Raw genomic sequence first — 56,327 nt, forward strand, 5'->3', positions numbered from 1 at the left:
GTCCAGCGCGACGCCGTGGCCGGCCGCCTGCCGGAACGGACCCGGTCCCCGCATCGCGGCGTGCAACGTTCACTCGGCCCCCGCGCTGGCGGGTGCAGAGCCGCCCCATGCTGGACACCGGACATGGCAAAACCGGGCAACGGCTCGAAGCCGATCCCCGGTCTCATCCATCGATTATAGGATCCAACCAAACGGAAGTTTGGTGGAGCTGAGGGGATTCGAACCCCTGACCTCCGCAGTGCGATTGCGGCGCTCTCCCATCTGAGCTACAGCCCCGCCGTAAGCGGGCATATGTCATATCGCCGAGGCGATGTCACTACCCAAGTGGCTCCGTCACCACCTGCCCCGCCACCCTGCCAACCCTGCGTTAATCACGCTGGGCAGGCCTGGTGGAGCTGAGGGGATTCGAACCCCTGACCTCCGCAGTGCGATTGCGGCGCTCTCCCATCTGAGCTACAGCCCCGTCCGAGGCGGGTGCCTTGTAGGCCGGCCCTTCTCAGCCTGTCAATTCCCTTGGTGGGCCCGCCGCGATGCGATTGCGCGCGGGGTGTCCCGGGGCTCGCACGGACCACGCATGCGCTCGATTCTCTGGCTCATCGACAACATCATCACGCTCTACGTGTACCTGCTCATCGCCAGCGCCGTGCTGAGCTGGCTGGTGGCCTTCAACGTGGTCAACGTGCGCAACCCGATCGTGTCGCAGATCGGGGAGTTCCTGTTCCGGGTGACCGAGCCGGCCCTGCGGCCGATCCGGCGCATCCTGCCGAATCTCGGCGGCATCGACATCTCGCCGATCATCCTGGTCCTCGGCCTGTTCTTCCTGCGCAACCTGATGTTCGAGCTCTTCGCCGGCATGGCGTAAGAGCCTCGGCGTAGAACGGCCATGAGCAGCCCGCCCTGGCGGGTCACCCCGACGGGACTCGAGGTCCGGGTCCGGGCCACCCCGCGGGGCGGGCGCGACGCCCTCGACGGCATCGAGATCCGGGACGACGGCGCCTCCGTGTTGAAGGTCCGGGTCCGGGCGGCACCGGAGGACGGCGCCGCCAATGCGGCGATCCGGGACGTGCTGCGGCGCGCTCTCGGCCTCCCGGCCTCCGCGGTGGCGCTCGCCACCGGGGCCACCGCGCGGATCAAGCTGTTTCGCATCGCCGGCGACGGGCCGGTCCTGGCGGCCCGGCTCGACGCCCTGACCCATGGACCGCCCAAGGGCGCACCGTCCAAGGACGGGGCTTGACCGTCGGGCGGGGCTGCCCCTCAGATCGCCGGAAGCGGCCGGTCCGTCCGGCCCGACACCACCAGAGCCTGCCGAACGCGTCACCGCGCCCGGCAGGCTCTCGCACGAGAGCCGAAGCGCGAGACGAGGGGCGACGATGAAGACCAATCCGGGCCGTTTCTTCGAGGATTTCCGCCTCGGGGAGACCATCCGCCACGCCACGCCGCGCACGATCACCACCGGCGACGTGGCGCTCTACACCGCGCTCTACGGCCCGCGCTTCGCGGTTCAATCCTCCGACGCCTTCGCGGCGGCCTTCGGCTACGCCCGGGCTCCCCTCGACGACCTGCTGGTCTTCCACGTCGTGTTCGGCAAGACGGTGCCGGACATCTCGCTCAACGCGGTCGCCAATCTCGGCTACGCGGAAGGGCGCTTCCTGCGCCCGGTCTATCCGGGCGAAACCCTGAACTCGGTCTCCGAGGTCATCGGCCTCAAGGAGAGCTCGAACCGCCAGACCGGCGTCGTCTATGTCCGCTCCACCGGCTATGACGCGCACGGCGAGGCGGTGCTGAGCTATTGCCGCTGGGTGCTGGTGCGCAAGCGCGACCCCGAGGCCAAGATCGCCGAGGAGGCGGTGCCGAGCCTCGCCAAGGCGGTGGCGCCGGAGGATCTGGCCGCCGCCCTGCCGCCCCTGAACGCGCAAGGTTACGATCTCGGCCTCGCCGGCAGCCCGTACCGCTTCGGCGACTACCAGGTCGGCGAGCGCATCGACCACGTCGACGGCATGACCGTCGAGGAGGCCGAGCACCAGATCGCCACCCGGCTGTTCCAGAACACCGCCAAGGTCCATTTCGACGGCTTTGCGGCCAAGGACACCCGATTCGGCAAGCGACTGATCTATGGCGGCCACGTCATCTCGCTCGCCCGCGCCTTGAGCTTCAACGGGCTCGGCAACGCCTTCTCGATCGCCGGCATCAATGCCGGGCGCCACGTCGCGCCGCTGTTTGCCGGCGACACGGTCTATGCCTGGAGCGAGGTGGCGGCGGTGGCCGAGCTTCCCGGGCGCAGCGATGTCGGGGCGCTGCGCCTGCGCACCGTCGCCACCAAGAACCAGTCCTGCGCCACCCATCCGGACAAGGTCGGGGACGCCACCGACCCGGCGGTCATCCTCGACCTCGATTACTGGGTGCTGATGCCGCGCTGAGCGCATCGCGGGGGGCGTCGTCCGGCGAAGTCGAAGGCTTTGCCGGGCGACGAAGATTGGCTTTGCCCTTACGCCAGGACGCTGCCTGGCGACCGCGACCACTCACACAGGCGGAACGCTCGGACAAGCGGGCAAGCATCTCTCAACCCTAACGTAACGTCTTCTTCATTGTCGAGCCGTAAGGTTTCTCCAGGGACGACCGGACGACGACAGATGCTGAAGCGCTTCTCACCGAAAAACGAGTTCTTGGAGCTGCTCGCAACGCGTGCAGGCGTGGGCTTGTGGGAGGTTGTGCCGTATCGGGGCGAGCTCACCCACCCGAAAACCACCGTGACCTGGACACCGGAGTTGCGGCGCGTCCTCGGCTACAAGACGATCGAGGAATTTCCGAACACGCTGGAGGCGTGGTCGAGCCGGATCTATCCCGCCGATTTCGATCACATCATGTCCGCGTTCGCCGCCTCGATCAAAGACGCGAAGAACCAGGGCGCATACGACGTCAAGTACCGGATCGTGATGCCGGACGGCAAGCCGCGCTGGTTCCGCGCCACCGGTGGCGCCAATTACGACGAGAACGGCATCCCGACGCGGATCTGCGGCTCCCTCGTCGACATCGACGAGGAGATGAACATCAAGATCCGCGACGAGGAACGGGCGAAGCGGCTGGAGGAGCTGGTGACCGGCTTCACCCGGGACTCTGCGGCCCTGTTCGCCACCCTGTCGAATGCCGCCACGGAGATGAACGCCGCTGCCGCCTCGATGGCCGGGACGGCGAGCCAGACCAGCGCCCGCTCGACGGAAGTCGCGGGATCCGCCCAGCAGACCTCGACCAATATCGGCACCGTCGCGGCGGCCTCCGAGCAACTCGGCAGCTCGGTCAACGAGATCGGGCGCCAGGTCCAGGGCTCGGCGAGCCTCGCCGAGGCGGCGGTGGTCGAGGCGGATTCGACCGCGCGCCTGGTGCAGGAACTGAGCGGCGCGGTGAGCAAGATCGGCGACGTCGTCAGCCTGATCTCCTCGATCGCCGGGCAGACCAACCTGCTCGCGCTCAACGCGACGATCGAGGCGGCCCGGGCGGGCGAGGCGGGCCGCGGCTTCGCGGTCGTCGCCGCCGAGGTCAAGGAACTCGCCAACCAGACCGCCAAGGCGACCGACGAGATCTCGGCGCAGATCACCCGGATCCAGGATTCGACCGCGCAGGCGGTCTCGGCGATCGGCGGCTTCGGCACGCGGATCCGCGAGATCAGCAGCGTGACGACGGCGATCGCCGCCGCGGTCGAGGAGCAGAACGCCGCGACCCAGGAGATCGTCCGCAACGTCGCCCAGGCGGCGACCGGCGCCGGCGACGTGATGACCGGGACGGCCGGCGTCTCGGCCTCCGCCGCCGAGACCGGCGAGACTGCGGCGCGGGTGATCACCGCCTCGTCGCAGGTCTCGGAGCGCTCGCGCGAGCTGAACGCCCAGACCGACGCGTTCCTGCACGCGATGCGGGCGGCCTGAGCAAAGGCCACCCACCGCCGCCCGGAGTCGCCGTCAGGCGGCGGTCCGGGCGGCGGTGAAGCGGCGGAACGCCTCCAGGGTCTCGCCGCTGACATGGTGCTCGATGCCCTCGGCATCGCAGCGCGCCACGTCCGGGCTGACGCCGAGCGCCAGCAGGAACGATTCGACGATGCGGTGGCGCTCCCGCGCCTCCGCGGCCAGCGTCCGGCCGGCCTCGGTGAGGAACACCCCGCGATAGGGCCGCTGCTGCACCAGGCCGTCCTCGGCCAGGCGCTTGAGCATCTTGGCCACCGTCGGCTGCGCCACGCCGAGGCGGGCCGCGATGTCGACCTGGCGCGCCTCGCCGCCATCGCCGATCAGGTCGGCGATCAGCTCGACGTAATCCTCCACCAGTTCGAGCCGGCGCGCCTCGCGCACCTGCCGGAAGCCGGCGGAATGCGCCTCGGCATCGACCAGGGCGGCGGGCTCGTGCGGGCGATCGGTGTCCTGCATGGGGTGGGGTCGTCCGCCTCGTTCATTCGCATCGGTGTCACCGCACTCTTACCCGAGGACGGGCCGGGTGTGCAGGGCCTGAAGGCACGCCCTCCGAGCCTTCACCCCAGGTCCGTAACCTCAGGTCCGTCACCCCAGGTCCGCATCGGCTCCGGTCCCGGATGCACCTTCATTCCTGCGGCGCCCGCAGATGGGCGACGAAATCCTGCGCGAAGGGGGGCAGGGCGGCGAGATCGCGCAGGCAGATCGTCAGGTCGCGCACCGCCCAAGGATCCTCCAGGGCCACGATGGCGATCGCCATGGTGCGGGCGGCCCGGCGCGCGGTCGTCTCCGGCACGATGCCGAGGCCGACCCGGCACTCGACCAGGCGGCAGACCGCGTCGAAGCCGCGCAGTTGCACCCGCAGGCGCAGGGGCTGACCGCTGCGGCCCGCCTTGCCGGCGAGGAAACGAGTCAGCGCGCTTGCGCGATCGAGCCCGACGAGATCGTGGCCGAGCACCTCGGCGAAGGGTACGGAGGCCCGCTCGGCCAGGGGATGGCCGTCCGCCACCACCAGCACGAACCGGTCGCGGCGGAACGGATGGGTCTCGAGGCTGCCGGTCTCGACCGTGCCGGCGACGAGGCCGAGATCCGCCGCGCCCTCGGCGACGAGCCCGACGATCTCGTCCGACAGGCGCTCCTCGATGTCGACGCTGACGCCCGGATGCAGGGCGAGATAGGCCGAGAGCACCTCCGGCAGGAACTCCGTCAGGGCGTTGGTGTTCGACAGGACCCGGATCTGCCCCGCCGCCCCGCCCGCGAAGGCGGCGAGATCCCCTTGCAGCCGCTCGACATTGCCGAGGATCTGGCGAGCATGGGTCAAGAGCGTGCGCCCGGCAGGCGTCGGGGTCACGCCGAGCCGCGCCCGGGTGAGGAGGGCAGCGCCGAGCGAGGCCTCCATGCTGCGGATGCGGTGGCTCGCCGCGGCGAGCGCCAGGTTCGCCCGGGCGGCGCCATGGGTGATCGAGCCCGCCTCGACCACGTGGCGGAACAGGCTGAGATCGACGAGATCGAAATGCATGGCGGCGTCTGCCTCCCTCGGGCGACGGCCCGTTCCCGGCCTATCGTTTCGCCGGCCGCGAAGGTAGATCGGACCGTGTTGCGATGACCAGGGGTGTTCACGGCCTTCGTCATTGGCGAAGGCTGGGTCAACGAGAGCCGCATTGCGAATTGGACGCGTTCCAGAGAGACAGGCGGACGCGTCTGTCACTCGCGCAGGGTCGCGGCCACGTTGCGCTCGCGCGACGGAGCCGGTAGGTGACCCAGTTTAGAGCCGGTACAGACCAGGGAATTCCGAGGATCACGATGGCGGACACCGCAAGGCCCACCAACCCCGCCGGCAGACCGGTCGTGCGACCGCTCTCGCCCCACCTCCAGATCTACCGCTGGACCTGGACCATGGCGATGTCGGTGGCTCACCGCATCACCGGCGTCGCGCTCTACGGCGGCACCGCGCTGCTGGCGATCTGGCTCGTGGCGCTCGCCGCCGGCCCGGGCGCCTACGGCCCGGTGGCGTGGTTCTTCGGCTCGATCCTCGGGCGGCTGATCCTGTTCGTCTATACCTGGATCCTGCTGCACCACATGCTCGGCGGCATCCGCCACCTGGTCTGGGATTTCGGCCACGGCATGGAGCCTGGCACCCGCATCGCGATGGCCCGCTTCACCCTGATCGGCTCGACCGCCCTGACGGTGCTGATCTGGCTCGTCGCCCTCGTGGCGCGCTGACAAGGACGACGACAGATGGCCGAACCCCGTCCCTCGATCCGCACCGCCCGCGCCCGCATCAGCGGCCTCGGCGCCGCCCATCACGGCACCCGCGAATGGTGGATGCACCGCGTCACCGCGGTCGCCAACGTGCCCCTCGTCCTCGCCTTCGTGGTGATCGTCGCCCTGATGGCCGGCCGGCCCTACCCGGCGGCGGTCGCCCTGGTGTCGCACCCGCTGGTGGCGATCCTGCTCATCCTTGGCGTCCTGTCGGTCACCAACCACATGCGGATGGGCTTGCAGATCGTCATCGAGGACTATGTCCACGACAAGGGCCTGCGCATCGCCGCGGTCATCGCCAACAACTTCTACTGCGTCGTCGTCGCGGTCGCCTGCCTCTACGCCATCGTGCGCGTGAGCCTGCGGGCCCTCGTGTAACGACAGACCGCGTCACGCCAGAACGGGAACCTCGCCCATGGCCTCCACCGCTTCCGCCGCGCCGGCCCAGAACGGCAAGGCGTACACCATCATCGACCACAGCTTCGACGTCGTGATCGTCGGCGCCGGCGGCGCCGGCCTGCGCGCCACGGTCGGCTGCTCGCAGGCCGGGCTTCGCACCGCCTGCATCACCAAGGTGTTCCCGACCCGCTCGCACACCGTGGCGGCGCAGGGCGGCATCTCGGCCTCGCTCGGCAACATGGGCCCGGACGACTGGCGCTGGCACATGTACGACACCGTGAAGGGGTCGGACTGGCTCGGCGACCAGGACGCGATCGAGTACCTGGTGCGCAACGCGCCGGCCGCGGTCTACGAGCTCGAGCATTGGGGCGTGCCGTTCTCGCGCACCGCCGAGGGCAAGATCTACCAGCGCCCGTTCGGCGGCATGACCACCGATTACGGCAAGGGCACCGCCCAGCGCACCTGCGCAGCGGCCGACCGCACCGGTCACGCCATGCTGCACACCCTCTACGGCCAGGCCGTGAAGGCGCAGACCAACTTCTTCATCGAGTACTTCGCCCTCGACCTGATCATGGACGAGGAGGGCCGCTGCCGCGGCGTCATCGCCATCGACCAGGCGACCGGCGAGATCCACCGCTTCCGCGCCGCCACGACGGTGCTGGCCACCGGCGGCTACGGCCGGGCCTATTTCTCGGCGACCTCGGCCCATACCTGCACCGGCGACGGCAACGCCATGGTGCTGCGGGCGGGCCTGGCGCTCGAGGACATGGAGTTCGTCCAGTTCCACCCGACCGGCATCTACGGCGCCGGCTGCCTCATCACCGAGGGCTCGCGCGGCGAGGGCGGCTACCTCACCAATTCCGAGGGTGAGCGCTTCATGGAGCGCTACGCGCCGTCCGCCAAGGATCTCGCCTCCCGCGACGTGGTCTCCCGCTCCATGACCATGGAGATCCGCGCCGGCCGCGGCGTGGGCAAGAACAAGGACCACATCTTCCTCCACCTCGACCACCTCGACCCGAAGATCCTGCACGAGCGCCTGCCCGGCATCTCGGAGAGCGCGAAGATCTTCGCCGGCGTCGACGTGACCAAGGAGCCGATCCCGGTCATCCCGACCGTCCACTACAACATGGGCGGCATCCCGACGAACTTCCACGGCGAGGTGCTGACCCTGAAGAACGGCAACCCCGACCACGTGGTGCCGGGCCTGATGGCGATCGGCGAGGCGGCCTGCGTCTCGGTCCACGGCGCCAACCGCCTCGGGTCCAACTCGCTCATCGACCTTGTGGTGTTCGGCCGCGCCGCGGGCCTGCGCTGCGCCGAGACGGTGGAGAAGGGCGGCCGCCTGCCGGAACTGCCCAAGGACTCCGCCGACAAGGCGCTCGGCCGCCTCGACCGCTTCCGCTACGCCAATGGCGGCACGCCGACGGCGGAGCTGCGCCTCGAAATGCAGAAGACGATGCAGAACAACTGCGCCGTGTTCCGCACCGGCGAGGTGCTGGAGGAGGGCAGGGGCCTGATCAACAAGGTCTGGGCCGGCACCGACGACGTGAAGGTGACCGACCGCTCGCTGGTCTGGAACACCGACCTGCTGGAGACCCTGGAATACGACAACCTGATCGGCCAGGCCGTCGTCACCATGGAATCCGCCGCCAACCGGACCGAGTCGCGCGGCGCGCATGCCCGCGAGGACTTCCCGGACCGCGACGACAAGCAGTGGATGAAGCACACGCTCGCCTGGCTCGACCCCGACGCCCGCAAAGTCGCGATCGATTACCGGCCGGTCCACACCTACACGATGTCGAACGACATCGCGTATATCGAGCCGAAGGCCCGCGTGTACTGAGGCCGCCAGGGCCGGCTTGGAGGGATCGATGACCGAGTTCCCCCGGATCACCCGCAACCCGGCCGTCATGGCCGGGAAAGCCTGCATCCGCGGCAAGCGGGTGACGGTCGCGATGATCCTGGGGAATCTCGGTGAGGGCGTCGGCATCGACGAGTTGCTGGTGGCCTATCCCTATATCGAGCGCGAGGACGTGCTCGAGGCCCTCCGCTACGCGGCCTGGATGGCACAGGAGCGCGAGATCGCTCTCGAGCCGGCGGCGTGAGGATCGTGGTCGACATGAACCTCACGCCCGACTGGGTCTCGTACCTTCAGTGCCTTGGACACGACGCGGTCCACTGGTCGGAGGTCGGTGCGGAGGACGCGCCCGACACCGACATCATCGATTGGGCGCGAGCCTCCGGTCGCGCCGTCATGACGGCCGATCTCGATTTCGGGATCGCCCTGGCGCGGTCGGACGCGACCGCGCCGAGCGTCATCCAGCTCCGCATGGGATCCACGCTGCCTGGGCGCATCGGCCCCCTCGTCGCCCGCGCGATCGACGGGGCACGGGCGGACCTGCACTCCGGAGCCCTCCTCACCATCGAGACCGGACGGGTGCGACTGCGTCCCCTCGGGCTCGACCGCACCGATCAGGCATAGACAGATGGCCCAGTTCAACCTCCCCAAAGGCTCCCAGTACACCGAGGGCAAGACCTGGCCGAAGCCGGCCGGCGCCAAGAATCTCCAGGAGTTCCGGATCTACCGCTGGAACGAGGATGACGGCGCCAATCCGCGGATCGACACCTACTACGTCGATCGCGACGATTGCGGCCCGATGGTCCTCGACGCGCTCTTGTGGATCAAGAACAAGGTCGACGCGACCCTGACCTTCCGGCGCTCGTGCCGCGAGGGCATCTGCGGCTCCTGCGCCATGAACATCATGGGGCAGAACACGCTCGCCTGCACGCTCGGCATCGACGATTGCAAGTCTACCCAAGTCAAGATCTATCCGCTGCCGCACATGCCGGTGCTGAAGGATCTGGTGCCCGACCTGACCTCGTTCTTCGCCCAGCACGCGGCGATCGAGCCGTGGCTGCAGACCGAGACGCCCTCGCCCGAGAAGGAGTGGCGCCAGACTCCCGAGGACCGTGCGCGGCTCGACGGGCTCTACGAGTGCATCCTGTGCGCCTGCTGCACCACCTCGTGCCCGAGCTACTGGTGGAACGGCGACCGCTTCCTCGGCCCGGCGGCCCTGCTCCAGGCCTATCGCTGGCTGATCGACAGCCGCGACGAGAATACCGGCGAGCGCCTCGACGGGCTGCACGACCCGTTCCGGCTCTATCGCTGCCACACCATCATGAACTGCGCCAATACCTGCCCGAAGGGCCTGAACCCGGCCAAGGCCATCGCCGAGATCAAGAAGATGATGGTGGCGCGCGAGGTCTGATCCGCCTCCAGGCATCGTTCCGGGTGGCCGACTGGGTCCTGTCGGCCACACCCCCTCGAAAAGGCGCCTTCGGGCGCCTTTGTCGTTGGGGAAACCCCTGCACGTGCCTTGGCGGGATCGTATTTCCCGGGGACCAACGATCCCCGACATCCGCCCAAAGGCCCTTTCAGGACCCCTCGATGCCGCGCCAGATTCTCTGCACCGTCGCCGCCCTGGCCCTCGCCGCGAGCGCCGGCGCCTGCTCCTCGTCGCGGTTCGATACCGGGCTCAACGCCTCGGCCCGGCCCGTCGGCCGTCCGGCCCGGCCGCTGCCGCCGGAAGAACCGGATCTCGGCCCGGGCCTGTCCTCCGGCCCGGTGACCTCCGCCCCCCTGGCGCCGCCGCCTGGCGCCTCCGCGGCTCCCGTCGTCGCCAATCCGTCCGGCCCGATCATGGCGGAGCCGTCGCCCCCGCCGCCGGTGCAGCAGCAGGCGTCGATCGCCCCGCCCCCGCCGCCCCCGGTGGTGGCGAGCGGCGGCCGCTCGGCGGTCGTCGGCGGCTGGACCGCCAAGGACGCCACCGGCGCGAGCTGCCGCGTCACCCTGGCGAGCACCCCGGCCCTCGACCTCTACAAGGCCTCGTCCGCCGGGTGCGCCAACAAGGACCTCGCGAAGGTCACCGCCTGGGACTATCGCGACGGCGAGGTCTACCTCTACCAGCCCGGCGGCACGGTCGCGGCGCGCCTGCGCCCGGCGGGCGGGGCGATGGACGGCGCCCTGTCGAAGTCCGGCGCGCCGCTGGCGATGGTGAGATAGGCGCCTATTCGGCGGCACTGAGCCGGAAGGCGGGACGCGGCGGCACCGCCTCGCCGGCCATCCGGCGGCAATCGGCGATGGTGGAACGGGCGGTCTCGATCGCGATCATCACCGCCGCCATGGTGCGGGTGTCGGTCTCGCGCTCGCGGGTATAGCGGACGACATCCGCCGCCAGCGTATCGACCTCGCCAGTGAGCGCATCGAGGCCGGCCGGATCGGCCCGGCGGGCCTCGGCCAGGATCTCGAGCAGGCGGTCCATCACCACGTCGATGCGCTCGCGCCGCAACCGGCGCAGTCGTTGGCGCAGCCAGGCCAAGGCCGAGCCGAAGCCGCCGCCGAGCACCGCCAGCAGATAGACCCAGTCGCCGTAGCGCTCGATGAACCCCTGCTGCTCGCGCTCGTAATAGTCGATGGCGCCGGGATGGATCGGCAGCCGCGCGCTCGTCGCCTCGGCGGTGGTCTCGTAGGCGGGGGCGGCCACGTAATCGGCGGCCGGCGTCGCGTCGGAGAGGCGCGAGCGCAACTCGAACAGATGCTGGGTCACGTCCGCCGCCACGGTCCGGCTCAGCGAGGCCCTGGCCATCAGCCGGTAGGACGCGCCGACGGTCTTCACCTCCTCTTCGGGCACCTTCGGGCTGCCGCCGAACAGCCCGGCCGGTACCGTCACCGCCTGGAGCCGGGGCAGTCGCTCGATGATCGCCGGCCCGTCCTCGACCCCGACGAAATCGACTTTGCGGGTCCGGCTCGCCGCCTGGACGGTGCCGACGAGGCGCAACGCCATCGGGGCGGCCGGCGCGATCACCGCCACCACCGCGTCGATGCGCTTCTGCGCGAAGGCGGCGGGAAGATCGTCCTCGGCAAGCGGCACCAGCCGCACCTGCCCGGTGGGAATCGGGCCGCCGCCACCCTCCTGGAGGGTGAGGCCGTAATAGCCCATCAGGCTCTTCAGCAGCCACAGATCGGCGTCGCGATGCGCCACGATGCCGAGGCGCTTGCGGGCGAGGGCCGGGAAGGTCGTGATGCCGGACGGTGCCGGGGAGGCGATCAGCATCGCCTGGTCGCGCAGGATGGCGAGCGTCAGGCCGTTTGCCGGCAGATCGACGTCGGGCCGCACCACGGCGAGATCCGCCTGGCCCTGCTCCAGCGCCTTGGCGCTCTCGCGCACGTCGTCGAAGGGCAGGATGCGCAGGCGTATCCCCTTGTGGGTGCTCTTGAGGGCCTCGGCATAGGCGCGGATCAGCGCCGGCTCGGTGCCGTCCCGCGGCGCCACCGCGATGGCGAGCGTGGTCGCCTGCAACAGATAGATCGCCACCGCCGCCGCGATGGTGAGCACCAGGCTGGTGACCAGGAAGATGCGCTCGGGCCGGAACGCTCTCGTCATCGCGCGGACACGCCCTCCCTCGAAAACCGGAATCTCGATCGGAGGAAACCGGTGGAGGGGGGTCGGGTTGCGCGGCCCGCGTGTCGCAGGGGAGGGATGGTTACGGGTTGACCCGCACCCCGACCAGATACGTATCCGAGTGATAGCTCGACCCGATCGCCGTGCTGCGCAGCAATTCGCGGGCGTAGCTCGCCCGGAAGCCGAGCCAGCGGTTGAGGCGGTAATCGAGCTTGACGCCGGCGCTGTAGCCCTGCTCGCGGATGCTGGTGCCCTGGTAGTCGTTGCTGATCAACGTGCCGGCGAGCGTCAGGCGCAGGTTGCGGCGCAGGTCGTGGGTGATCTCGGCGACGGCGGTGCGGGTGAAGATGCCGCTCGCGCCGGGCACGATGGTCTCGCTCACGCTGGTCGAGGCGCCGACCCGGAGCGAGGTCAGGGCCGTCGCCGCCCAGGTCACGGAGCCGTCGATCACCGGGCCGGTGACGTTGCTCAGCCGTGGGTCGGCGTAGTGGCGCGACAGGTAGCCGCCCGACACCTCGCCGGTGAGGAGCCGGCTGATCTCGAAGCTCGAACCGGCGCGGACCGTGACGCCGTCGGAATCGCGGCGCAGGCCGGACTGGTCGACCGCGAAGTCGTGGATGCGGGTGTCGACCAGGGTATCGACGAAGGGGGTGAAGCCGGGGCTGATCTCGTAGCCGGTGCGCAGGCGCAGGCCGAACTGGTTGGCGTTGCGGTCGTCCTGGCGCAGGATCGTGCCGTCGGGGAGTTGCGCATTCTCGAAGCTCTGGCGGTCGATCAGGCCCGCCAGCGTCACCTGCAGCCGGTTGAAGTTCTGCGTCACCCCGACCGTGCCGCCATAGGTGGCGACGAGGGGCCGGTCGCGGACCTGGGCGGCGAGGTCCGGGCTGCCGGCGCGCTGGGTCGAGATGGCGTAGCGGCCCTCGACATCGACCTTGGTGTCCCGGGCGACGTCGAGGCGCAGCCGCATCGCGCCGTCGCCGTCGGGCCGGTCGGCATTGGGGTTGTCGGGATACAGGAAGTAGCCGAAGCGCATCGCGCCGGTGAGTTCGTGGGACGACCAGTCGCTCGCGACGCGCAGCTCGCCCTGGCTGAGCAGCGCCATCGAGCCGCTGCGATAGATCGAGCGGTCGGGGTTGGAATCGTAGCCGACGCTCTGCTGCAGGGCCGGGAACAGGGTCAGCCCGCCGAGCCGGATGCCGAGCGGACCGTAGGGGTCGAGGGGGTCGATCGTGCGCCGGCGCAGGAGGGGCACGCCCGCGGCGAGGTCGGGCACGCCCGAGACGGGGATCTGCACCACCGGGCGCAGGCGCGAATCGTCGGCGATGCCCGTTTGCGTCGCCTGGCGGGTGATGGCGGTAGTGGGCGGGCGGGTCCGCCGCTGCGGCGGGTTGCGCGGCCTGGCGCCGAAGCGCGACGCCGCCCCCGGGCGGGCGATGCCGCGGGAGAGCCCGCCCTGGGCCGCCGGGTTGGAGGCGCGCAGGGCGAAGGTGGCGGGGTCCTGGCCGCCCGGGAGCGGGCCGGGCAGGCTCGGATCGGTCGCTTGTCCGAGACCTTGCCCGGCTCCCTGATCGAATCCCTGGCCTGCGCCCGGCGCCGCGACCTGGGCCCGGACCGGCCCCGCGGCGGCGAGGGAGACCGCCAGCACCAGGGCCGGGAGGCCGGGGCCGGCCTGTCCGCGTGTTCGCCGCTCGTCCGCCACGGGCCTGCCGCTCCGCTCCGCCGGGCCCGTCCAATTCGGCGGGCCATCATGGTTAAGAGGGGTACAACGGGCAGGGTTAAGTCCCCGTAACTGACCCTGGGCCAGCGATGTCCCGGGAAAGCGGCACCGCTCGGGCGAAGGACTGTCTCGTACGGTTTCCGATTGATCGCTTCGCGATGCGGAAACCGGCTTCACTCAGTGTCTGTCCGGGATCATGCTGATTGTTGGCAGAGTTTTCTGAGCATGATGCGGATGGAAGCAAGGCGCAGGAAAGCCAGCGCCTTGCGGGTGTGGCACTCCCAATCCTTCGCCAGCCGCCGGCAGCGATTGAGCCAACCAATCGTCCGCTCCACGATCCAGCGCTTGGGCAGGGCCTCGAACCCGACCGCCTGATCCGACCGCTTGACGATTTCCACCGTCACAGACCGGCAGACCCGTTCCAATGCCTCCCGGAACACCGGCCCCTGGTAGCCGCCATCTGCATACAGCTTCAGCAGGAACGGGTAGAGACTAAACAGCGTCGCCATGACCCATACGCCGCCATCACGATCCTGCACGTCGGCCGGATGCACCAGAGCATGCATCAGCAGACCTTGCGTATCGACGAGGAGATGGCGCTTCTTGCCTTTGATCTTCTTGCCCGCATCATAGCCGGACGGGTCGATCGTGCGCCCCCTTTTTCCGCGCTCTTGACGCTCTGGCTGTCAATGATCGCTGCCGTTGGGCTGGCCTCACGTCCTGCCTGTTCGCGGCAGAGAACGTAGAGGGTGTGATGGATGCGCAGGAGAGTTCCGTCGTAATCCCATAGATCGAAGTAACCATGCACCGTCGAGCGAGGCGGTAGATCTTTTGGGATAGCGCGCCATTGGCACCCCGTTCCAAGGACATACATCAAGCCGTTGACCACCTCGCGCAGATCAACCGTTCGTTTGTTTCCCCCGCGTCGAGCCGGCGGGAGAAGGGGAGCAACAAGCGCCCATTCCTCATCCGTCAAATCAGTGGGATAGCGAAGCTTGCTGCGGTCGTACCGCTGGCGGTTCTCAGGCGTCCACATCGCTCAAGCATACGCCTGTCGGCGCGAACCGCAACGCGCTCCGAAAAAACAAATTCTTCCCGGACAGACTCTCAGGCGCCGCGCGGGCCGGTGACACGGCGTCCGGAAGGACTCTCCCGGAAGCCGTATCACCGTTCCGGAGGCGTTCCGTCACCCGGACCGAGGGCGCGCTGCATCAGCACGGTGTCGAGCCAGGTGCCGTGCTTCCAGCCGACGGATTCGAGCACCCCGACGGGCCGGAAGCCGAGACCGGCGTGGAGCGCGATCGAGGCGGCGTTCTGCGAATCGCCGATCACCGCCACCATCTGGCGGAACCCCGCTGCCGTCGCCTCGTCGACGAGCCGCTCCAGCAGGCGCCGGCCCAAGCCGCGCCCGGCCTGGTCGGGCCGGACATAGACGGAATTCTCCACGGTGCCCCGGTAGGCCGGCCGGGTCCGGTAGGGGCCGGCATAGGCGTAGGCGACGACCGTCCCCGCCCGCTCGGCGACGAGGTACGGGTAGCCGCCCGACACGAGCGCCTCCCGGCGCGCGCCCATCTCGGCCTCGTCCGGCGGCTCGAGCTCGAACGAGGCCCGGCCGGTCGTCACCGCATGGGCGTAGATCGCCGTCACGGCGGGCAGGTCGTCCTCCCGGCAGGGGCGCAGGATTACGTCGTCCGTCTCGTCCGCCATCATCGCATCCACCCGTGGAAACGCAGGCTCCCGCACCTTCTGGCGGGCCTCGCGAAACCTTATATTCCCGCCATGGCTCCTTCATCCCCCGGACGGCCGCACTCTCCCGGAAGGCCGGAAGTCCGCCGCCTCGACCCGGTGCTCGTCGACCGCATCGCCGCCGGCGAGGTGGTCGAGCGGCCGGCCTCGGCGGTCAAGGAACTGGTCGAGAACGCGGTCGATGCCGGCGCCGCCAGCATCGCGGTGACGATCGCGGCCGGCGGGCGCAAGCTGATCCGGGTCGTCGACGACGGCGGCGGCATGAGCGCGGACGACCTCGCGCTGGCGGTCGAGCGTCACGCCACCTCGAAGCTGCCGGACGGCGACCTCGCGCGCATCGAGACCCTGGGCTTTCGCGGCGAGGCCCTGCCGTCGATCGGCGCCGTGGCCCGTCTCGCCATCACCTCGCGGGTGCCCGGCGCGGAGAGCGGCCACGTCATCGTGGTCGATGCCGGACACAAGGGACCGGTGCGGCCGGCAGCCAGCCAGCCCGGGACCCGGATCGAGGTGACGGATCTCTTCGCCGCCACCCCGGCGCGGCTGAAATTCCTGAAGTCGGACCGGGCCGAGGCGACGGCGGTGGGGGAGATTCTGCGCCGCCTCGCGGTCGCCCACCCGCAGATCCGTTTCACGCTGACCGGCGAGGGCGCGTCGTCCCCGGGCCTGGTCTTCCCGGCCGAGACCGGACCGGGCTCGTGGCTGCGCCGCCTCGTTGCGGTGCTCGGACCCGAATTCGGCCAGAACTCGGCGCCGTTGAGCCTGGAGCGCGAGGCCTTCGCCCTCGACGGCCATGTCGGCCTGCCGACCTTCCACCGGGCGGCGACGACCCACGTCCATTTCGTCGTCAACGGAAGGCCGGTGCGCGACCGGCTGCTGCTCTCGGCGGTGCGGGGGGCCTATGCCGACGTGATGGCCTCCGACCGCCATCCGGTCCTGGCGCTGGCGCTCACCTGCGACCCCGCCCTCGTCGACGTCAACGTCCACCCGGCCAAGACCGAGGTGCGCTTCCGCGATCCGGGCCTGGTGCGCGGGCTCATCGTCAGCGCGATCCACGAGGCCCTGCGCCGGGAGGGCGGGCGCAGCTCCGGCACCGTGGCCTCCCGCACCCTGGAGAGCCTGCGGCCGCAGCAGGCGCCGATCGCGATGCCGGGCTCCTCGATGCCGGGCTCCTCCGTGCCGGGTTCCCTGCCCTCGACGGCGTCGCGCCAGCCCGCGAGCCTGTTCGCCCGCCGCGACGAGACGGCGCCGGCCCGGCCCACCGGCTCGGGCCGGCCCGAGGATTTCGAGCGCGATTTCGGCCAGGCGCCGTGGGACGCGCTTTGGGGGGCCCGCGAGCCGGATCAGGCCGCCTACGAGGCACCGCCCCCCGGCGGTGGCTTCGGCGAAGGGCACCAGGCGCAGTTTGCCGGCGACCTCGCCCTGCCGAGCGCCGACCAGCGGATGCCGCCGCCCGAGGCCGTTGCCGACCAGCATCCCCTGGGCGCGGCACGGGCGCAGCTGCACGAGACCTACATCGTCGCCCAGACCCGGGACGGGATCGTCATCGTCGACCAGCACGCCGCCCACGAGCGGCTGGTCTACGAGCGGCTGAAGCGCGAGCGGGAGGGCGGCGGCATCGCCCGCCAGATCCTGCTGATCCCCGAGGTGGTCGAGCTCGATCCCGTCGAGGCCGACCGGCTCGCCGATGCGGCCGACGCCCTGCAGGATCTCGGCCTCGTGCTCGAATCCTTCGGCCACGGCGCCGTGCTGGTGCGGGAGGTGCCCTCGGCGCTCGCCGGCGGGTCCTTGCGCGCGCTCCTCACCGATGTCGTCGACGCGCTGACCGAGGGCGGGGCCGATCCGCTCGCCCGTCGCCTCGACGCCGTCCTGTCGCGGATGAGCTGCCACGGCTCGATCCGGGCCGGCCGCCGCCTGCGGCCGGAGGAGATGAACGCGCTGCTCCGCGAGATGGAGGCGACGCCGTTCTCCGGCCAGTGCAACCACGGGCGCCCGACATACGTCGAATTGAAGCTGTCGGACGTGGAGCGGTTGTTCGGGCGGCGGTGAGCCGTCGTCTCGACGGCTCGGAACCGGCTTCCCGGACTGCAGGGCCGTAGCCTACGATCTCGCCACTGACAGCACCGGAGGCCCTGTATGCCCGCGGCGCGGCGCGATGCGTTCATCGATCTCGACGCCTATGACCGCCTCTGCGAGACGGCAGAGGAGGGGGAGCGGCTCGAATACATCGACGGCCGTGTCTTTCGCATGATGGTCGGCGGATCGACCGCGCATCACGCCCTGACCCGGCGCCTCGACGGCCTCGTCGCGGAACGCCTCGCGCCCGGCGGGCCCTGCGCGTCGTTCCGAGAGACGATGCGGCTCGAGGCCGGCACGGCGCGGTTCTACCCGGATGTCTTCGTCTCGTGTCGCGGCGACATCGCGCCCGATCCAGACACCCGGAGCGTGGCCTCCGCGACCGTGATTATCGAGGTGCTGTCGCCCTCGACCGAAGCGTACGACCGCGGCCGCAAGTGGCTCGCCTACCAAGCCTTGCCCGATCTCCGCCACTTCGTCCTCGTCGCGCAGGACCAGCGCCGGATTGAAGCCTATCACCGCGAGGGCGCCGGCTGGCGCTACGAACTCCTCCAGGCGCCGGATGCCGTCCTCCGGCTCGATGCGGTCGCGGTCCACCTGCGGCTCGACGCGATCTATGCCGTGGTCCCGATGCTTGCCACGGCGAGCGACGACCGCCCGTTTTCCGTCCCATTCGGGCCGGCCCAGGTCGCTGGCATCGCCGGGTTGAAGGGACTGGATGTGTCCGGAGCCATCGAAAAGCTCCTTACCGAGATGGATGCGGAGGAATGCGCGGCGGCGGTCGCGGCGCTGGTCGGACTCGCCGACCTGCCGCCGGAGGAGTCGTGGCGGGCGGTCCTGCCGCAGAGGCTGCATCGCGGGCTGGATGAGGCCTTGCGCGGGATGCTGTGACGGCGGCTTCCATCCTGAGTCGATCCGATGGTCGCCCCGACCAATCGGTCGCATCACAGATCAATATAGCGACAGCAAGACCCGATTTCGTGATCACACGATCTCAGGTATAGGTAGCTCAGGCGAGCGACGAAGCTCGCCCACCGACTTGGGCAAACCTCTCCTCCGACGGTTCCGGGCGGCGCATGGCGCCGCATCCGGACCGGATGCATGCGGCCGACGTCCCCGCGCCTGATCGAGCCGGCCCGAAATCCGGCACGGGACAATCGAAGTCCCGCACGAGGAGACGCCCCATGGACATCCGCAAATGCGCCGCCGAGGCGATCGGCACCTTCTGGCTCACCTTCGCCGGCTGCGGCAGCGCCGTCATCGCCGCCGCCTTCCCGCAGGTCGGGATCGGGCTCCTCGGCGTCGCGCTCGCCTTCGGCCTCACCGTCGTCACCATGGCCTACGCGATCGGCCACATCTCGGGCTGCCACCTCAACCCGGCGGTGACGATCGGGCTCGCTGCAGGGAGGCGCTTCCCGGGCCGGGACATCGTGCCCTACATCGTCGCGCAACTTGTCGGTGGCGTCGCGGCGGCGGGGCTGCTCTACGCGATCGCCTCCGGCGCGCCGGGCTTCGACCTCGCCAAGGGCTTTGCGGCGAACGGCTACGGCGAGCACTCGCCCGGGCAGTATTCCCTGATGTCCTGCCTCCTCGCCGAGGTGGTGCTGACGGCGATGTTCCTGTTCGTGATCATGGGGGCGACCCACGGCAAGGCGCCGGTGGGCTTCGCGCCCCTGGCGATCGGCCTGTGCCTGACCCTGGTCCACCTCGTCGGCATCCCGATCACCAACCTGTCGGTCAATCCGGCGCGCTCGACCGGCCCGGCCCTCATCGTCGGCGGCTGGGCCCTGGCGCAACTCTGGCTGTTCTGGGTCGCGCCGATCATCGGCGGGGCGCTCGGCGGCATCCTGTATCGCTGGCTGAGCGAGGCGCCCTCGGCGCAGGTCACCGGCGTACCGACGGCCGCCGCCACGCACTGATACCTTCGGGCCTTGGCATCGACAGATCGATGCCAAGGCGTCCGGCGCATCAGCGCCGACGCCCGTTCGGGCTTGCCTAGAGCATTTCACGATCGCGTTGCAATCGCGAAGCTCTCTAGGTCTTTGATCTTGCCGCATTGTCTGCGACGAACCGGTATCCACTTCGTCGGACAATGCTCTAGCGCCTTCGAACAGATCTGTTCGAAGGCGCGGCGGTATGAAACCAAGGATCGGCCGGCCGGTCAGCCGGCCGCCACCTCGTCGAGGCGCCCGGCCGGGTCGTGCGGTTCGAGGCCGCGCCGGTCGCGGGCATCGCCCACGACCCGGCCGGGCACGCCGACCACGAGGGCGAAATCCGGCACGTCGCCCGTGACGACGGCGCCGGCGCCGATCATTGCGCCGCGGCCGATGACGAGGCCGGGCAGCACGGTCGAACGCGAGCCGAGCGAGGCCCCGGGACCGATCCGGGTCGGCCGGCAAGCGACGGTTTCCGAACCACCAGTCTCCCGGCTCTCCGTCTCCGTATCGCCGATCACCACCCCGTGGCCGACGAATACGCCCTCGCCGAGCTCGACCGCGGGGCCGAGTACGCTGTGCGAGGAGACCTTGCAGCGCACGCCGACGCGGCTGCCCGGGCGGATCTGCACGAACGGCCCGACCCGGGCGCCGGCGCCGATGCGGCAGCCCGCGAGATCGACGAGGTCCGGATGCGTGATGCTGGCGCCGTCCTCGAGGGACACGTCGGTGATCGGCATGCGGGCGGGCTCCGGTCTTCGGGTTGCAGTCAGCGTCGGCCACGAGCCTAGGCCGTTGCCGCGCCGCCCGGCAGCACCGGCTTTGGGGGCGCCGGGCGCCGCCGCCCTCGACCGCCCGGGGCGGGTGGCGCGGGGCGACCCTCCCCCATCGGGGGAGGCCTCTCCTCCGGCAGGCGGAGGCGAGGGGGAGCGACCCGCTCCGAAAGGGGGAGGGAGGAACGATCGGGGTGAACCCTGCCTCCGCCGCCCGGGCGTCATCGGGCCCCGCCTACGCCGTTCCGCGGCGTTCCGGCCGGGCCCGGGCCGGACGTACACCTCCGAGGGTCACGGGTGGGTCCGCGGGGTCGAGAGATCCCGATGATCCGCCCGCGGCGGCCACCAGCGCCCGCGGGGGAGCCGCCGACCCTGATCCCCCGCCGCGGTCGAGCCGAAGAGAGCGCGATCTTGCTGAACAACCCGATCTGGACCGACCCGTCCCTGGCCCCGCGCCTCCGGGACGACCCGCCGGAGACGCGAAGCCTCGAGGTCCGCGACATCCTCGCGTTCCTGCGCCGCCGCCGCGCCCGCATCCTCGCCTGCGCCCTCGCGGGGGCCGCGCTCGGCGCCCTCACGACGCTCGCCGCGACCCCGGTCTACACCGCCCGGGCGCAACTGGTGATCGATTCCAAGATGCCGCCGCTCTTCGCCGAGCCCGGCGGCGAGGCGCGCTTCGCCATCGATACCGGCCAGATCGCCAACCAGATGGCGATCCTGCGCTCCGAGAAGGTTGCCCGGATGGTGATCGACAAGCTCGGGCTGCGGGGCGATCCGGAATTCGCCGGACCGACGCTCCGGCTCCCGGCTTGGGCCGCCGCCATGCAGGGCCGCGCCGTCGCGCTGTTCGAGGCCGCGCGCGCGGCCTTCAAGGGCGCGACCGGGCGCGCCGAGGCCGAGGCCGACGGGGGCCTCGAGGCGGAACGGCGCCTGCTCGATACCTTCGCGGCCCGGCTCGACGTGCGCCGCGCCGGCCTGGCCTATGCTCTCGACATCACCTTCTCGGCTCGCGATCCCCAGAAGGCGGCCGACATCGTCAACGCCGTGGTGGAGCAGTTCCTGCGCGAGAAGATGGAGGCGCGGATCGAGGCCTCGCGCTTCGCCACCGACTGGCTCAACGAGCGCGTCGACCGGTTCCGGACCCAGATGAACACGGCGATCCGCGCCGTGCAGGAATTCCGCGCCACCCACAATTACCGCATCCGCCGCGGCCGGCGCGACGATCCCGACGGGCCGGTGGCGAGCGCCGGCACGCAGGTCGTGCCGCGGGCGCCCGTCGACGACGAGCCCGGCACGCTGGAGGAACTCGAATCCGCCGCCGAGACCTCGCGCAAGGTCTATGAGAGCCTGCTGGTCGTGCTGGCCGAGGCGGTGCAGCGCCAGAGTGCGCCGGTGGCCGATTCCCGGGTCATCACCGCGGCGACCCGGCCGCTGTTCCGCTCCAATCCGGGCCTGCGGCTGACGATGCCGGCCGGCGCCGTGGCGGGGGCCGGGCTGTTCGTGGCCGTCGGGGTCGCGGGCCTGCTCCTCGACGGACGCGCCCGCTCCCGGCGCCAGGTCCGGGCGGCCACCGGGCGGGATTGCCTCGGCTGGATTCCGGCGCGCCCCGAATCCCGCCCGGGGCTTCGGCGGCGCCGCGGCCTGACCGACGAGGCCCGGCTCTGCGCCGGGCTGGCCGAGGGCCTGCAATGGACCCGGCTCTCGCTGGCCTCGTCGAAGCACGCCGCGCCCCTGCGCAGCATCGGCCTGACGGCGGCGGGCCGCACCTGCGGCCGCACCAAGGCGCTCGCGACGATCGAGCTCGCCCGGCTCTACGCCGCCGCTGGGGCGCGCGCCCTCGTGATCGACGCCGATGCCGCCGAGCCGGTGCGGCGCGATCCCGGTGTGGGCGAGGGGATCGTCGCGGACTTGCGCGGCTTCGGGCCCCGGGCCTCCGAGACCTGGCGCAGCCACGTCACGGCGCTCTCCGATGGATGCGACGTGCTGAGCCTGGCACACGAGGCCTTGCCCTCGCCGCACTGGCTCGGTTCGCCCGCCATGGAGGCCTTGCTCACCAGCCTGTGCGACGCCTACGACGTGGTGATCGTCGACCTGCCGCCGGTCGGCCGCTCCGCCGCCACCGTGGCGCTGGCGCCCCTGCTCGACGGCGTGGTGGTGATGACCGAGTGGGGCCGCACACCCCTGCGCACCCTGACCGAGGCCTGCGAGGTCCTGGAGCATGCCCGCGCACGGATCCTCGGCACGATCACCACGGAGGTCGACCGGACCGCCCTCGACGGCTGAGGCATGGCCGTGACCAGGGCCCGGAAAAGTGGCCCGATGCCCGTCAGCCAGGCATATGATGCATGATTGACGGGCAATTCAGCATAATCGCGCCAGTTGCATGCGATTGCTGCATATCGCAGCTGCGAGATCGATGATTGCTGCAATGCAGAATGAGGATCATGGTCGGGGTCAGGAACCACAGAGTTCCAGTCCACCTCCCACTTCGGAGCCGAACCCATGGCCTCCTCGCCCTCGATCGCCGCGACCCGTTCCATCGCCCCTGCCAAGACGGCCGCCAAGCCGGGCCTGTTCGCCGAGATGCTGCGTCTCTGGCTCGAGCACAACCGCCGCCTCGCCCTGGTCGGAATGCTGCCGCTTTGACCGGATGCGTCCGGGCGTCATCGTCCGGACTTTGCGCGCCGGCGCAGCGGAGCTCTGAATTCAGAACACCGCATGGTGAAGAACGAAGCGGATAGCCTTCCGCTTTGTTCGGAACAGCCCGCGGTTCTGGATTACAGGCTCCGCTTCGCGGCCGCGGACTGATACCAACGGTCGTTGAGAACGACCTTCGGTGCCGTTCTCGAATTTTCGCCAAGTCTCGAATTTACGCCAAGCCCGAGGTCCCGGACTTCTGGGCTTGGCGTCGGAAATTCGAGATGGGTCGACGGCCCCGTCGATCTCGGGCTTGCCCGGGATCGAATCGATGCGTCAGCATCTTGGGCCGTTGGTATGACTCGGCTGGTTTGAGATCCGTCGATCGCAGTCGAACTGCCCCTGGCGCAGTCTCCATGCCTGTCGGGCACGCGACCTCAGGCCGAGATCGCAGGCGCAATCGCGTCGGCACTCGCGATGCGGAGGCGGAGTCTCTGCACCCGCGAACATTCCCCCGCTCTCACGCCGGCCCGCTGACCTCCGGCCCATGCGTCTTGCGCCCGGTGATGCGCTCGACCATCGGCTCGGCCAGCGCATGGTAGAGCCCGTGCTTGCAGACCAGCTTCGAGGCGCCGTCGGCGATGAGCGCCGTGATCATCAGGGGAATCACCAGGCCGTGATTCTCCGTCATCTCCGACACGATGACGAACGAGGTGATCGGCGCCTGCAGGACGCCGGTGAGGTAGGCCACCATCCCGACCAGCACCACGGCACCGACCGGCACGTCCGCGAACAGGCGGGCGATCTCGGCGCCGAGACCCGCCCCGACGGCCAGGGAGGGGGCGAACAGCCCGCCCGGGATGCCGCTGATCGACGACAGGGTCGTGGCGACGAATTTCAGCGGGCCGAACAGAGGATGGGTGTCCGAGTTGCCGTGGAGCAGCGCCTTCGCCTGCTCGTACCCGGTGCCGTAGACGTGCCCGTGCGTGGCGAGACCGCACAGGGCGACGCCGAAGCCGCACAGGGCGGCGAACACGACCGGCCGGCCGGAGACGAACCGCCCGAGCGCCCCGGGCAGGCCGCCGCAGGTGACCAGGATGACGATGCGGCTGAACAGGCCGCCGGACAGCCCGCCCAGGATGCCGCAGAGCGGCACCACGGCCCAAGCCGCCAGCGGCAGGGTGTCGCCGGTGGTGCCGAAATAGGTGTAGTTGCCGACGATCGCGAGCGAGGTCAGGCCCGCCGCGATGATCGCCCCGAGAATCAGGCTCGACGTCTTGGCCTCGTAGGAGCGGCTCAGTTCCTCGATGCCGAACACGATGCCGGCGAGCGGCGTGTTGAAGGCCGCCGCCACCCCGGCCGCGCCGCCGGCGAGCAGGAGGCCGCGCTGGCGCTCCGGCGCCAGGGGGCCGGCCGCCGCCATGAGCGCGGCACCGACCTGCACCGTCGGCCCCTCGCGCCCGGTCGAGGCGCCGCAGAACAACCCCAACGTCATCACCACGATCTTGCCGAAGGCGGTGCGCAGGGAGATCAGGGGATGACGCAAGGCGGCGTCGTCGATGTCCCGGGCGGCGATCACCTGCGGGATGCCGCTGCCCTGCGAGTTCGGAAACACCGTGCGGGCCAAGAGCGCGGCGAGCCCGAAGCCGAACGGGGTGAGGACGAGGGCGATCAGCGGCGAGATCCCGATCACGGCCCGGAACGCCGATTGCGCCGCATCGGCCAGATGCGCCATCAGCACCGCCGCGGCACCGACCGCGATGCCGCCGAGCACGAACAGCCCGCGCCGGCCCCAGATCCCGACGAGATCCCGCGATCCCGGCAGCCGCTCCCTCAAACCCCGCACGCGACGCAACCCTTCGTCCAACCAGACCAGCCGGCACCTTGGACGAAACCGCCGCCGATGCGAAGCTCTGCCGGAACAGGTCAGGCCTGACCATGGGACAGGAGGAAGCGTCATGCGGGTGCTGGTGGTGGGGGCAGGGGCGACCGGCGGCTATTTCGGGGCGCGGCTCGCGCAAGGAGGCCGCGACGTGACCTTCCTGGTCCGCGAGGCGCGGGCGGCGCGGCTCGCGGAAGGGGGGCTCTCGGTGCGGAGCCCCCTCGGGGATTTTCGTATCGACCGGCCGGCGACCGTGACGGCGGCCACGATCCCCGGGCCCTTCGACCTCGTGCTTCTCAGCTGCAAGGCCTACGACCTCGCCGGCGCCCTCGACGACGTCGCCCCGGCGGTGGGACCGGACACGACGGTCCTGCCGATCCTCAACGGCATGGCGCATCTCGATGCCCTCGACGCGCGGTTCGGGGCGGAGCGGGTGCTCGGCGGCTCCTGCGCCATCGCGGCGACGCTGTCGCCGGAGGGTACGATCGTGCAGATGAGCGAGTTGCACGCGCTCACCTTCGGCGAGCGGGACGGGACGCGCTCGGAGCGCATCGCCCGGGTCGCCGGCGTGATGGAAGGGGCGGGCTTCGCGGCGCGGCTCAGCGACAAGATCCTGCTGGAGATGTGGGAGAAGTGGGTCTTCCTCGCGACGCTGGCCTGCGGCACCTGCCTGATGCGGGCCACGGTCGGCGACATCGTGGCTGCCCCCGGCGGGCGCGAACTGATGCTCGGTCTCCTGGAGGAATGCCGCGGCATCGCGGCGGGCGCCGGCCATGCGCCGCGGGAGAAGTTTTTGGAGTCGAGCCGCGGCACCCTGACGGCGGCGGAGTCGCGCTTCACCGCCTCGATGCTGCGCGACATCGAGAAGGGCGCCCGGATCGAGGCCGACCACATCGTCGGCGACCTCCTCGCCCGCGGCCGCGCGGCCGATCCGGACGGGGCATGGCCGTACCTGTCGACCGCCCATACCCACCTCAAGGCCTATGAGAGCCGGCGGGGGCGGGAGCAGGGCTGAGCCAATCGCGAGACGGCGTGCCGAGTCGAGGCGTGCCGGCGCCGTCGCGCGAATCAAGGAGGGGAGGACGGTGGGACCGTCCTCCCCTGTGCCGTACCTCCGGGGGGTCGGCCGGTCTACTGCGACAGGAAGGTTTGGTTCGCGCCGCCGTGGCAAGTCCAGGCCGCCGTCACCGCGCCGGGCTGCGTCGAGCCGTTCCAGATATCGACGCAGAGGCCCCCGTCATTGACCGACACGAGGGCGTTGCCGCCGTTCTGGGACCGCAGCGTCCAGGCCTGGTTGGTGCCGCCGTTGCAGGTCCATTGCGTGATCGGGGTGCCGGGCGCCGCCGGGGGCTTGAGCAGGCTCATGTCGAGGCACTTGCCCGAGGCCTTGTTGACGTAGGCGGTTCCGCCATTGCCGGGGGTGGGGGTCCAGGTCTGCTCAGGCACGCCGGTGCAGGTCTGCTGCGTCACCGCCCCGCCGTCGCTGGTGTCGCCGGAGGCGATCGACAGGCAGAGCCCCGAATTCGCCGCCTTCAGCACCGAGGTCGTGGCGGTCAGGCCGTTCGCCGGGCAGAACGAGGCGTCCTGCTTGAACAGGTCGCTGCCGTCCGACTTCGCGATGTAGAACGTGAAGTTCGCGTGGCGCAGGTAGTAGCCCGGCCAGTCGATCGACTCGTAGGACGTGCACGGTCCGGTATTGCAGCCGCAGGTGCCGGCGAGCCCGGCGCGCGGGAGGAAGGTGGCGCCGCGCTTGAAGACGTCGCCGCCGTCATTGGCCTGCTGGAAGATCTGGAAGTTCTGGTGGCGCAGGTACTGGCTGGCATTGGTGCTCGCCTGGAACGACACGCCCGAGCCGGCGAGGCCCGGCACCTGCCGGAAGGTCGCCTGCTGCTTGTCGCCGGCGCTGGCCGGGGTGACGAGCTTGGCCGCACCGTTGACGTTGGTGAGGTAGCTCCCCGTGTAGTTGCTCGCCTGGAGGCTCACCGGCGCGCCGGTGCCGGTCGTGCCCGCCCCGGCACCCGTGCCGGTGCTCCCGCCCGTGCCGCCGCCGGCCGATCCGCCGGTGCCGCCGCCATTCTGCCCGCCGCCCGCGGCGGTGACCACGGCCGGGGCCGCGACCTGGGATGGTGCCGCGACGCCGTTGCCGAGCGCGACGATCACGCCCGGCGAGGGCACGCCCTTCTGGTCGATCGCCACCAGCTGGTAATAGCCGGGAGGCGCGACGTTGCCGTTGGCCGGATTCCGCACCGTCACGGCGTTGCCGGCTTGCGTGAAGGCGGCGACGTAGCGGCGCTGCCCCGAATTGAAGCTGTGCGTCACCGTGCTCAGGCCGATCAGGACGACCTGCGACAGCCCGTTCGGCGAGGTGAGCTCGAACTGCATCGACTGGCCGTGCTGGAGCTGCACGGTCGAGAGGCTGACGATCTGCGGGCGCGGCGCGAGGGCGGTCTTGCCGTTGACGGTGGCGAACAGGTAGGGCGGGTAGAACACCTCGACGTTCTGGTTGGCGACCGGGCCCGGTGCGCCGCCGCCGGCCAGCAGCAGGGCGCCGTTCTGCATCAGGATCGCGGTCGAGTGGTAGCCGCGATAGACCCCGCCCGAGGCCCCGAGCGACCAGCGGCCGGTCTTGGGATCCCAGATCTCCGATTGCAGCACGGTGTCGCCGTCGCCGCGGTCGTTCCACTTGCTGCCGCCGGTCACGGCGACCTGGCCGGTGGGCAGGACCGTGGCATTGGCCCATCCGCGGCCGACACTCATCGGCGCGGTGTCGGTCACCACCGGCATGCCGCCGTTGATGTCGATCACCGTGGCGCGGCTGCTCGCGAGGAAGCCGGTGCCGTTGTCGTAGCTGTTGCCGCCGACCTGGAGGATCTTGCCGGTGTCGTACATCGCCGCGGTCGAGACCGGGCCGACATTCGGCGCGTCGGTGGCGGAGTTCGCGTTGCGTTGCGCTTCCTTGAAGTTCATCGCAGTGACCGAGCCGTTGTTGCTCGGATCGAGGAACCACATCTTGTCGGCGGTGATGCCGAACACCTTGCCGTTCGGGGCGATCCAGGCGCGCGGATACCAGAAGCGGTTGTTGTCGGGGCCGAACGCGTCGCGGCTCTTGGCGCCGAACAGGCTCCGCCAGCCGTTGCCGTCGTAGATCTCCGGGGTCATCCCGGTCATCAGGCCCTTGTCGATGCTGCCCTGCGGATCGCCCCAGCCGCCCTGGTAGGGATAGGAGCCGCCCATGATCAGCTGCTGGCCGTTGGGCAGCGTGATCATCGTCGAGTAGTAGCGGTCGTTGGCGAGCTTGGCGTTGGTACCCGACACGCCGGTGCCGGTCCGGTTGAGGACGACGCTGCCCTTGTCGTTGCCGTTGTCGAAGATGCCGCCCGCGATGAACAGAGATCCGTCGGCCCGGAAGGCCTGCGCGGCGCAGAAGCTGTTCACGCCCGCGACGCCCGGCAGGGTGATGTGGCCGGCGCCGATGCCCTGGCCGGGATCCCAGATGTCGAAGGTGCGGCCGTCCTGGGTGCCCGGGTTGCCGCCCGGCGTGCCGTAGGATGCGATCTTGCCGCTCGGCAGCAGGCCGAGGGTGATGGCGTTCATCGGCCAGTTCTGCACCCCCGAGAACACGCCCGTCGTGGGCGCGTTGTCGGGAAGCGCCACGCTCCCGAGCACCGGATCGGCGACCTGGTTCACCACCACGCCGAACTGCGCGGCATGGGCCGGCGACAGGAGGCCTGTGCCCAGGATGGTGGCAGAGAGGAGGGCGACGTCGCGCAGGCGCGGGCGACGCCCGGCCGGGAACAGTGCGGTCATCGGTACAGGCTTCCTGTCAGGTCTGAGGGCGCGGATGTCGCTCGAGAGCCGGGGCGAGGTTCCGGGCGGCATTGTCGATGAAGCGACCGACCGCCACATCGATTTGTATGGCGCAGGTCTCTCCATTGGCTTGTTCGGATCGTTTCTTGTCACCGGATCGACGGTCGATCCGAGAAAAGATTTTCGTATGTCTCGTATCGCTCTCTTGCATGAAGGCCGGCCGGCATGGCGATTGTCATGCTTGTATTTGCGATGTGTTTCTATTTCGTATCGCGATGCCGACCGATATATTTAAGAAAAACTTTTTAGTAGCGGTAGATGGTGCGATCGAGGCCGACGACGATCGCCCGTTGGGCGTTCGGGACGGTGAGGGCGGTCGCCTTGAAGCTCGGATCGACCAGCGCCCAGTTCCCGACCGTGTCGTCGCCGGTCTTGCGCCACATCAGCTGGCTGGCGGTGTTCGTCACCACGACGCTGCCGTCCGGCGAGGCCGCGATCTCGGCCGCGCTGTTCCCGACCGCGACCCAGTTGCCGCCCTGGTCGCCGCGATAGACGTTGTTGTCGAGGCCGATGTGCCAGAGGCTGTTGCGGTTCATCACCGCCACCCGCAGCGCCTTGCCGGGCAGCTGCTTCCAGGCATTGGCGTTGTCGTCCGCCTGCTTGAGCCAGATGTCGTTGTTGCCGTTGGCGATGAGAATCGTGCCGTCCGCCGCCGCGATCGACTTCGCGTTGGTGCCGACCTGGGTCCAGCTCTGGCCGTTGTAGCGGTAGACGTTGGTGTCGGTGCCGACGCCGTAGATGCTGGTGGCGCTGAGGACCGCGATGTCGGTGAAGTTTCCGGGCAGCGGCGTCCAGGTGTTGTCGCTCACGTAGCGCCACGGCACCTTGGTGTCGGCGTTGAGCGTCACGAGGGTGCCGTCCGTCCCGACCGAGACGCGCGAGGCCGCGACGCCGATCGGCGTCCACTGGCCGTTCGCCGCCGGCATGGCGCTGGAGCCGTCAGCCGGCGGCGCGACGCAGAACGAGGCGTCCTGGTTGTAGGTGGGACCGCCATCCGGCTTGGCGATGTAGAAGCTGAAGTTCTGGTGACGCACGTAGTAGCCGGGCCAGTTCACCGACTCGTAGGACGTGCAGGTCCCGGTATTGCAGCCGCACGAGCCGGCGAGGCCTGCGCGCGGGGTGAAGGTCGTGTCGCTCTTGAAGAGATCGCTGCCGTCGTTGGGCTGCTGCCACAGCTGAAAATTCTGATGGCGCAGGTACTGGCTGGAATTCGTGCTCGCCTGGAACGACACGCCCGAGCCGGCCAGCCCCGGCACCTGTCGGAACGTGGCCTGCTGCTTGTCGCTGGCATTGGCCGGGGTGACAAGCCGCGCCGTGCCGCCGACGTTGGTGAGGTAGCTCGTGGTGTAGTTGCTCGATTGCAGGCTCACCGTCGCGCCGGTGCCAGTCGTGCCCACTCCGCCGGCATAGCCACCGCCGCTCCCGCCCGTGCCGCCGCCCGCCGATCCTCCCCCGGTGCCGCCGCCCGTCCCTGTGCCGCCCTGTGCCGGGGTGACGAAGGCCGTCGCCTGGGCCGGGGCGGTCACGTTGGCGCCGAGCGCGATGATGATGCCCGGCGAGGGAACACCGTTCTTGTCGATGGCGACGAGTTGATAGTAACCGGGGGGCGCGAGGTTGCCCGAAGCCGGCGCCTGAACGGTCACCGCATTGCCCGACGTCGAGAAGCTGGCGGAATAGCGCCGCTGGGTCGCGTTGAAGCTGTGCGTGACGAGACTGGTCCCGATCAGCACCACCTGCGACAGGCCGTTCTGCGAGGTCAGCTCGAACTGCAGGGATCGTCCATAGGACAATTGCAGGCTGCTCAGGCTCACGATCGATGGGCGCGGCGCCAGGGCCGCGGTGCCTCCCGTCGCGGCGAACAGGTAGGGCGGGTAGTAGATCTCGGCGTTCTGGTTGTTGACCGGTCCCGGAGCGCCGCCGCCGGCGCTGAGCAGGGCACCATTCGGCATCAGGATCACGGTCGAGTGGTAGCCGCGGTAGATCGCGGCCGAAGCGGCGGCAGTCCATTGCCCGCTCGACGGGCTCCAGATCTCGGTCTGCAGGACCGTGTTGTTGTCGGCCGTATCGTTGAACAGGCTGCCGCCGGTCACAGCGACCTGCCCGGTGGGCAGGACAGTGGAGTTCGACCACGCACGACCGTATTTCATCGGCGATGTTTCGGCGACGATCGGGGCCGTCCCGTTGATGTCAATCGTCGTTGCAAGACTGCTCGCGAGATAGCCCCCGTCACCGTTCGTCATGCTGTTGCCTCCGACTTGGAGGATCTTGCCGGTGTCGTACATCACGGCCGTCGAGGCCGGACCGGTATTCGGGGCCGCCGTGGCGGAATTCGCGCTCTGCGGCGGAGCCTTGAACGCCATGGCGGCGACGGAGCCGTTCCCCGTCGGATCGAGAAACCACATCTTGTCGGAGGAGATCCCGAAGACCTTCCCGTTGGGGGCGATCCACGCGCGCGGGAACCAGTACCGGCTGTTGTCGGGGCCGAACGCGTCGCGGCTGTTCGCGCCGAACAGCGTGTTCCACTTGGTGCCGTCGTAGAGTTCCGGCGTCATGCCGGTATTGTACCCTTGGTTGATCGAGCCTTGCGGGTCCGACCAGCCAACGGCATAGGGGTAGTCTCCGCCCATGATGAGTTGCTGGCCGTTCGGCAGCGTCAGCATGGTCGAATAGTAACGGTCGTTGCCCAGCTTGGCTGCGTTGGCTGTCAGGGCGGTGGCGCTGCTGTTGAGGATGACGCTCCCTTTGTCGTTGCCGTTGTCGAAGATGCCTCCCGCCGACATCAGCGTGCCGTCGAAGCGGAAGGTTTGCGACGAGCAGAAGCTGTTGATTCCGACGACCCCCTGCAGGGTGGTGTGGGCGCCGCCGGCATTCAGGCCCTGGGTCGGATCCCAGATGTCGAAGGTACGGCCGTCCTGGGTGCCGGGGTTGTTGACCGGGGTTCCGTAGGACACGACCTTGCCGTTCGGCATCAGGCCGAGGGCGATCGCGTTGATCGGCCAGTTGTAGACGCCCGACCATAGGCCCTGGGTCGGCGCGTTTGCCGGGATCGACAGGCCGGCGAGCATCGGATCCGGCACTTGGTTGACGACCACGCCGAACTGCGCGGCCTGCGCGGGCGACAGGAGACCTGCGCCCAAGATCGTGGCGGAGAGGAGGGCGGCGTCGCGCAGGCGCGGGCGGCGTCCGGCTTGGATCGCTGCGGTCATGACGGGAACTTTCGCTTCGGAAAGGTCAGAGGGGGTTGGAACCGTGGGCGTCGAGACCCTGCGCGAAACTGTCGAGGAGGGGGATGTCGCGTTCGAGCCGCGGGCGATCGACCGGGTCGCCGCCGTAGGACATCGCGATCCCGCCGCGCCGGTCGAAGACCAGGACCTGCGGCGGCGGTTCCGGCAGCGACGCCGCCGGATAGCGCAGCATCGCCACGAGCGAGGCGGTCCAGGCCGCGTCGCCGGCGAGGAACCGCAGCCGCGTCTGCGCCCCGACGGTGCCGTCGACGAAGGCGCGCAGGGCCGTCATGCCGCTTGCCTTGCCATCCTTCGTCGCGTCGTCGAGCGAGACCGCCAGGAACACCGCGCGGTCGCGGACCGTCTCCGGCAGGGCCTTGGCGACCCGGTCGAGGTCGAGGGTGCGGGTGACGCAGACGATCGAGCAATCGGGCGCCACGAACGCCACCACGGCGATCCGGTCGCGGAGATCGGCCGGGTTCAGCGCGACGCCGCGCTGGTCGGCCCGCTGCCCCGCGCCGGCCGAGGGCCAGAGCAGGGTGTCGAGGTCGCTTCGAGGCGCCGCCGCAGCGTTCGCCTGCGGCTCAATCGAGGCGGTGCTGGGGATGCCCCAGAGGGGCAGGCCGGCCACGAGGGCGGCCACGTACTTGAATCCCGGCCACATGGCTCGATTCCGCCAATCCATCGCTGAGTTGTCCCAACGGCGAACCTGATGCACGGGCGTTTAAAACCCGTAATGGGGCGCGGATAACGAATCATGACCTGGATGATCCAGGGAGTCGGGGCTTTCGCGGTTGCAACTTGCAGTATATTTTGATGACTAAGCCGTCAGGCTTAATGAGACGCGGAGATTTCTGCTAGGAAACGCGGAGATCGTGCGGAAACCGGGCGGTGCCGGCAAGGGCGATCGGTGTGGATCGGGGGGCCCGAACGGTCTCCTGGATGTCCGCGACGCGCTCGCTGTTCCGGTTGGGATGGGGACGAGGAGCTATGGGATCAAGAAGAGGCGCAGGTTTCGTTGCCGGGAGGCGCTGAGATGAAATCACCGAAGCACGGGCGCAGAGTACCGTTCTCACTCGGAAAAGTAGAGACCCGCGGTACCATCGTGTCGTAAACGTTGTTGGATGACGACGTTCCTGGATAGGGCTGAACACCGCAAGGTGACATGACGCGCGTTTCTATTCCTTGTGCGCGAACAGGTAGGTCCCGCTCGCCAGTTCCAGGTTTTTCTGGTCACTCAACTGCGTCACGTAGGGCTCCTGGAGGAGCGAGAGCGGGTCGGCGGTGAAGTCGGAGAGGCGGCGGGACAGGAAACGCTTGCGCACGTCCGGCGGCAGGCCGGCGGCCCAGGACTGGATCATCCAGGTCAGGCTCCAGATCGGCAGGAGCGAGGCCGGGACGTATTGGTGGTCCACCGCCAGGTGGTCGGCGAACAGGTTGCGCAGGCCCTCGCCGGTCATGTTGTAGTAATGATGCGGATAGCCGTGCAGGGGTTGCAGGAACGGCACCGCGCAGACCAGCTTTCCGCCGGGCTTGAGCACCCGGGCGATCTCGCGGGCGCAGGCGAAGGGATCGCGTACATGCTCCAGCACCGCGATCGAGATCACCCCGTCGAAGCTGGCATCGCGGAACGGCAGCACCTCGCCGATGCCGAGCACGTCGGTCGTGTCGTAATCGGCGATCTCGAGGTTGACGACGTTGGCGTAGTACCGGTCGCGCCGGCCGGCGCCGCAATCGAGGATCAGCCCGTCGGGGTTCGCCGCGATGAGTTCGTGGACATGGCCGTCATAGGCGTTCTGCGAGACGTTCGGGCTGTCCTCGGCGCCCGACAGCGCCCGTAAGTCCTCGCTGAGATAGTCGTATTTCTCGCCGATCCGGCGGTGGGGCAGGTCGTCCCGCATCAGGGGCCCGAGCCGCGCGAGTTTTTGGGCCCGCATCGCCTCCAGCCCCGCGGGCAGGCGGCTCTGGCGCCGGCCCTGGCGTAGCCCATGCTTGTCGAAATGGGCCCGGCCGCTGGCGAGCCTGCCTTCGCGCACCGCGAGCTGGATATCCGGATTGGCCGCGAGGTAATCGACCTCGCGGAAGGTCGCCGCCGTCGCCGGCTCGACCATGTCGAGAGAGTGCGCCATGGCCGGTTACAGGCTGCGCAGGAAGCCGGCGAAGCGCATCAGCCCCTCGGGCCAGGGCCCATGCCCGCTCTCGGCGTTGAGGTGGCCGGATTCGCCGGCATCGACGAGGTCCGCCCCCCAGGCGGCGGCGAAGTCGGCGGCTCGCTCGTAGGCGGTGTAGGGATCGGTGCGGCTCGTCACCAGGACCGACGGGAAGGCCAGGGGCTCCCGGGGGATCGGCGCGAAGGTCCGCAACACGGCCGGCGTATCCGGCCGCTCGATATCGGGCAGCGCGACCAGGAAGGCGCCCGCGACGCCGCCCTTCGGCAGATAGGGCGCCGCCTGCATGCAGGAGATCACGCCGAGGCTGTGGGCGACCAGTACCACCGGCCGGGTCGCCGCCTGCACCGCCGCGATCACGGCATCGCGCCACGCCTCCGGCTCGGGCTGGTCCCAGCTCTCCTGGGCCACCCGGCGGGCGGTCGAGAGCCGCTCCTGCCAGCGGCTCTGCCAGTGGTCGGGCCCGGAATTGGTGTAGCCCGGGACGACGAGGATGTCGCAATCGGCCGATTTCATGCCGCACCGTTACAGCGGGGAAAGGGCAGCGTCGAGGGCTACTCCGCCGCGAGCGGCGGCACCGCCGGGGCGAGGCCCGCGAGCGCGGGCCCGACATGGAGGGCGAGCCCCGTCGAGGCGAGGTTCTTCAGCTTGGCCTCGACCTCGATGTCGCACCAAGCGAGGTGGCGGGCCGTGTAATCGTTGAAGGCCCGGTTCCACATCATGTCGGAATGGGCGGCGAGGTCGCGACCCTTGAGGCCGGCCTCCGTCAGGGCCGCGAAGTCCGGCAGCGCGTTCGGGTCGTGGCCCGGCAGCACGTCCTCGCGCGAGACGCTGACATGACCGATCGGCCGCACCCCGCGCCAGGATTCGATCACCCGGGCGATCCGCGGATCGTCGGGCTCGATGTAGTCGCCGCGGCTGTGGATCCAGTGATGGTGCAGGTCGAGCACCACCGGCACCGTGTCGGCGAGGCGCAGCACCTCGTCGAGGCCGAAGGCGGATTCGTCGTTCTCGACCGTGACGAGGTCGCGGGCGACCTGCGAGACGCGTGACAGGTTCTCCCGGAAGGCGTCGACCCCCGGGTCGCGGGCGCCGACATGGATGTTGACGTGGGCGCCGTGCGGGTGCCAGCCGGTGCCGTAGCCCATCATCGCCATCACCTCGGCGTGGTAGTCGAGCTCCGCGATGCCGTTTGCGAGCGCCGCCGGGTTGCGGCTCGCCAGGATGCAGAACGGGCCCGGATGCATGCTGAGCCGCACCCCGCCCGCCCGCGCCGCCTCGCCGACCGCCGCCAGCCCCGCCTCGATGGTGCGGCGGAACTCCGGATCGGCATAGAGGTCGCGGACCTCCGGATGGGTGTAGCCCGGCAGGATCGAACTCGCGAGGCGCAGCAGCCGTTCGAGCGGGGGACGCTCCGCGACCCAGGCGACCTGGCGCCCCATCGCCGCGAGGTTGTGCGTCACGACGGAGATCAGCTTCTCCCGCGCCGCCGCCGGATCGAGTCGACGCAGATATGCGATCGTCACCGTGGTGACGTTCATCACCATCGCGGCGTCCTTCGCGGCCTTCAGCGTCTTGTGCCGGCCGGGCGGCTCGTCCGGGATGAACTTGCAGCAGAAGCCGAGGCGGGGGCCGGACGCGGGGGAGGGGGCGGAGATCATGGCCGACAACGCGGCGCGCCGCGCCGCGGGTCCACCCGAGGCCGAGAGACGCGAAAATTCAGCGAACAAAAAAGCCGGCCCCGAGGGGCCGGCCGGTCGTGATCGGGGGTGGCGGGATCAGTGCGTCTGCCGGCCCGGCTCGCCGGTCCCGGGCTGACCCGGCTGTTGCGTCCCGGGCTGGTTCTTGCGCAGCTCGTCCGAGGCGGCGTTGGCGGCCGCGACGGCGGCGTCCTGCGCCTGGTCGAGGGCGCTCTCGACGAATTGCCGGCCGCGCTCGGTCGCCTCGCGGGCGTAGCGCAGGCCCTGATCGCGGACCTCGTCGGCATAGGGGCCGACGGTCCGATCTTCCTGGCGGGTGCGCGGCAGCAGCGCGCCGAGCAGCATGCCGGCGGCGAGACCGACGACACCGACTAGAACCGGATTCTCGCTGACGAAGCGCTCCACCGCGTTCTGGCCCTGCGCCAAGCGCTCGCTGCCGCGGTCGCGCAGATCGGCATAACGTTGCGAGCCGGTCTCGATGCGGTCGCTGGCCCAGTCGCGGGCGCGGTCGATCGTCTCGGAGCTGCGGCCGCCGACGGCGCCGTAGGCCTGGCTCGCCTGGGCGTGGGCGCGGTCGAGTGCCTCGCTGGCACCCTGCTTCAGCCGGTCGGCGGCGGCATCGGCCTTGGCACGCAGGTCCTCGGCGGTCTGGCTGATGCGCTCGCCGATGGCCGACGCCGTCTCGCTCACCCGCTCGGAGGCGTGGGCGGCGGTCTCCTTCACCGTGTCCCCGGCCTCGTGCGCCGCACCTTGGGCAGCGTCGAGGTTCTGGCGGACGGTGTCGTGATCCAGGTGCAGGTTGCGCTCGGGCCCCGTGGCGGGGGTATGGGCCGAGGGGGCGCCCGGATTGGCCGGGTTGATGGTGTGCTCTGCCATGACTCAGGTACTCCCTAGCAGGTCCGTGATGGCCGGGCTGGTGCCGTCGAAGCCTGCGGCGAATCGAAAGCTCTCAAGAAACGGGCGCCGGCCTTCGTGCCGGCGCCACGCTACATCCGCATGCCGTCGGCGACGCGGTCCGCCGCCGGATGGGCGGTCGGCCGGTCGGGATCGTAGACCCGGGCCGCACCGGTCTTCAGCACCGGCACCGCCTCGGCCCCGTTCATCGTGGCGTCGAGGTGCTGGCGGCGCTGCGATTCCCGGGCCACACGGTGGATCAGCCAACCGACTCCGGCGACGATCAGCATGACCGGGACGGGATTGCGCCGCACCGCCTCGAGCGCCCCGTCGTAGAGGCCGCTCGCGGGAGATTGCCGTACCGTGCCGAGCATCTCGTCGACGAGGCTGGCCGGCGAGAGCCGGCCCTGGATCTGGTCGATGGTCCGGTCGAGCCGGGCCCGGGTCTCCTCGATGTCGTGTTCGAGTTCGTTGATCGACTGGGTCATCCCGACACCCTCTCGGACAGGACCCTCGCATCCTGGCGCACCTGGCGCGTCGTGCGGGTCGGCGTCAGCGTGGACAGGGACATGGCGCTGCGGCCCCACAGGGCGAGGCCGATGCCGATCGCCAGGAACACCGCCCCGACGATCAAGGCGGCGAGCGCCTCCGAATTGACCACCGTGGCGAGCCACTTCACCAGGGCGTCGGTGAGCACCAGGAGCGCGACCACGGCGAAGACCGCCGCGCCGACCATCATGGCGAGCCCGAGGAACAGCGACCTCAGGTTGTTCGACATCTCGGTGCGGAAAAGGGCGATCTCCTTGCGGGCGAGATCGGTGGTCTCGCGCAGGGCGTCACCGAGGAGCCCCTGGATGCTCCCCGGGGTTCCGTTGCCGCCGAGCGGGCGGCCGGCATTGGGGTCGGCCATCGCGGCGTCCTCCCTCAGGCCGAGTAGCGCGGGCCGGACGCGCCGGTGCGGTAGGGATCGGGCCGGGCGGTCTCCGGCTCGCTATGGGCGCCCGGAACGTCGCGGGAACGCGCCGCATACGGATCGTACGACGTGCCGCGCGCCCGGTCGGCGCCCACCTCCGGCCCGCGGGCGAAGGCCTCACGCCCGTCCAGAACGTGCGCGGGATGGGCCGAGGCCCGAATGAAGCGGGCGGCGAGGAAGCCTGTGAGGAAGGTGGCCACGGCGACCGCGGCCGGCCGGCGGCGGGCAACCGACTCGATCTCGCTGTAGAAATCCTCGAAGCTGCGCTCGCGGATCGAGCCCGAGAGCTGCTCCAGGCCGTCCGCCGCGCTGTCGAAGAACGCCTTCACGTTCGGCTGCTGGTCGAGCTTGCCGCCGGAATCGCGCAGGGCCTGGGCGAGGTCAGAGACCGACTGGGCGGCGTCGCCCTTGCGGCGGTCGACATAGCCGTGGACCTGCTCGCGGGCCGACTCGACCAGGCTGTAGCCGCGCTCCATCGCCACGTCGCCGATCTGGCGCACGTCGTGGCGCAGCTCGTTCCAATCCGCCGGGCGCTCGCCGGGGGCATTCCGGTCGTCCGCCCGGTGCTGTCCGTTCTCGTAACCCGCGCTCATCAGGGTACTCCATCCTCTTCCGGCGCGGCGGGCAGGCCGGACCGGCCGCCGCGCCGAACACATGCGACGATATTGCGGGTAACAGCAGCCAAGGCGCCCGGTTCCGGCCTCATCCGTGGAGGAATCGCGGCGGGATTCCTGTGGAGCGGGGGGCACAGCCCATGCGGGTGCGATCCATCCCGGATTCGCCGGAAGGGTTGACCATTTCGTACGGATCGCGCTTGCTGCCGGGGCGTTTTCTCCGTCAGGGGCGGATGGACGCGGCGACGTTCCCGCCCCGCTGGCCCCCGGTCGATCGCGCAACGATCGACCGGGGGCCAGGTCTTGAATTTTGCCGCATTTTCTTCGACGAACCGGTGCCACTTCGTCGGAAAATGCTCTAGGTCCGTGCAGCCGGAGTCCATACCCGCCGTGTCACGCCTCATCATCGTGTCAAATCGCGTCGCCGTCCCGGATGCGGGCTCCAAGGCGGTCGCGGCCGGCGGGCTCGCCGTCGCCCTCAAGGAGGCCTTCACGGCCTACAAGGGGCTGTGGTTCGGCTGGAGCGGCAAGATCACCGACAACCCGTCCTCCGAGCCGGTCATCGCCGACCGGGGCCGCGTGCAATACGCGGTGATGGACCTCTCGCCCCAGGATCACCGCGAGTATTACAGCGGCTTCGCCAACCGGGCGCTCTGGCCGATCATGCATTACCGCCTCGGCCTGGCGGCGTTTTCCCGGGCCGATTACGCGGGCTACCAGCGCGTCAACCGCATCTTCGCCCAGGCGCTCGCCAGCCTGATCGAGCCGGGCGACCTGATCTGGGTCCACGACTACCACCTGATCCCGCTCGCTTCCGAGCTGCGGGGCCTCGGCGTCTCGAACCCGATCGGCTATTTCCACCACATTCCCTGGCCCTCGGGCGAGGTGTTCAACACCCTGCCGGCCTCGACGGAGCTTTTACGCGCGGTCTCCGACTACGACCTGATCGGGCTCCAGACCGACAGCGACGTCCACAACCTGTCGCGTAACCTCGTCGACGAGTTGCGGGCGATTCCGCTGGGCGGCGGCTCGCTGATGGTCGACGGGCGCCGCACCCGCATCCGCAGCTTCCCGATCGGCATCGACGTCGACGGCTTCCGCCAGGCCGCCGAGCGCGCCGGCATGAACCGCACGGTGCGCGACACGGTGGCGGGCCTGCGCACCCGCAAGCTCCTCATCGGCGTCGACCGGCTCGACTACTCGAAGGGCGTGCCGGAGCGGATGGAGGCCGTGGAGCGCTTCTTCGCCTCCAACCCCGACCAGCGCGGCAACGTCGTATTCCTGCAGATCGCCCCGAAGTCGCGCACCGAGGTGCCGGAATACGAGCAGCTCAGCCGCGACGTGAACGAGGTCTTGGGGAACATCAACGGCTCGCTCGGCGAACCGTCCTGGACGCCGATCCAGTACGTCACCAAGGCCTATCCCCGCGCGGTGCTGGCCGGGCTCTACCGCGCCGCCCGGGTCGGCGTGGTGACGCCGATGCGCGACGGCATGAACCTCGTCGCCAAGGAATACGTCGCCGCGCAGAGCGAGGACGATCCGGGGGTGCTGGTGCTGTCGAAGTTCGCCGGTGCCGCCCGCCAGATGCCCGAGGCGCTGCTGGTCAATCCCTACGACCGGTTCGAGGTGGCGGAGGCGATCCGCGCCGCTCTCTACATGCCCAAGGCCGAGCGGGTCGAGCGCTGGAAGCCGATGTTCGAGCGCATGGCGCGCGAGGACGTGGATTGGTGGGCTCGGAGCTATCTCGGCGAGCTGGAGGGTTTTCGCACCGTCGAGCGCGAGCCGCCGGCGGCGGCGGAGGCGCGGTAGGGCGCTGATTAAACCCTCCCCCCTCTGCGGGGGAGGGTGCCCCGCGGATGCGGAGCGGGAGAGGGGACACCGCTTCAGGAGAGGTCGCGCGCTTCATGAAGGGCGCCCTCTGGACGAGCGTCGCGCTGCCCCTCTCGGCGGGACTTCGTCCCGCTGCGCTCGCTCAGCTCGCCACCCTCCGCCCACAGAGGGGGGAGGGGTCGTCCGCAGCGACCATCGCGATATTTTCGGTAGATCTGAAAAGGGCTTACGCCGCCCGCGGCCCGGCTCGCAACGCTCCCATCAGGAACGCGATCATCGCGTCGAGCGCCGGCACGAAATCCTCCGGACATTGCACCACCAGAACCGGATGGCAGAACCGTACGATCGCCGTGTGGACGCAGCGCGCCGCCACCGCCGGATCCTCGGCGGCGAATTCGCCCCGCGCGACACCATCGGCGATGACGCGTTCCAGCACCGCGGTGATCCGGTCGACATGGTGGCGGCAGACATCCCAGCTCTCGGACATCGCCGCCTCGACCATCTCGTGCATGCGCGGATGGCCGGTGAAGCGGCCGACGGCGTCGCGGTGCAGGAAGACGATGATCTCCCGCAGGCGAGCCTCGGCGGAGAGGCCGGGCCGGTCCGCGAGGGCGGCGATCCGCGCCTCGACCTCGCCGATGAGGCGCGCCACTACGGCCTCGTTGATCGCCTTCTTCGAATCGAAGAACCGATACACGTTGGCCGGGCTCATCCGCAGGGTCTTGGCGATGTCGGCCACCGTGGTCTTCTGGTAGCCGATCTCACGAAAGAAGCGCTCCGCGGTCGCCAGGATGCGGCAACGGGTATCGGGCGACGTTTCCTCGACCGGAGGGGGGGCGGACAGGGCAGGGATCATCCGCGCAACCTATCGTGCCGATTGCATGCTGGTCAAAAGGCATCGGCGGGCCCGGTGCGATGTGTGACATCTGCGTCACCCACCGCGACCCGGCTCAGGAGCCGAATTGCGACCCGAGCCGTTCCAGGTACTCGGCGAGATCGATGCCGCCGACCTTCTTGCCGTAATCGAACCGCATCCCCGGCCGGATCGCCACGCTCTCGCGGGCGGTCGTCAGCGTGACCGGCCGGGTGCAGACCCAGGCCCCGTCGCGGCGGTGCTCGAAGTAGTTGAGGATCTCGTGCCCGCCCATATCCGACCTCCCGGACAATTCCGGCGGTTAACGTGACAGTCCGGCGGAAGTTCACGGAAAGTTGCGGCCATTCTCACGACCTCCGGGCAGGCTCGATCATGGGAGGCCGCTTGCGCCGCCGCGAGGGCGGGGAGACAATCGAGCGAAGCCCGATCCCCATTCCAAGGAGGCATCCCGATGCCGGTCGCCCGCCGCGAGGCCTTGTTCCTGATCGCCGGCGCCGTCAGCCTACCCGCCCGGGCCGCGCCCTTGCAAAACGGCATGACGGCTTCCGCCTTCAGTTTCGCCAAGCCCGAGGGCGGCAGCCTGGCGCTGGCCGAGCTGGTGCCCAAGCCGATCCTGGTCGTCAACACCGCGACCGCCTGCGGCTACGCCCCGCAATTTTCCGGGCTGCAGCAGCTCTGGACCCGGTTCGGCCCCCGCGGGCTGACGGTGATCGCGGTGCCGTCCGCCGATTTCGGGCGCCAGGAACCCCTCGACGGGATGGCGATCGCCGAGGCCGCCCGCAAGAATTTCGGCGTCACCTTCCCGGTGGTGGGCAAGACCGGCGTGACCGGCCCTCAGGCCCACCCGTTCTACCGCTGGGCCGCCGCCGAGAAGCCGGCCGAGACCCCGCGCTGGAACTTCCACAAATATTTGGTCGGCCGAGACGGCCACGTGGCCGCCGCCTTCGCCACGCCGGTCGAGCCGACCGACCCGCGGGTGATCGCGGCGATCGTGAGGGAGCTGGACGCGGCGGGGTGAGGGATTCCGGTTCGCGAGAGTGAAAGCCGGAACCGTCGTGCCGTCATCCCACCCACACCCTCGTCCTGAGGCGTTGGCCGATTGAAAATCGGCTGACCTCGAAGGAGGCCTCCCGTGGGCGGGAAGAGTACTGGAGCCCTCCTTCGAGGTCAGTCCATCGATGATGGACTGACACCTCAGGATGAGGTGAGAGGGTGGGACGGGCAGTGGACTCAGGTGACTGACGCGCCGAGCCGATGCCGAACCGATCAGGCCACCGCCTTCTGCGCGCCGGTCTGGACGTGGAAGTCCGGCCCGTTGCCGGTCTTCGCCACGTAGCCGGCCCGGATCACGAAATCGCCGAAGCGCTCGCCTTTCGTCCGGTCCTTCGCGTAGGCCGCGAAGAGCGGGTCGAGCTTCGGGCGGATGTCGGCGGCGGTGACGTCCTCGGCATAGAGCTTGCTCAGCCGCGAGCCGTCGAAGGCGGCACCGAGATAGAGGTTGTAGCGCTCCGGGCCGCGGCCGACGAGGCCGATCTCGGCGATGAACGGACGGGCGCAGCCGTTCGGGCAGCCGGTCATCCGGATGGTGATGTCGTCCTCGGACAGCCCGTGCGAGGCCAGGCTCTCCTCGAGCTCGTCGATCAGGCTCGGCAGGTAGCGCTCGCTCTCGGCGAGAGCCAGGCCGCAGGTCGGCAGGGCGACGCAGGCGAGGCTGTTGCGGCGCAAGGGCCCCGCACCGGTGGTGAGGCCGTATTCCTGCACCAGCGCGTCGATCTCCGCCTTCCTGTCCGCCGGGACGTTGGCGATGATGACATTCTGGTTGCCGGTGAGGCGGAAATCGCCCTGGTGCACCTCGGCGATGCGGCGAAGGCCGGCGAGGAATTGCGGCCCGCCCTCGACGTCCTTGATGCGGCCCGACGGCACGTAGAGCGTCAGGTGGTGCTTGCCGTCGTCGCCCGCGACCCAGCCGTAGCGGTCGCCGTTGCCCGTGAAGGTGAAGGGCTTCGGGTCCTGGAAAGCGCGGCCGACCCGCTTCTCGACCTCGGCCCGGAAGGCCTTCAGGCCGTAGCGCTCGATCGTGTACTTCAGGCGGGCGTTCTTGCGGACGGTGCGGTTGCCCCAGTCGCGCTGGACGGTCATCACCGCTTCGGCGACCTTGAGGGCGTATTCGGGCTCGGCAAACAGCATCACGTCGGCGGTGCGCGGGAAGGTGTCGGTCTCGCCGTGGGTCATGCCCATGCCGCCGCCGACGGTGACGTTCCAGCCCGTCACCTTGCCCTTCTTGTCGAGGATCGCGATGAAGCCGAGATCGTGGGCGTAGACGTCGACCTCGTTGGAGGGCGGCACCGCCACGATCGTCTTGAACTTCCGCGGCAGGTAGGTCTTGCCGTAGACCGGCTCGACCTCGCCCGCATCCTCGCCCCCGACCACGCGCTCGCCGTCGAGCCAGATCTCGCGCCAGGCACTCGTCTTCGGCAGCAGGCTGTCGGAGATGTCCTTGGCCAGCTTATAGGCCGCCTCGTGGGCGCCCTTCTGGGCCGGGTTCGTCGCCGCCATCACGTTGCGGTTGACGTCGCCGCAGGCCGCGATCGTGTCGAGCAGCGCCGAATCGATCGCCGCCATCGTGCGCTTCAAGTTCGACTTGATGACGCCGTGATACTGGAAGGTCTGGCGCGTCGTCGCCCGGAGCGTCCCGTTGGCATAGGTGCGGGCGATCTCGTCGAGGATCAGCCACTGCTTCGGCGTCACGACGCCGCCGGCGATGCGCAGGCGGATCATGAAGGAATAGGCCTTGTCGAGCTTCTTCCTGGTCCGCTCGGCGCGAAGGTCGCGGTCGTCCTGCAGGTACATCCCGTGGAACTTCACGAGCTGCCCGTCATCGTCCGAGATCGCACCCGTCGCGTTCTTCAGCAGCCCCTCGGCGAGGGTGCCGCGCAGGTATCCGCTGGCGATCTTGATGTGCTCGTTGGCCGACAGCTTGGCGGCGCGCGCCGCTTCCGCCTCGGTGATCGGACGCTCGGTCGGCGGCGTCTCGTAGACGCGCTCGGCGGGGGAGAGGTCGGCGGTCTTGTGGTCGGCCATGGGGTGTGTCCGTTCGGTCGCCGGGTATGGCGCATCATCTACCAGCGTCCCAGGCGCCTGACAGCACCGAACGAGACGCAGGAACCCCTCTCGGACGTGAGTAGGGGCGGGGTTGAGGGTGTGACGCCTCGAAACTGGTTGCCGGACTTGGCTCCCTTCTCCTCTCCCCGCGGGCGGGGAGAGGGCCGCGCCCTCGTTCAGAGGGCGCGGCAAGCAGCGAACCGCAGGTTCGCCGCGAGGGTGAGGGAGTGTTTCCGGAAGAGCCGCATCCGGCACCTCCCCCTCACCTTCGGCTGCCGCCTCGCTGTCGACCCGACAAGGGGTCGACAGCCCTCTCCCCGCCCGCGGGGAGAGGGGAGATGCGCACCCGGCGATCCGGATCCTAGTACACGTCCTGCTGGTAGCGGTGGCTGCGCTCCAGGCCGGCCACCGCCGCTTCCGCGGCCGCGGCATCCAGGCCCTTCACGTCGGCGAAGGCACGCACCAAAGCCGCCCGCACGTCCTTGGCCATCGCCTTGGCATCGCCGCAGACATAGAAGTGGGCGCCGCCGTCGAGCCAGGACACCAGCTCGCGCCGCTGCTCCCAGATCCGGTCCTGGACGTAGATTTTTTCTGGCTGGTCGCGGGAGAAGGCGACGTCGATGCGGGCGAGCGACCCGTCCTCCAGGGCTTCCTGCCATTCGAGCTGGTACAGGAAGTCGTGGGTGAAGTGGCGGTCGCCGAAGAACAGCCAGTTGCGGCCCGGCGCTTCGGTGGCGCGGCGCTCCTGCACGAAGGCGCGGAACGGGGCCACCCCGGTGCCGGGACCGACCATGACGATGTCGGTGGCCGGGTTCGCGGGCAGTCGGAAATGCTTGTTCGGCTTCACCCGCACCCGGAGCTTGGCGCCGGTGCGGATCCGGTCCGCGACGTGGACCGAGGCGACGCCTTTGCGCGCCCGGTCGTGGGTGGTGTAGCGCACCGCCGCGATGGTCAGGTGGGCCTCGTCGCCGACCTCGGCCCGCGAGGAGGCGATCGAGTAGGCCCGCGGCGGCAGCGGCCGGGTGATGTCGGTGAGATGTTGCGCCGACAGCTTGGCCGGATAGGTCTCGATCAGGTCGATGAGGTGCCGGCCCTCGATCCAGGCCCGAACCTCGTTCGACTCGATCAGGCGGCGGGCCTCCTCGTGGCCGGTGGCCTTGACGAAGCGCTCGACCGTGGCGGCCGACAGGGTGGTGATGTCGCGATCAGCGAGCAGGGCCTGGCGCAGCACCGAATCGCCCTCGAGCCCGGCGGCCTTCAGGATCTGGTCGACCAGCGCCGGATCGTTCTCCGGATAGAGTTCCAGGGAATCGCCGGGCTGGTAGGCCGGGGCGGCCTCCTCGAAGGCGAGCGCGAGGTGGATCGTCTCCTTGTCGGAGCGCGACGAGTTGAGGTTGACGTGCTCGATCACCTCGACGGTGACCGGCTCGCGGCTGACCTCGGCCTCCTCGTCGGCGCCGGTGCCGCGGGCGAAGTCGACCGCCACGACGTTGCCGGCGGGCTCAGGAGGCGCGAGCGCCTTGAGGGCGTCCTTGATCCAGGCGGCGGCCGGCTTGTCGAAGTCAAGGTCGCAATCGACCCGCGGCAGCACGCGCTTGGCGCCCAGCGCCTCGAAGCGATCGTCGAGGCGCTTCCCGATGGCGCAGAATTCGGCATAGGACGTGTCGCCCAGCGCCAGCACGCCGAACTCGACCCCGTCGAGGCGCGGCGCGCCCTCGCCCATGATCTCGCCATAGGCGCGCACGGCCCGGGCCGGGGGCTCGCCTTCGCCCCAGGTGGCGGCGATGACGACGAGGCGCTTCTCCTTGCCCAAGGAGGCCACGTCGAGGTCGGCGAAGTCGACGACCTTCGGCTTGAAGCCGTTCTTGCGGGCGAGCTTGGACACGTCGCCGGCCAGCTTCTCCGAGTTGCCGGATTCGCTGGCGAACACGATCGTCAGCGGTTCGGCGGCCCGCGGCGGCGCGGCCGGAGCGGGCGCCTCGGCGGCGGCACCGCCGGCGGCGTCGAGGCCGGCGAGGAAGCCGGCCAGCCACGCGCGCTGCAGCGCGGTGGTGGAGCCGAGGGCGGCATCGAGATGGGCCCGCTCGGCGTCGCCGAAGGGAGCCGTGCGGGGGAGAAGCGCGGAGCGAGACATGCCCGCACAGATGTGCCCGCACCGCGCCAGAGTCAACCGAAATGTTCTTTTTGAAGAACGCGCCCGCGGGAGATCATCGTTATCGTCCGTACGGCAGAAAAGAGAAGATTATTTCCCACCCGCCGCGACCGGCTGGACGAAGGGAGCCGTCGGCAGGGGCAGGGCGGTGGTGCTCTTCACCTTTTCCATGGCGAAGCGCGACGTGACGTTCTTCAGCGGCAGCACCGCGATCAGGCGCTTGTAGAAGGCGTCGTAGGCCTGCATGTCGGCCACCACGACGCGGAGCATGTAATCCACGTCGCCGGCCATGCGGTAGAATTCCAGCACCTCGGGCATGCCCGAGACGGTGGCGGCGAATCGCTCCAGCCACTCGCGGGAATGGTCGCTGGTCTCGATCGAGACGAAGACCGTCAATCCCAGGCCCAATTTGACCGGGTCCAGCACCGCCACCCGGCGGTCGATCACCCCGTCGGCTTCGAGGCGCTGGATGCGCTTCCAGCAGGGCGTCTGCGACAGGCCGACGCGCTCCCCGATCTGGGCGATCGACAGGGTGGCGTCGTTCTGGAGCAGGGCGAGGATCTTCAGGTCGATGGCATCCACTGCGCGGCTCCGATTTTGGAGAAGATTCTTTCAAGGATGACCCTCGGGAAGGGAATGGATTTTCTTCCCGAAGGTTGGCTGGATCCTCAATAGCCCGAGATGCGGGCGCGGGGAGACCAAAAAACTCCGGGATCGCAGCCCAGCCATGCCTTGACAGTGTTCGGTATAGCGAACAGTTACCCCCTCGCACAAGCAGCCAATCCCCGGGCTCTCCATGACCCTTCCCCTCGACCGCGCGGCGCTGGACGCCCTGGCGGAAGACCTGGCCTCGCGCCTGCGTCCCCTCGCCCTGCCGGAGCGCCTCGCGCTGATCGACGCGACGGTGGACGGCCGCCTCGTCTTCACCACGAGCTTCGGCCTGGAGGACCAGGCCCTCACCCACGCCCTCCGGATGGCGAAGTCGCGCGCCGAGATCGTGACGCTCGATACCGGCCGGCTCTTTCCCGAGACCTACGACACCTGGGCCGAGACCGAGGCGGCTTACGGTTTCCGCATCCGCGCCTACGCGCCGGAGCGCGAGGCGGAGGAGCGGTTCGTCGAGGAGTCGGGCATCAACGGCTTCCGCCATTCGGTGGCGGCGCGCCAGGCCTGCTGCGGCTTCCGCAAGGTGGAGCCGCTCGGCCGGGCGCTGACCGGCGCCGCGGGCTGGCTCACCGGTTTGCGCGCCGGCCAGTCGGCCAACCGCGCCGAGACGCCGCTGGCGGAAGCCGACCATGCTCGCGGCCTGATCAAGCTCAACCCGATCGCCGACTGGACCCGCGAGGTCTTGGCCGAGCTGATCCACGAGAACTACGTGCCCTACAACGTGCTGCACGACCGCGGCTTCCCGTCGATCGGCTGCGCGCCCTGTACCCGCGCGGTGAAGGTCGGCGAGCCCGAGCGGGCCGGCCGCTGGTGGTGGGAGCAGGCGGGCAAGCAGGAATGCGGCTTGCACGTCTCGGGCGCCCCCGGCAGCGAGATCCGGCAAGGACAGGAGCCCGCCGCCTTCGAGCCGGCACAGTCCGCCACTAGACAATCGTCCGAATCGTCCTCGACCAAGACCAACCCGGAGCTGGCCGCATGAGCGCCGCCCTCAAAGTCCGTACCGACGGCCTCGACCGCCTGACCCACCTCCAGCGCCTGGAGGCCGAGAGCATCCACATCATGCGGGAGACGGTCGCCGAGACCGAGAACCCGGTGATGCTGTACTCGATCGGCAAGGATTCCTCGGTTTTGCTGCATCTGGCGCTCAAGGCGTTCGCGCCGGGCCGGTTGCCGTTCCCGCTGCTGCACGTCGACACGACCTGGAAGTTCCGCGAGATGATCGCCTTCCGCGATCGGCGCGCCGAGGAACTCGGCCTCGACCTCCTGGTCCACACCAACCCGGACGGGCTCGCCCGCGGCATCGGGCCGGTGAGCCACGGCTCCGAGGTCCATACCGACGTGATGAAGACCCAGGCCCTGCGCCAGGCCCTCGACAAGCACAAGTTCGACGCGGCCTTCGGCGGCGCCCGGCGCGACGAGGAGGCCTCGCGGGCCAAGGAGCGCATCGTGAGCTTGCGCACCGCGCAGCACCGCTGGGATCCGAAGCGCCAGCGCGCCGAGCCCTGGCACCTCTACAACATGAAGAAGCAGCGCGGCGAGTCGTTGCGCGTCTTCCCGCTGTCGAACTGGACCGAGCTCGATATCTGGCTCTACATCGAGCAGGAGAACATCCCGATCGTGCCGCTCTATTACGCGGCCGAGCGCCCGGTGGTGAGCCGCGACGGGCAACTGATTATGGTGGACGACGAGCGGCTGCCGCTGAACCCCGGCGAGACCCCGGAGATGCGTCTCGTGCGGTTCCGGACGCTCGGCTGCTACCCGCTGACCGGGGCGGTGGAGAGCGACGCCGCGACCCTGCCGGAGATCATCGGCGAGACGCTGGCCGCCCGCACCTCCGAGCGGCAGGGCCGGGTGATCGACAAGGACGGCGCCGGCGCCATGGAGCGCAAGAAGCAGGAAGGCTACTTCTGATGACCGTGCACCAATCCACCCGCGCCTTCGGCTACGAGGCGTTCCTCGCCGCCCACCAGCGCAAGGAAGTGCTGCGGTTCATCACCTGCGGTTCGGTCGACGACGGCAAGTCGACCCTGATCGGGCGCCTGCTGCACGACACCAAGCAGATCTTCGACGACCAGGTGAGCGCGCTGGAGCGCGATTCGCGCCGCCACGGCACGCGGGGTGGGGAGCTCGACCTCGCCCTCCTCGTCGACGGCCTCCAGGCCGAGCGCGAGCAGGGCATCACCATCGACGTCGCCTACCGGTTCTTCTCGACCGAGCGGCGCTCCTTCATCGTCGCCGACACCCCCGGCCACGTCCAATACACCCGCAACATGGCGACCGGCGCCTCGACCGCCGAGGTTGCGGTGCTGCTGGTGGATGCCAGGAAGGGCTTGAGCCCGCAGACACGGCGCCACGCGCTGCTGGTCTCGATGCTGGGCATCCGCCGCGTCGTGCTGGCGGTCAACAAGATGGACCTGATCGGCTGGTCGGAAAGCCGGTTCGAGGCGATCCTGGCCGAGTTCCAGGCCTTCGCGAAGGACCTGCGCTTCACCGACGTCACCGGCATCCCGCTCTCGGCGGCGAACGGCGACAACGTCGTGCTGCCGGGCACCGCCGCGCCCTGGTACACCGGCGCGCCGCTGCTGCAATACCTCGAGGAGGTGCCGGCCCATGTCGAGGAGGAGGTCGCCCCGTTCCGCATGGCCGTGCAGTGGGTCAACCGGCCGAATTCCGACTTCCGCGGCTTCTCGGGGCTGATCGCGTCGGGCGCGGTCGCGGTCGGCGACAAGGTGGTGGTGGCGCCCGCCGGCACGCCGTCGACGATCGCCCGGATCTACACCTATGACGGCGACCTGGAGCGGGCCATCGCCGGCCAGTCGGTGACCCTGGTGCTGGCCGACGAGGTCGATGCCTCGCGCGGCAGCGTCATCACCGCGGCGGCGCAACCGCCGATCGTCAGCGACAAGCTGGAAGTCCGGCTGTTCTGGGCCAACGAGGCCGAACTGACGCCGGGCGCGACCTATCTCGCCAAGATCGGCACGGTGACGGCGAATGCCGTGGTCGAGGCCGTGCGTGCGCGCATCGACACCGAGACCGGGCAGGGCGTGCCGGCCGGCTCCTTGAGCGCCAACGATATCGGCGACGTGACGCTCAGCCTCGACCGCAAGGTCGCGGTCGACGCCTATCGCCAGAACCGCGACACCGGCAGCCTGATCCTGATCGACCGGGCGACCACCGACACCGCGGCTTTGGGCCTCGTCCAGGCATCCCAGGCGGCTCCGCGGGGCGGGACCAAGGCCGAGGCTCCGAGGGCCGAGGCGAAGACCGAGGCCGCTCCGGCCGGTGGCCTGCTCGGCTCCCTGAAGCGGCTGTTCCGCGGCTCGTCCCTGGCGCTCGCCGCCGGCGCCTCGCTTCTGGCGCTCGCCGGGGCCCCCGCCCCGGCGCGGGCGCAGACGCTGCTCAACGTCTCCTACGACCCGACCCGGGAGCTGTACCGGGCGATCGACGCGGCCTTCGCCAAGGAGTGGAAGGCCAAGACCGGCGAGACCGTGACGGTGCGCGCCTCCCACGGCGGCTCCGGCGCCCAGGCCCGCTCCGTCATCGACGGGCTGCCGGCCGACGTGGTGACGCTGGCGCTCGCCAGCGACATCGACGCCATCGCCGCCCGCTCGAAGAAGCTGCCGGCCGACTGGCAGAAGCGGCTGCCGTTCAACTCGACGCCCTACACCTCGACCATCGTGTTCCTCGTCCGCAAGGGCAACCCGAAGGCGATCAAGGACTGGGACGACCTGGTGAAGCCGGGAATCCAGGTCATCACCCCCAATCCGAAGACCTCGGGCGGCGCGCGCTGGAACTATCTGGCGGCCTATGCCTATGCACTGGCCAAGAACAACAACGACGACGCCAAGGCGAAGGACTTCGTCACCGCCCTGTTCAAGAACGTGCCGGTGCTCGACACCGGTGCACGCGGCGCCACCACCACCTTCGTGCAGCGTGGCCTCGGCGACGTGCTGATCGCCTGGGAAAACGAGGCGTTCCTCGCCGACGAGGAATTCGGCAAGGGCAAGTTCGACATCGTCGTGCCCTCGCTGTCGATCCTGGCCGAGCCGCCGGTGGCCCTGGTCGACGTGAACGTCGACCAGAAGGGCACCCGCCGCCAAGCGGAAGCCTATTTGCAGTTCCTCTACACGCCGGAAGCGCAAGCCATCATCGCCAAGAACTTCTACCGACCGCGCGACGAGTCGGCGGCCGCGAAGGAGGACCTGGCCCGCTTCCCAAAGCTGAAGCTCGTCACCATCGACGACACTTTCGGCGGCTGGGCCAAGGCCCAGAAGACCCATTTCGACGATGGCGGCGTGTTCGACGCCATCCTGAAGTCCCGGCAATGAGCAACGCCGCGGCCCTGCCCGCGGGGCGGGGAGCGGCCCGCTTCCGGCGACCGAGCGCGCTGCCGGGTTTTCGCCTGACCTTCGGGATCACGCTCACCTATCTGACCCTGCTCGTCCTCCTGCCGCTGGCGGTGCTGCTCCTGCGCGCCGCCAGCGTCGGCCCCGCCGGCCTCTGGGCGCTGATCACCGATTCCCGCAACCTCGCGGCGCTCAAGACCTCGTTCGGCCTGTCGCTCGCGGCCGCCGCGATCGACGCGGTGTTCGGGCTCCTGATCGCCTGGGTGCTGACCCGCTACCGGTTCCCCGGAAGGCGGATCATCGACGCGCTGGTCGATCTGCCCTTCGCGCTGCCGACGGCCGTGGCGGGCATCGCGCTCGCCAGCCTCTACGCGCCGAACGGCTGGCTCGGCGAGCCGTTGATGGCTCTTGGCATCAAGGTCGCCTACACGCCGCTCGGCATCCTGGTGGCGCTCGTCTTCGTCGGCCTGCCGTTCTGCGTCCGCACGGTTCAGCCGCTGGTCGCCGAGATCGACAGGTCGAGCGAGGAGGCGGCCGCCATCCTCGGCGCCTCGCGCTTCCGCGCCCTCGTCACGGTGATCCTGCCGCCCCTGATCCCGGCGATGCTCACGGGCTTCGCGCTCGCCTTCGCCCGGGCGGTCGGGGAATACGGCTCGGTCATCTTCGTCGCCGGCAACCTTCCTTACGTCTCGGAGATCGCGCCCCTGCTGATCGTGATCAAGCTCGAGGAGTTCAACTATTCCGGCGCCACGGCCATCGCCGCCGTGATGCTGCTGATGTCGTTCACCGCGCTTCTCGCCATCAACCTCTTGCAGGATTTCAGCCGCCGTAGGTTCGGGCATGTCTGAGACCGCCGTCCCCTCCATCCGCTCCGTCTCCCGCGGCCCGCACGCGGCATTGACCGAGCCGCGCCCGGTCCGCATCGCGCTGACGCTGACGGCGATCGGCTTCCTGGCCCTGTTCCTGCTGCTACCGCTCGCGGTGGTGTTCGTCGAGGCGCTGAGCAAGGGTCTGGGGCCCTACCTCGCCAGCTTCGCCGAGCCCGATGCCTTGGCGGCGATCCGCCTGACGCTCCTCGTCGCGGCGATCGCGGTGCCGCTCAACGTGGTCTTCGGGCTGTGCGCCTCCTGGGCCATCGCCAAGTTCGACTTCCGCGGCCGTAACCTCCTCATCACCCTGATCGACTTGCCGTTCTCGGTCTCGCCGGTGGTCGCCGGCCTGATCTACGTGCTGATCTTCGGGGCGCAGGGGCTGTTCGGACCGTTCCTGCAGCGCCACGGGATCGAGATCATCTTCGCGGTGCCGGGCATCGTGCTCGCCACGGTGTTCGTCACCTTCCCGTTCGTCGCCCGCGAACTGATCCCCTTGATGCAGGACCAGGGCACCACCGACGAGGAAGCCGCGTTGACCCTAGGCGCCAGCCCATGGCGGGTGTTTTGCACCGTGACCCTGCCCAACGTGCGCTGGGCGCTGCTCTACGGCGTGCTCCTGTGCAACGCCCGGGCGATGGGCGAGTTCGGGGCAGTCTCGGTCGTGTCGGGCCGCATCCGGGGGCTCACCAACACCATGCCGCTCCACGTCGAGATCCTGTACAACGAGTACAATTACGTGGCGGCGTTCGGCATCGCCTCGCTGCTGGCGCTCCTCGCGCTCGTCACCCTGGCGGGTAAATCTTTCCTGGAATGGCGCCACGCCGATGCGCTGGCCGGACGCGGAGCCCACTGAGATGACGGCAGGATTCGCTCCCACCGCCCTGTCCCTGCGCCGCGAGGCGTCCGCCCGCCCGGTCGAGGCGGCCTCCGCCGACCGCCTGCGCCAGGCCGGCACGTCGGTCCGGGTCGACGGCATCGTCAAGCGCTACGGCGGCCCTGGCCCGGCGGCGTTGGAGGGCGTCAGCCTGACGATCGAGCCGGGCGAGCTCCTGGCGCTGCTCGGCCCGTCCGGCTCCGGCAAGACGACGCTCCTGCGCGTCATCGCCGGCCTCGAGATCCCGGATGGCGGCCGGGTGTTCTTCGGCTCGCAGGACACCACCGACATCCCGGTGCAACGCCGCGGCGTCGGCTTCGTGTTCCAGCACTATGCCCTGTTCCGCCACCTGACGGTGTTCGAGAACATCGCCTACGGGTTGCGCTCGCGCCCTCGCGCCCACCGCCCGAAGGAGGACGAGATCCGCCGCCGGGTCGAGCGCCTGCTGGAGCTGGTGCAACTGCCCGACCTCGCCAAGCGCTTTCCGGGCCAGCTTTCCGGCGGCCAGCGCCAGCGGGTGGCGCTCGCCCGCGCGCTCGCGGTCGAGCCGTCGGTGCTGCTCCTCGACGAGCCGTTCGGGGCGCTGGACGCCCAGGTGCGCAAGGACCTGCGGCGCTGGCTGCGGGAGATCCACCGCGAGACCGGCCAGACCACGATCTTCGTCACCCACGACCAGGACGAGGCTTTGGAACTCGCCGACCGGATCGCGATCCTCAACAAGGGCCGCATCGAGCAGGTCGGTGCGCCGCACGAGGTGCAGGACCACCCGGCCTCGCGCTTCGTGATGTCCTTCGTCGGCGAGACCGCCCGCCTGGCCGCGGAGGTCGCGGGTGGGGAGGTCCGGGTCGCCGGCCGCACCGTGATCGCGGCGCAGGCCGGCTGGCCGCAGGGGCCGGTCGATCTCTGCCTGCGTCCTTGGGACCTCACGGTCGGGCAGGGCCCCGGCACGCTGCCCGGCACCGTGCGCGAGTGGCGCCGCACCGGGCGGGGCACCGTGGCGGAAATCCTGCTCGACGGCGCCGAGGCCCCGGTCGAGGTGAAGGTGACGGATGTCTACGAGCCGGGCGACCGGGTGGCCCTGGCGGTGGGCGCGGCGCGGGTTTTCCCGCGGGGATGATACCCGACGGTCTCGTCGATCTGGAGCTTGGCCGAGATCGACGGTAGTACGGCCGAGATACGAGATTATGCTCAAGAGCCTGTCTATGCGCCGCAGGCATGTCATCCCACCCACGATCTCAGGACGAGATCGTCGGTGGGAAATAAAATTCGATTGCTGTAATATCAACGGCCCAAGATGCTGACGCATCGATTCGATCTCGGGCAGGCCCGAGATCGACCGGGCCGTTGACCCATCTCGAATTTTCGACACCAAGCCCAGAAGTCCGGGACCTCGGGCTCGGCGAGAATTCGAGAAGCGAACCAAAGTTCGTTTCAACGACCGTTGGTATAAGGCCCGGGCTGGCCTTGGGGCCTATCAGATCACCTCCGTACCCGCCGGCACGCGGGTCGGCCTGTCCTGCGCCGCCTGAAACAGGCGTTCGCTCGTCAGCTTCAGGAAGTAGAAGCCGAATTCGGGGTTCTGGTAATAGAGCTGCTTCACGTCCGTGTAGGCGACCCCGAGGACGATGCCGGGCTCGGTGCAGACCAGGGTACCGGTGCGCAGGTTGCCGGGCGAGAGCATGCCGAGCTCGCCCACGATCGCGCCGGGCCGGATCTCCAGGCCGAGTTCCTCGATGCGGAACCGGCCGCCCTCGATCAGGAACATCTCGTCGGCCGGGTCGCCCTTGCGAAACAACACCTCGCCGGCGGCGATGCGCCGGGACTCGCCGAAGGGACGGAGCCAGTCGAGGGAGAGGTCGCCCTCGGCCGCCCGCTCGACGTCCCGCACCAGACGGACCATCTGGTAGAGCCGCCAGAGGTTGAACGGAATCTGGATCGCCTCGGTGAGCACCACCGGCATGCTGCCGGTGAGGAGCCCATAGGTGATCACCGCCACGCTGGCGAGGATCGACACGACCCGCAGCGGGATCATGGTGCTCATCGCGGTCGACGCGATGGTGAGCGCCGTCCCGAGATAGCCGATCGCCTCGACCCAGTTCTCCGCGATCCAGGTCACGGCCCCTTCGCTCAGCGCCGCCCGACAGCCGACCCGCTGAAGCGGCCGGTACCGGGCGCGTCATCGGTCGTGCCGGTCTTGAACCGGGTCGCCACCGCGCCGGCGGGCGCGGCGACGAGACCGGCGGGCGGTGTGCCGAGCTTCGGCCGCTGGACGATGCGGATCGCCGCCGCCTCGGCGGCCGGCGCGGCGGCCGCGGCGCTGAACAGGGCGTTCAGCTGCGCCTTCTGCCCGGTGGCGGCCGACACGGGGGTCGTCCGGGCGTGAGGCGGGAGAATGGCGCCCAACGCCGCCGGATCGGCGGTTGCCGAGGCGATCTGGATCGAGGCCGGACGGGCGGGGGGAAGCGGCACGGCGAGCGGCGGCGGGCTGGCGACCAGCGCCTCGGCCAGGGCGGCGAATTCCGACGGGCGCCGCGGCGGCAGCGGGGTGGTGGACAAGGCGGGTTTGGCCGGCACGTCCGAAGCCGGCGCGGCCGTACCGACCTCCGGCTCGGAATTGGCGGCGGGCGCGGACTCGGCCGGCACCGGCTCCGGCAGGGCGGCTTGCCGAGGCGCGGCCTGCGGCAGGAGGGGCGCGGGGGCAGCGGGCGCCGCGTAGGCGAGGGCGTCGCGCGCATCCTCCGGCTGGGCGCTCGCCAGCGCCACCGGGCGGACGCGGCCCGCGCGGGCCGACAGCACCACGGGGGCGGGCGGCGGGGCGGCGGGCTTCGATCCGCCGAACAGCATGGCGAAGAACTGGCCGACGACATTCGGGCTGTCCTCCTCGTCCGCCGCCGCGATCGCCTGGCTCACGCCCATCACGCTGCCGCCGCGGGCCAGGATTTCGGCCTTGGCGACCTCGTAGCCCGGCATCGGCCGGCCGTCTGCGGGCAGGTGGACGGTGCGCCCGTCGGGAAACAGCCGGGCGAGCTGGTCGTGGCTCATCCGCGGCCAGGACCGCACCGAGCCGACGTCGAGATGGACGAAGGGGCTGTTGGCGTGCGGGTACCAGCCGACGCCGCCGCGCTGCATCCGCATGCCGATCGCCCGGATCTGGTCGATCGAGACGTCGGCGAGGTAGAAATCCATCGCCTTGCCGAGCATGTGCTGGCTGTGCTCGGCCACCGCCCGGGAGCGGCGGCGCAAGGCCGCGTTGGTCTTGGGCGAGCGATAGGCCGAGACGACGTGGATCGCATCCTGCGAGCCGACGGCCCGGTGGGCCTCCCACACCACGTCGAA

49 protein-coding genes, 2 tRNA genes and 4 pseudogenes (1 of these 55 only partly in view) are annotated in these 56,327 nt (G+C 69.8%); 28 read left to right on the plus strand and 27 right to left on the minus strand.

Annotated features, from left to right (window positions below; genetic code table 11):
• Positions 1-200: 200 nt before the first annotated feature.
• Positions 201-276 (minus strand) — tRNA-Ala (locus tag HBB12_RS25730).
• 111 nt (positions 277-387) lie between these two features.
• A tRNA-Ala gene (locus tag HBB12_RS25735) sits at positions 388-463 on the minus strand.
• 111 nt (positions 464-574) lie between these two features.
• Here HBB12_RS25735 and HBB12_RS25740 point away from each other — a divergent pair.
• The 5 genes and pseudogenes from HBB12_RS25740 to HBB12_RS25760 form a co-directional block, all read left to right on the plus strand.
• The gene (locus HBB12_RS25740) at positions 575-862 is read left to right on the plus strand and encodes a YggT family protein (protein ID WP_203156030.1); all 288 of its coding nucleotides are present in this window, start codon (positions 575-577) and stop codon (positions 860-862) included.
• Positions 863-883: 21 nt separating this feature from the next.
• Positions 884-1,234, plus strand: a complete 351-nt coding sequence (locus tag HBB12_RS25745) for a DUF167 family protein (protein ID WP_236991972.1) — start codon at positions 884-886, stop codon at positions 1,232-1,234.
• A 136-nt stretch (positions 1,235-1,370) separates the two neighbouring features.
• Positions 1,371-2,417, plus strand: coding sequence for a MaoC family dehydratase (locus HBB12_RS25750; RefSeq protein ID WP_236991973.1), 1,047 nt, complete (start codon positions 1,371-1,373; stop codon positions 2,415-2,417).
• A gap of 213 nt (positions 2,418-2,630) precedes the next feature.
• A pseudogene (locus tag HBB12_RS25755) lies at positions 2,631-3,005 on the plus strand (PAS domain-containing protein); the annotation flags it as partial.
• Positions 3,006-3,059: 54 nt separating this feature from the next.
• Positions 3,060-3,917: pseudogene (locus HBB12_RS25760) on the plus strand (methyl-accepting chemotaxis protein); the annotation flags it as partial.
• 33 nt (positions 3,918-3,950) lie between these two features.
• On the opposite strand, the gene mntR reads toward HBB12_RS25760, so the two are convergent.
• Both mntR and HBB12_RS25770 read right to left on the minus strand, forming a co-directional pair.
• Positions 3,951-4,409, minus strand: a complete 459-nt coding sequence (gene mntR, locus HBB12_RS25765) for a manganese-binding transcriptional regulator MntR (protein ID WP_048465730.1) — start codon at positions 4,407-4,409, stop codon at positions 3,951-3,953.
• Between the two features lie 169 nt (positions 4,410-4,578).
• Entirely contained in the window at positions 4,579-5,469 is an 891-nt protein-coding gene (locus tag HBB12_RS25770; protein WP_236991974.1) for a LysR family transcriptional regulator, read from the minus strand.
• A 284-nt stretch (positions 5,470-5,753) separates the two neighbouring features.
• On the opposite strand from HBB12_RS25770, the gene sdhC reads away from it, so the two are divergent.
• From sdhC to HBB12_RS25805, 7 genes are all read left to right on the plus strand, one after another.
• Positions 5,754-6,173 carry a succinate dehydrogenase, cytochrome b556 subunit gene (gene sdhC / locus HBB12_RS25775; RefSeq protein WP_236991975.1) on the plus strand — a complete coding sequence of 140 codons (420 nt, stop codon included), beginning with the start codon at positions 5,754-5,756 and terminating at the stop codon, positions 6,171-6,173.
• A 15-nt stretch (positions 6,174-6,188) separates the two neighbouring features.
• Positions 6,189-6,590: a succinate dehydrogenase, hydrophobic membrane anchor protein gene (gene sdhD / locus HBB12_RS25780; protein ID WP_236991976.1), complete on the plus strand. Its 402-nt coding sequence runs from the start codon at positions 6,189-6,191 to the stop codon at positions 6,588-6,590.
• Between the two features lie 37 nt (positions 6,591-6,627).
• The gene (gene sdhA, locus HBB12_RS25785) at positions 6,628-8,454 is read left to right on the plus strand and encodes a succinate dehydrogenase flavoprotein subunit (protein WP_236991977.1); all 1,827 of its coding nucleotides are present in this window, start codon (positions 6,628-6,630) and stop codon (positions 8,452-8,454) included.
• 28 nt (positions 8,455-8,482) lie between these two features.
• Complete coding sequence (locus tag HBB12_RS25790) at positions 8,483-8,716, plus strand: DUF433 domain-containing protein (RefSeq protein ID WP_236991978.1); 234 nt, start codon at positions 8,483-8,485, stop codon at positions 8,714-8,716.
• The gene (locus HBB12_RS25795; RefSeq protein WP_272913300.1) at positions 8,713-9,093 is read left to right on the plus strand and encodes a DUF5615 family PIN-like protein; all 381 of its coding nucleotides are present in this window, start codon (positions 8,713-8,715) and stop codon (positions 9,091-9,093) included. The genes HBB12_RS25790 and HBB12_RS25795 overlap by 4 nt, the downstream gene beginning before the upstream one ends.
• Positions 9,094-9,097: 4 nt before the next feature.
• Positions 9,098-9,880, plus strand: coding sequence for a succinate dehydrogenase iron-sulfur subunit (sdhB, locus tag HBB12_RS25800; protein ID WP_236991980.1), 783 nt, complete (start codon positions 9,098-9,100; stop codon positions 9,878-9,880).
• 179 nt (positions 9,881-10,059) lie between these two features.
• Positions 10,060-10,674, plus strand: coding sequence for an AprI/Inh family metalloprotease inhibitor (locus HBB12_RS25805; protein ID WP_236991981.1), 615 nt, complete (start codon positions 10,060-10,062; stop codon positions 10,672-10,674).
• Between the two features lie 4 nt (positions 10,675-10,678).
• Here the strand turns inward: HBB12_RS25805 and HBB12_RS25810 are convergent, their stop codons facing one another.
• The 4 genes from HBB12_RS25810 to HBB12_RS25825 all read right to left on the minus strand — a co-directional run bounded on the left by HBB12_RS25810 (position 10,679) and on the right by HBB12_RS25825 (position 15,500).
• Positions 10,679-12,055, minus strand: coding sequence for a TAXI family TRAP transporter solute-binding subunit (locus HBB12_RS25810; protein WP_236991982.1), 1,377 nt, complete (start codon positions 12,053-12,055; stop codon positions 10,679-10,681).
• 100 nt (positions 12,056-12,155) lie between these two features.
• Positions 12,156-13,772 carry an outer membrane beta-barrel protein gene (locus HBB12_RS25815; RefSeq protein WP_236991983.1) on the minus strand — a complete coding sequence of 539 codons (1,617 nt, stop codon included), beginning with the start codon at positions 13,770-13,772 and terminating at the stop codon, positions 12,156-12,158.
• A gap of 212 nt (positions 13,773-13,984) precedes the next feature.
• Positions 13,985-14,826 (minus strand): IS5 family transposase gene (locus HBB12_RS25820; RefSeq protein ID WP_442919318.1). Its coding sequence is split into 2 segments (ribosomal slippage): positions 13,985-14,436 and positions 14,436-14,826, totalling 843 coding nucleotides; the frame shifts between segments, so codons are not numbered across the junction.
• Positions 14,827-14,954: 128 nt separating this feature from the next.
• Positions 14,955-15,500 (minus strand): GNAT family N-acetyltransferase, encoded by a 546-nt coding sequence (locus tag HBB12_RS25825; RefSeq protein ID WP_442919319.1) that lies wholly within the window; start codon positions 15,498-15,500, stop codon positions 14,955-14,957.
• 69 nt (positions 15,501-15,569) lie between these two features.
• Between HBB12_RS25825 and mutL the strand changes: the two genes are divergently transcribed.
• The 3 genes from mutL (at position 15,570) to aqpZ (ending at position 19,528) form a co-directional block, all read left to right on the plus strand.
• On the plus strand, positions 15,570-17,582 hold the full coding sequence (gene mutL / locus HBB12_RS25830) for a DNA mismatch repair endonuclease MutL (RefSeq protein ID WP_236991986.1): 2,013 nt from the start codon (positions 15,570-15,572) through the stop codon (positions 17,580-17,582).
• Positions 17,583-17,669: 87 nt separating this feature from the next.
• Positions 17,670-18,500 carry a Uma2 family endonuclease gene (locus HBB12_RS25835; protein ID WP_236991987.1) on the plus strand — a complete coding sequence of 277 codons (831 nt, stop codon included), beginning with the start codon at positions 17,670-17,672 and terminating at the stop codon, positions 18,498-18,500.
• A gap of 293 nt (positions 18,501-18,793) precedes the next feature.
• Positions 18,794-19,528 carry an aquaporin Z gene (aqpZ, locus tag HBB12_RS25840; RefSeq protein ID WP_236991988.1) on the plus strand — a complete coding sequence of 245 codons (735 nt, stop codon included), beginning with the start codon at positions 18,794-18,796 and terminating at the stop codon, positions 19,526-19,528.
• Positions 19,529-19,770: 242 nt separating this feature from the next.
• Here aqpZ and HBB12_RS25845 read toward each other — a convergent pair whose 3' ends face one another.
• Positions 19,771-20,283, minus strand: a complete 513-nt coding sequence (locus tag HBB12_RS25845; RefSeq protein WP_236991989.1) for an LbetaH domain-containing protein — start codon at positions 20,281-20,283, stop codon at positions 19,771-19,773.
• Positions 20,284-20,727: 444 nt separating this feature from the next.
• Between HBB12_RS25845 and HBB12_RS25850 the strand changes: the two genes are divergently transcribed.
• Positions 20,728-22,599, plus strand: a complete 1,872-nt coding sequence (locus tag HBB12_RS25850; protein WP_236991990.1) for a GumC family protein — start codon at positions 20,728-20,730, stop codon at positions 22,597-22,599.
• A 219-nt stretch (positions 22,600-22,818) separates the two neighbouring features.
• Positions 22,819-22,962 (plus strand): hypothetical protein, encoded by a 144-nt coding sequence (locus tag HBB12_RS25855; protein WP_236991991.1) that lies wholly within the window; start codon positions 22,819-22,821, stop codon positions 22,960-22,962.
• A gap of 511 nt (positions 22,963-23,473) precedes the next feature.
• Here HBB12_RS25855 and HBB12_RS25860 read toward each other — a convergent pair.
• Positions 23,474-24,799: a chloride channel protein gene (locus HBB12_RS25860; RefSeq protein WP_236991992.1), complete on the minus strand. Its 1,326-nt coding sequence runs from the start codon at positions 24,797-24,799 to the stop codon at positions 23,474-23,476.
• A gap of 112 nt (positions 24,800-24,911) precedes the next feature.
• On the opposite strand from HBB12_RS25860, the gene panE reads away from it, so the two are divergent.
• The gene (gene panE, locus HBB12_RS25865) at positions 24,912-25,850 is read left to right on the plus strand and encodes a 2-dehydropantoate 2-reductase (protein WP_236991993.1); all 939 of its coding nucleotides are present in this window, start codon (positions 24,912-24,914) and stop codon (positions 25,848-25,850) included.
• 116 nt (positions 25,851-25,966) lie between these two features.
• Here panE and HBB12_RS25870 read toward each other — a convergent pair whose 3' ends face one another.
• Positions 25,967-28,642, minus strand: coding sequence for an AbfB domain-containing protein (locus tag HBB12_RS25870; RefSeq protein WP_236991994.1), 2,676 nt, complete (start codon positions 28,640-28,642; stop codon positions 25,967-25,969).
• A 34-nt stretch (positions 28,643-28,676) separates the two neighbouring features.
• Between HBB12_RS25870 and HBB12_RS25875 the strand changes: the two genes are divergently transcribed.
• Entirely contained in the window at positions 28,677-28,937 is a 261-nt protein-coding gene (locus tag HBB12_RS25875; protein ID WP_236991995.1) for a hypothetical protein, read from the plus strand.
• A 10-nt stretch (positions 28,938-28,947) separates the two neighbouring features.
• On the opposite strand, the gene HBB12_RS25880 is transcribed toward HBB12_RS25875, so the two are convergent.
• The 9 genes from HBB12_RS25880 to HBB12_RS25920 all read right to left on the minus strand — a co-directional run bounded on the left by HBB12_RS25880 (position 28,948) and on the right by HBB12_RS25920 (position 38,254).
• Positions 28,948-31,908, minus strand: a complete 2,961-nt coding sequence (locus HBB12_RS25880) for an AbfB domain-containing protein (protein ID WP_236991996.1) — start codon at positions 31,906-31,908, stop codon at positions 28,948-28,950.
• Between the two features lie 25 nt (positions 31,909-31,933).
• Positions 31,934-32,590: an SCO family protein gene (locus tag HBB12_RS25885; protein WP_236991997.1), complete on the minus strand. Its 657-nt coding sequence runs from the start codon at positions 32,588-32,590 to the stop codon at positions 31,934-31,936.
• A gap of 514 nt (positions 32,591-33,104) precedes the next feature.
• Positions 33,105-34,055, minus strand: a complete 951-nt coding sequence (locus HBB12_RS25890) for a class I SAM-dependent methyltransferase (RefSeq protein ID WP_236991998.1) — start codon at positions 34,053-34,055, stop codon at positions 33,105-33,107.
• A gap of 6 nt (positions 34,056-34,061) precedes the next feature.
• Positions 34,062-34,610 carry an RBBP9/YdeN family alpha/beta hydrolase gene (locus tag HBB12_RS25895; protein ID WP_236991999.1) on the minus strand — a complete coding sequence of 183 codons (549 nt, stop codon included), beginning with the start codon at positions 34,608-34,610 and terminating at the stop codon, positions 34,062-34,064.
• Positions 34,611-34,648: 38 nt separating this feature from the next.
• Positions 34,649-35,755 carry an apurinic/apyrimidinic endonuclease family protein gene (locus HBB12_RS25900; protein ID WP_236992000.1) on the minus strand — a complete coding sequence of 369 codons (1,107 nt, stop codon included), beginning with the start codon at positions 35,753-35,755 and terminating at the stop codon, positions 34,649-34,651.
• 117 nt (positions 35,756-35,872) lie between these two features.
• Positions 35,873-36,670: a hypothetical protein gene (locus tag HBB12_RS25905; RefSeq protein ID WP_236992001.1), complete on the minus strand. Its 798-nt coding sequence runs from the start codon at positions 36,668-36,670 to the stop codon at positions 35,873-35,875.
• Between the two features lie 110 nt (positions 36,671-36,780).
• Positions 36,781-37,176 (minus strand): DUF3618 domain-containing protein, encoded by a 396-nt coding sequence (locus tag HBB12_RS25910; protein WP_236992002.1) that lies wholly within the window; start codon positions 37,174-37,176, stop codon positions 36,781-36,783.
• The gene (locus HBB12_RS25915; protein ID WP_236992003.1) at positions 37,173-37,598 is read right to left on the minus strand and encodes a phage holin family protein; all 426 of its coding nucleotides are present in this window, start codon (positions 37,596-37,598) and stop codon (positions 37,173-37,175) included. The genes HBB12_RS25910 and HBB12_RS25915 overlap by 4 nt, the downstream gene beginning before the upstream one ends.
• A 14-nt stretch (positions 37,599-37,612) precedes the next feature.
• Positions 37,613-38,254, minus strand: coding sequence for a hypothetical protein (locus HBB12_RS25920; protein WP_336886956.1), 642 nt, complete (start codon positions 38,252-38,254; stop codon positions 37,613-37,615).
• Positions 38,255-38,665: 411 nt separating this feature from the next.
• Between HBB12_RS25920 and HBB12_RS25925 the strand changes: the two genes are divergently transcribed.
• On the plus strand, positions 38,666-40,084 hold the full coding sequence (locus tag HBB12_RS25925; RefSeq protein ID WP_236992004.1) for an alpha,alpha-trehalose-phosphate synthase (UDP-forming): 1,419 nt from the start codon (positions 38,666-38,668) through the stop codon (positions 40,082-40,084).
• Between the two features lie 247 nt (positions 40,085-40,331).
• On the opposite strand, the gene HBB12_RS25930 is transcribed toward HBB12_RS25925, so the two are convergent.
• Both HBB12_RS25930 and HBB12_RS25935 read right to left on the minus strand, forming a co-directional pair.
• Entirely contained in the window at positions 40,332-40,961 is a 630-nt protein-coding gene (locus tag HBB12_RS25930) for a TetR/AcrR family transcriptional regulator (protein WP_236992005.1), read from the minus strand.
• A 94-nt stretch (positions 40,962-41,055) separates the two neighbouring features.
• A complete protein-coding gene (locus HBB12_RS25935; RefSeq protein WP_048454130.1) occupies positions 41,056-41,253 on the minus strand; it encodes a hypothetical protein in 198 nt (65 codons plus the stop codon).
• 177 nt (positions 41,254-41,430) lie between these two features.
• Between HBB12_RS25935 and HBB12_RS25940 the strand changes: the two genes are divergently transcribed.
• Positions 41,431-41,997, plus strand: coding sequence for a glutathione peroxidase (locus HBB12_RS25940; protein WP_236992006.1), 567 nt, complete (start codon positions 41,431-41,433; stop codon positions 41,995-41,997).
• Between the two features lie 248 nt (positions 41,998-42,245).
• Here HBB12_RS25940 and HBB12_RS25945 read toward each other — a convergent pair whose 3' ends face one another.
• The 3 genes from HBB12_RS25945 to HBB12_RS25955 all read right to left on the minus strand — a co-directional run bounded on the left by HBB12_RS25945 (position 42,246) and on the right by HBB12_RS25955 (position 46,815).
• On the minus strand, positions 42,246-44,060 hold the full coding sequence (locus tag HBB12_RS25945) for an NADPH-dependent assimilatory sulfite reductase hemoprotein subunit (RefSeq protein ID WP_236992007.1): 1,815 nt from the start codon (positions 44,058-44,060) through the stop codon (positions 42,246-42,248).
• Between the two features lie 382 nt (positions 44,061-44,442).
• On the minus strand, positions 44,443-46,215 hold the full coding sequence (locus tag HBB12_RS25950) for a diflavin oxidoreductase (protein WP_236992008.1): 1,773 nt from the start codon (positions 46,213-46,215) through the stop codon (positions 44,443-44,445).
• Positions 46,216-46,323: 108 nt separating this feature from the next.
• Positions 46,324-46,815, minus strand: coding sequence for an Lrp/AsnC family transcriptional regulator (locus HBB12_RS25955; RefSeq protein ID WP_236992009.1), 492 nt, complete (start codon positions 46,813-46,815; stop codon positions 46,324-46,326).
• Positions 46,816-47,029: 214 nt separating this feature from the next.
• Between HBB12_RS25955 and HBB12_RS25960 the strand changes: the two genes are divergently transcribed.
• The 7 genes and pseudogenes from HBB12_RS25960 to HBB12_RS25990 all read left to right on the plus strand — a co-directional run bounded on the left by HBB12_RS25960 (position 47,030) and on the right by HBB12_RS25990 (position 54,108).
• Positions 47,030-47,878, plus strand: coding sequence for a phosphoadenylyl-sulfate reductase (locus tag HBB12_RS25960; RefSeq protein ID WP_236992010.1), 849 nt, complete (start codon positions 47,030-47,032; stop codon positions 47,876-47,878).
• Positions 47,875-48,810 carry a sulfate adenylyltransferase subunit CysD gene (gene cysD / locus HBB12_RS25965; RefSeq protein ID WP_236992011.1) on the plus strand — a complete coding sequence of 312 codons (936 nt, stop codon included), beginning with the start codon at positions 47,875-47,877 and terminating at the stop codon, positions 48,808-48,810. The genes HBB12_RS25960 and cysD overlap by 4 nt, the downstream gene beginning before the upstream one ends.
• Positions 48,810-50,219 (plus strand): annotated as a pseudogene (gene cysN / locus HBB12_RS25970) (sulfate adenylyltransferase subunit CysN); the annotation flags it as partial. The gene cysD and the pseudogene cysN, both read left to right, overlap by 1 nt.
• A gap of 45 nt (positions 50,220-50,264) precedes the next feature.
• Positions 50,265-51,227: pseudogene (locus HBB12_RS25975) on the plus strand (sulfate ABC transporter substrate-binding protein); the annotation flags it as partial.
• Positions 51,224-52,093 (plus strand): sulfate ABC transporter permease subunit CysT, encoded by an 870-nt coding sequence (cysT, locus tag HBB12_RS25980; protein ID WP_236992012.1) that lies wholly within the window; start codon positions 51,224-51,226, stop codon positions 52,091-52,093. The pseudogene HBB12_RS25975 and the gene cysT, both read left to right, overlap by 4 nt.
• Positions 52,086-52,970 (plus strand): sulfate ABC transporter permease subunit CysW, encoded by an 885-nt coding sequence (gene cysW / locus HBB12_RS25985; protein WP_236992013.1) that lies wholly within the window; start codon positions 52,086-52,088, stop codon positions 52,968-52,970. Before cysT ends, cysW begins: the two co-directional genes overlap by 8 nt.
• A 1-nt stretch (position 52,971) precedes the next feature.
• Positions 52,972-54,108: a sulfate/molybdate ABC transporter ATP-binding protein gene (locus tag HBB12_RS25990; RefSeq protein ID WP_236992014.1), complete on the plus strand. Its 1,137-nt coding sequence runs from the start codon at positions 52,972-52,974 to the stop codon at positions 54,106-54,108.
• 357 nt (positions 54,109-54,465) lie between these two features.
• Here HBB12_RS25990 and HBB12_RS25995 read toward each other — a convergent pair whose 3' ends face one another.
• Together HBB12_RS25995 and HBB12_RS26000 are read right to left on the minus strand one after the other, a co-directional pair.
• Positions 54,466-55,107 (minus strand): cyclic nucleotide-binding domain-containing protein, encoded by a 642-nt coding sequence (locus HBB12_RS25995; RefSeq protein WP_236992015.1) that lies wholly within the window; start codon positions 55,105-55,107, stop codon positions 54,466-54,468.
• A gap of 11 nt (positions 55,108-55,118) precedes the next feature.
• A protein-coding gene (locus HBB12_RS26000) for a peptidoglycan L,D-endopeptidase MepK (RefSeq protein WP_442919320.1) crosses the window boundary here: on the minus strand, positions 55,119-56,327 show its 3' portion. It continues 321 nt past the right edge of the window; only the last 1,209 of its 1,530 coding nucleotides appear in the window; the start codon falls outside the window, past its right edge; its stop codon occupies positions 55,119-55,121.

This window comes from Methylobacterium sp. SyP6R (assembly GCF_019216885.1).
In the GTDB taxonomy this organism is placed as follows: domain Bacteria; phylum Pseudomonadota; class Alphaproteobacteria; order Rhizobiales; family Beijerinckiaceae; genus Methylobacterium.

Bases quoted from the DNA above. Each gene is read 5' to 3' on its own strand.
- sdhA (WP_236991977.1), top strand. From the start codon at position 6,628: ATGGCCTCCACCGCTTCCGCCGCGCCGGCCCAGAACGGCAAGGCGTAC.
- HBB12_RS25875 (WP_236991995.1), top strand. From the start codon at position 28,677: ATGTCGCTCGAGAGCCGGGGCGAGGTTCCGGGCGGCATTGTCGATGAA.
- HBB12_RS25935 (WP_048454130.1), bottom strand. From the start codon at position 41,253: ATGGGCGGGCACGAGATCCTCAACTACTTCGAGCACCGCCGCGACGGG.
- HBB12_RS25895 (WP_236991999.1), bottom strand. From the start codon at position 34,610: ATGAAATCGGCCGATTGCGACATCCTCGTCGTCCCGGGCTACACCAAT.
- HBB12_RS25745 (WP_236991972.1), top strand. From the start codon at position 884: ATGAGCAGCCCGCCCTGGCGGGTCACCCCGACGGGACTCGAGGTCCGG.
- HBB12_RS25855 (WP_236991991.1), top strand. From the start codon at position 22,819: ATGGCCTCCTCGCCCTCGATCGCCGCGACCCGTTCCATCGCCCCTGCC.
- HBB12_RS25915 (WP_236992003.1), bottom strand. From the start codon at position 37,598: ATGGCCGACCCCAATGCCGGCCGCCCGCTCGGCGGCAACGGAACCCCG.
- HBB12_RS25910 (WP_236992002.1), bottom strand. From the start codon at position 37,176: ATGACCCAGTCGATCAACGAACTCGAACACGACATCGAGGAGACCCGG.
- cysT (WP_236992012.1), top strand. From the start codon at position 51,224: ATGAGCAACGCCGCGGCCCTGCCCGCGGGGCGGGGAGCGGCCCGCTTC.
- HBB12_RS25870 (WP_236991994.1), bottom strand. From the start codon at position 28,642: ATGACCGCACTGTTCCCGGCCGGGCGTCGCCCGCGCCTGCGCGACGTC.
- HBB12_RS25905 (WP_236992001.1), bottom strand. From the start codon at position 36,670: ATGGCAGAGCACACCATCAACCCGGCCAATCCGGGCGCCCCCTCGGCC.
- cysD (WP_236992011.1), top strand. From the start codon at position 47,875: ATGAGCGCCGCCCTCAAAGTCCGTACCGACGGCCTCGACCGCCTGACC.
- HBB12_RS25740 (WP_203156030.1), top strand. From the start codon at position 575: ATGCGCTCGATTCTCTGGCTCATCGACAACATCATCACGCTCTACGTG.
- sdhD (WP_236991976.1), top strand. From the start codon at position 6,189: ATGGCCGAACCCCGTCCCTCGATCCGCACCGCCCGCGCCCGCATCAGC.
- HBB12_RS25790 (WP_236991978.1), top strand. From the start codon at position 8,483: ATGACCGAGTTCCCCCGGATCACCCGCAACCCGGCCGTCATGGCCGGG.
- mntR (WP_048465730.1), bottom strand. From the start codon at position 4,409: ATGCAGGACACCGATCGCCCGCACGAGCCCGCCGCCCTGGTCGATGCC.
- panE (WP_236991993.1), top strand. From the start codon at position 24,912: ATGCGGGTGCTGGTGGTGGGGGCAGGGGCGACCGGCGGCTATTTCGGG.
- HBB12_RS25880 (WP_236991996.1), bottom strand. From the start codon at position 31,908: ATGACCGCAGCGATCCAAGCCGGACGCCGCCCGCGCCTGCGCGACGCC.
- aqpZ (WP_236991988.1), top strand. From the start codon at position 18,794: ATGGACATCCGCAAATGCGCCGCCGAGGCGATCGGCACCTTCTGGCTC.
- HBB12_RS25810 (WP_236991982.1), bottom strand. From the start codon at position 12,055: ATGACGAGAGCGTTCCGGCCCGAGCGCATCTTCCTGGTCACCAGCCTG.
- HBB12_RS25885 (WP_236991997.1), bottom strand. From the start codon at position 32,590: ATGTGGCCGGGATTCAAGTACGTGGCCGCCCTCGTGGCCGGCCTGCCC.
- HBB12_RS25940 (WP_236992006.1), top strand. From the start codon at position 41,431: ATGCCGGTCGCCCGCCGCGAGGCCTTGTTCCTGATCGCCGGCGCCGTC.
- sdhC (WP_236991975.1), top strand. From the start codon at position 5,754: ATGGCGGACACCGCAAGGCCCACCAACCCCGCCGGCAGACCGGTCGTG.
- HBB12_RS25930 (WP_236992005.1), bottom strand. From the start codon at position 40,961: ATGATCCCTGCCCTGTCCGCCCCCCCTCCGGTCGAGGAAACGTCGCCC.
- mutL (WP_236991986.1), top strand. From the start codon at position 15,570: ATGGCTCCTTCATCCCCCGGACGGCCGCACTCTCCCGGAAGGCCGGAA.
- HBB12_RS25945 (WP_236992007.1), bottom strand. From the start codon at position 44,060: ATGGCCGACCACAAGACCGCCGACCTCTCCCCCGCCGAGCGCGTCTAC.
- cysW (WP_236992013.1), top strand. From the start codon at position 52,086: ATGTCTGAGACCGCCGTCCCCTCCATCCGCTCCGTCTCCCGCGGCCCG.
- HBB12_RS25950 (WP_236992008.1), bottom strand. From the start codon at position 46,215: ATGTCTCGCTCCGCGCTTCTCCCCCGCACGGCTCCCTTCGGCGACGCC.
- HBB12_RS25750 (WP_236991973.1), top strand. From the start codon at position 1,371: ATGAAGACCAATCCGGGCCGTTTCTTCGAGGATTTCCGCCTCGGGGAG.
- HBB12_RS25960 (WP_236992010.1), top strand. From the start codon at position 47,030: ATGACCCTTCCCCTCGACCGCGCGGCGCTGGACGCCCTGGCGGAAGAC.
- HBB12_RS25770 (WP_236991974.1), bottom strand. From the start codon at position 5,469: ATGCATTTCGATCTCGTCGATCTCAGCCTGTTCCGCCACGTGGTCGAG.
- HBB12_RS25900 (WP_236992000.1), bottom strand. From the start codon at position 35,755: ATGATCTCCGCCCCCTCCCCCGCGTCCGGCCCCCGCCTCGGCTTCTGC.
- HBB12_RS25890 (WP_236991998.1), bottom strand. From the start codon at position 34,055: ATGGCGCACTCTCTCGACATGGTCGAGCCGGCGACGGCGGCGACCTTC.
- HBB12_RS25990 (WP_236992014.1), top strand. From the start codon at position 52,972: ATGACGGCAGGATTCGCTCCCACCGCCCTGTCCCTGCGCCGCGAGGCG.
- HBB12_RS25920 (WP_336886956.1), bottom strand. From the start codon at position 38,254: ATGAGCGCGGGTTACGAGAACGGACAGCACCGGGCGGACGACCGGAAT.
- HBB12_RS25805 (WP_236991981.1), top strand. From the start codon at position 10,060: ATGCCGCGCCAGATTCTCTGCACCGTCGCCGCCCTGGCCCTCGCCGCG.
- HBB12_RS25825 (WP_442919319.1), bottom strand. From the start codon at position 15,500: ATGATGGCGGACGAGACGGACGACGTAATCCTGCGCCCCTGCCGGGAG.
- HBB12_RS25835 (WP_236991987.1), top strand. From the start codon at position 17,670: ATGCCCGCGGCGCGGCGCGATGCGTTCATCGATCTCGACGCCTATGAC.
- sdhB (WP_236991980.1), top strand. From the start codon at position 9,098: ATGGCCCAGTTCAACCTCCCCAAAGGCTCCCAGTACACCGAGGGCAAG.
- HBB12_RS25845 (WP_236991989.1), bottom strand. From the start codon at position 20,283: ATGCCGATCACCGACGTGTCCCTCGAGGACGGCGCCAGCATCACGCAT.